Here is a 55,454-nt window from a genome sequence, read left to right as displayed (position 1 = left end):
GGCAGAAGCCTGCCGTCCCGCCGGGCCACCCTTCACCCACCGACTCCTTAGGTGAACCATGTCTGTCATGACTCCTCCCCGCAGCGCGGCCCGTCCGGGCCGTGCCAGCGGTCCCCGGGACAAGTTCTCGGACTGGGCCAATGCCCACCGCAAATGGCTTTTCGCGGCTCCTGCGATGCTCTTTGTCGGCATCCTCATCGTTTTTCCGCTGGCCTGGACCCTGTACCTGAGCCTCACCGATTCCCAAGGTTCCGTCCGGGCAGCGACCGAGTTCATTGGATTCCAGAACTACATCGACGTCCTGACGGACACGGACCGGTTCTGGCCGGCCGTGGGCCGCACACTGGCCTTTACCGGCGTCGCCCTGTTCTTCGAAGTGGTCCTCGGCATGGGTGTAGCACTGCTCCTGTGGCGTCCCTTCCGCGGTGAGAAGTGGGTCCGGGTGGCCATCCTGCTTCCCCTGGTTGCCACCCCGGTGGCGGTCGGCATGATGTGGCGGCTGATCTTCGACCCCAACATCGGCTTCGCCAACCAGCTCCTGGGCATGGTGGGCATCCCCGCGCAGCCCTGGCTCTCCGGCCAGGACACGGCCCTGGGCACCACCATCTTCATGGACATCTGGCAGTGGACCCCCATGGTGGTGCTGATCCTGCTGGCCGGACTCACCTCCCTGTCCGATGAGCCGGACGAGGCCGCCCGCGTGGACGGGGCCAACGCCTTCCAGCGCTTCTTCTACATCACGCTGCCGCTCATGATGCCCACCGTCATCGTGGCCATCCTGCTGCGCGGCATCGACGCCCTGAAGACCTTCGACATCCTCTACGCCACCAAGGGCAAAGGCGGTGGCTCCTTCCACGAGGTGGAGACGCTCAACGTCTACGCCTACGGCCTGAGCTTCGACTACAACCAGTACGGGGTTTCCTCCGCGGTGCTGATCCTGTTCTTCATGATCATCATCGGCACCATGTGGCTGCTGACCATGCGCAAGAAGGCGGTAAGCAAATGACCGTGCTCAATGAAACCCCGGGTGCCGCCACCGTGACGGCGCCAACGCACCGCCGGCGGAAGCCGCTGGGCACCCGCGCCTACAAGGTGTTCCGGGTGGCCGCGCTCGTGGTGGTGGTGCTGTTCCTGCTGGCGCCGCTGGCCTGGATGCTGCTGGCGTCCCTGAAGACCAACGTGGACATCTACGACACCGGCAAGGCGCTCGTGTTCTCTCCCACCATGGAGAACTACGCGAACGTGCTGCAACGCAACAACTACTTCGTGTTCATCTTCAACAGCTTCTGGGTGGCGTTCGTGTCCACGGCGCTGTCCATCGTGCTGGGCGTCCCGGCGGCCTACGCCATGAGCCGGTTTACCATGCACCGCTCCGCGCTGGTGGTCCTCATGGCCCGCGTCATTCCCGGTGTATCGCTCCTGGTGCCCTGGTACTACGTCTTCTCCAACCTGCGGATGGTGGGAAAGTTCGAGGTGCTGATCCTCAGCCACATGTTCGTCGCCCTGCCGCTGATCGTGTACATCATGATGAGCTACTTCGATTCCCTCCCGCTGGAGCTCGAAGAATCCGCCCAGGTGGACGGGCTGACGCCCATCGGCGCGTTCCGCAGGATCACGCTGCCGTTGTCCGTGGCAGGCATCGCCACCGCGGGCATCCTGTCCTTCATCTTCTCGTGGAACAACTTCATGTTCGCCCTGGTGCTTTCCGGCGCGAAGACGAAGACACTGCCGGTGGCCATCTTCGACTTCGTGTCCTACGCCAGCATCGACTGGGGCGGGCTGATGGCGGCCGCCACGGTGGTCACCATCCCCATCATGATCATTGCGCTCTTCACGCAGAAGTACATCGTCTCCGGCCTGACCGCCGGCGCAACCAAGGGCTAAGGGCCGCATGACACTCATCAGCAGGATCGAAACCTTCCTCGTCGCCCCGCGGTGGCTCTTCGTCCGGATCGAGACCGACAGCGGCATCGTCGGATGGGGCGAGGCCACTTGCGAGGGCCGCAGCGAAACGGTGCGCACCGCCGTGGACCAGCTCTCCGAACTCCTCATCGGCAACGACGCCCTGCGCATCGAGGACCATTGGCAGGTGATGACCAAGGGCTCCTTCTACCGCGGCGGCCCCATCCTGGCCAGCGCGGTGTCCGGGCTGGACCAGGCGCTGTGGGACATCGCCGGCAAGCATTTCAACGCCCCGGTCCACCAGCTCCTGGGCGGCCACGTCCGCGACAGGATCCGCATGTACGGCTGGGTGGGCGGGGACGAGCCCAACGAGGTGGCGGACCAGATCAGCGCCCAGCTGGAGGTGGGCCTCACCGCCGTCAAGATGAATGCCAGCGGCCGGATGAGCCCGGTGGCGTCGGTGGCAGAAATTGACGGCGTCGTGAAGCGCGTGGCGGCCGCCCGGGAAGTGCTGGGCGAGCGCCGGGACGTTGCCGTGGACTTCCATGGACGCTTCAGCCTCGCCAACGCCCGCCGCGTGGCGCCGCTGCTGGAACCGTACCGGCCGCTCTTCCTGGAAGAACCTGTGGTTCCGGAGAACACGCACCTGCTGAGGGAGTTCACGGCTGCCACCACCACGCCGGTATCCACCGGGGAACGGCTGTACAGCCGGCAGGAGTTCCTGCCGGCACTCCAGTCCGGCATCGCCGTTGCCCAGCCGGACCTCTCGCACGCCGGCGGGATCACGGAGGTCCGGAAGATCGCCTCGCTCGCCGAAATCTTCGACGTCCAGCTCGCCCCGCACTGCCCTCTCGGGCCGCTGGCGCTGGCCGCCTGCCTCCAGGTGGGCTTTGCGACGCCGAATTTCCTGATCCAGGAACAGAGCATCGGCATCCACTACAACCGCGGGGCCGAGGTCCTGGACTACGTGGTGGACAAGACGCCGTTCCAGTTCGTCAACGGCCACATCGAGCGGCTGACCGGACCCGGCCTGGGCATCGAAGTGGACGAAGCCGTGGTCCGGGCAGCAGACAAGCGCGGCCATGCCTGGCGCGGGCCGGTCTGGCGCCACCCCGACGGCTCCTTCGCAGAATGGTGAACCACGTGGCCCCAGAATCACCATCCGGAATCTCTACGGACAGCCTGCTGGACGGCATCCGGCGGACACGGCTCGTGGCAATCGTCAGGGGGAACGACGGCGGTGCTGCCGCCCGCGCCGCCCTCGCGGCGATGGAGGAAGGGTTCCAGTACGTGGAGATAGCCCTCACCACACCGGACGCGCTGGCAGCAATCCGCGAAGTCCGCTCGGCTGCCCCGGCCAACTGCTTCGTCGGGGCAGGCACCGTCCTCAGCCAGGCCGACGTCGGGAACGTCGCCGGCGCGGGTGGCCAGTTCATCGTCACGCCGTCGCTGGCGCCCTCCATCAGTGAAGCCGCCAACGCTGGCATTCCGGTCCTGGCCGGCGCCCTGACGCCCACCGAGGCCTACGGGGCGATGGAGCGCGGGGCCACCGCCGTCAAGCTCTTTCCCGCCTCCATCGGCGGCCCCGGCTACCTCAAAGCCGTCCGGGATCCCTTCCCGGACATACCCTTCATCGCCGTCGGGGGAGTGGGGCTCGGTGAGGCAACGGGCTACTGGGACGCCGGCGCAATTGCCGTGGGCCTGGGCGGGCCGCTGTTCGGGAACGCGGCCTCCGGGGGAGACCTCGACGGCATGCGGGAGCGCGCGCGTGCCTTCCTCAGCCTGGCCGCCGAATTCGACGCGACGGCCGGGAACCGTCCATGACGGCCGCCGGCGCCAACCCCCCTCCCGTTGACCTGCTGACGTTCGGTGAGTCCATGGTGTCGCTGCGGTCCTCCGGCCCGCTGGCCTCCGGCGGCAGCCTCGACATGCACGTGGCGGGAGCGGAATCCAACGTTGCCATCGGCGTCTCCCGCCTTGGCCACCGGGCGGCATGGGCCGGGGTGGTGGGCGCCGATCCCCATGGCGAATTCATCCTCAAGCGGCTCCGCGGCGAGGGGGTCCGCCTGCACCACCGGGTACATCCGGACCGCAATACCGGCGTGATGTTCCTTGAGCACCGGACCGCGGATGTCAGCCGTGCCTTCTACTACCGTGCCGGCTCGGCGGGATCCACCATCTCCCGGGACCAGGTGGACGAAGCGCTCGACGCCGGAGCCCGGGTCCTGCACCTGACCGGCATCACCCCCGCTCTCAGCCCCGACGCCCGCCAGGCGATGGAACATGCGGCGACGCGGGGCGCCCGGGAGGGGCTGGTGGTCTCGCTGGACGTGAACTACCGCAGCAAGCTGTGGACCCGGGACCAGGCGCGTGCCGTCCTGGCGCCACTGGCCCGCCACGCCACCATCCTGGTCGCGTCCGACGACGAACTGGACTTAGCGCTTCCGGCGCCTTCCGCCGCGGGAACCACCGCCGAACCCGACATGGCAGCGCAGCTACTGGACCTGGGCATCAGGGAAGTGGTGGTCAAACGCGGCGCCGCCGGTGCCGGCGTCCACACGGCGGGCGGCCTAAGGGAGGCCGCAGCGGTTCCCGTGACGGCCGTCGATACCGTGGGTGCCGGGGACGCCTTTACCGCGGGGTACCTGTCTGCCCTGCTCGACGGCGGCGACGTGGCGGCCCGCCTGCGCCAGGGGACCTTGGCCGGAGCGTTCGCCGTCAGCACCGCCGGCGACTGGGAGGGCTTGCCCCACGCCAGCGAACTGGCCCTGCTTGAAGCCACGGCGGGAGGTGCCACCCAGCGGTAGGCCCGGTCAAAGTAGGGGCAGCAGACACCGCTGCCATGACAGGCGGCGGTCATCAATTGGCGGAACCCTACCAGCCGGTGACACCATGATTGGATGCTTGAGGCAACCAAATCGCAGAAATCCCCCGAGGGCGAGCCCCTTAACCCGGCATTGGCAGCGGAAAGCAGGATCGCCCGCGTCGCCGTGACGGTCTTTCCGCTGCTCGTGGTGGCCGCAGGCATCGCCGGGTACCTGTTCCCAGGGACCTTCAAGCCCATGGGAAGCGCCGTGCCCTACCTGCTGGGCATCATCATGTTCTGCATGGGCCTCACGCTGACCCCGCCAGACTTCGCTGCCGTGGCAAAGCGCCCTTGGGCCGTGGCGCTCGGCATCGTGGCGCACTACGTGATCATGCCCGGCGCCGGGTGGCTGATCGCCAATGCACTGAACCTGGAGCCCGAGCTGGCCGTGGGCCTGATCCTGGTGGGCTGCGCCCCGTCCGGCACCGCGTCCAATGCCATGGCCTTCCTCGCCAAGGGTGATGTTGCCCTCTCCGTGGCGGTGGCCTCAGTGTCCACACTGATCGCCCCCATCGTCACCCCGCTGCTCGTCCTGTTCCTGGCCGGCTCCTACCTGAACATCGATGCCGGCGGCATGGTTGTGGACATCCTTAACACCGTCCTCCTCCCGGTCATCGCCGGGCTGCTGGCCCGGCTGTTCCTCAAGAAGCTCGTGGACAAGGTGCTGCCGGCACTGCCGTGGGCATCCGCCGTCGTGATCTCCCTCATTGTGGCCATCGTGGTGGCCGGCAGCGCCAGCAAGATCGTTGCCGCCGGTGGCATCGTGTTCCTGGCGGTGGTCCTGCACAACGGATTCGGCCTGGGACTGGGCTACCTCGCCGGAAAACTGGGCCGCCTGGATGACAAGGCACGCCGCGCCCTTGCCTTTGAAGTCGGCATGCAGAACTCCGGACTGGCCGCCACTTTGGCCACGGCACACTTCAGCCCGCTGGCCGCGCTGCCGTCCGCCGTTTTCTCGCTGTGGCACAATATTTCAGGCGCCATAGTGGCAGCTTGGCTGGCCCGCCGCCCCCTCAAGGACACCCCGGCACCGCAGTGACCCGGGAATAAATGTGCACGACGGGGTACTTGCCTGCATAGTTAAGCTCCTGCGCCGGTGGGTAATAGACACCGCAGGACAGAAACGAACAGGGGCTTGAATTGGTAGGTAATGCAACCTTCCGTCACACCAACACCGCGCTGCTCTCGGTGAGCAGCGTCGAAGCTCCAAGGATCGTGAGCTCCGTTGACTTCGACCGCCGGCTGGCATCGACACTGCAGCGGCTGAAATTCCCGCCCCGGCTCCTGGAACGCGTCGCCGGGATCACGCACCGCCGCTGGTGGGCGGCCGGCACGTCGTTTGACGACGCCGCCATCGAGGCAGGAGCCAAGGCCCTTGCCGAGGCCGGCGTCGAAGCGTCCGAGGTTGGCCTGCTGATCAACACCTCGGTGACCCGGCGCAACCTGGAGCCGTCCGTTGCGGTGAAGATCCACCACGGACTGGGCCTGCCGTCGTCGGCCATGAACTTCGACCTCGCCAACGCGTGCCTCGGGTTCGTCAACGGCCTGACGCTCGCGGCCAACATGATTGACTCCGGCCAGATCAAGTACGCCGTGATCGTCAACGCCGAGGACGCCGAAGCCACGCAGGAAGCGACGCTCGCCCGGCTGCAGCGGCCCGAAACCACCCGCGAGGACTTCAACCGCGAGTTCGCCACGCTGACCCTGGGATCCGGCGCTGCCGCGGCGGTCCTCGGCCCGGCAGACGGACACCCCGGCGCGCACCGGCTGGTGGGCGGGGTGATGCGCGCCGGTACCGAACACCACGAACTGTGCGTGGGCGGCATCGACGGCATGGCCACCGACACCAAGGGACTGCTCGACGGCGGCCTGCAGCTTGTGGTGGACGCCTGGCACGAGGCGCAGCCCGAGTGGGACTGGGCCACCATGGACCGGTACGTCACCCACCAGGTGAGCAACGCCTACACCCAGGCCATCATCGATGCCATCGACCTGGACCCGGCCAAGGTTCCCATCACTTTCCCGCACTGGGGCAACGTGGGGCCGGCTTCGCTGCCCATGACCCTTGCCGCCGAATCCCAGTCCCTCGAAGCGGGGGACCGCGTCCTCTGCATGGGCGTGGGCTCGGGCCTGAACACCGCGATGATTGAAATCGTTTGGTAGCCGCCGCCTGGCCCGGCGTGGACCCGCAGTGGTCCCGCGAACTGGCAGTTCCCTCCACCTCGGGAGCGGACCAGCCCGGAGCGGTCCGCAACTGGCACATCCTGGATAACGGCCCCCAGCTCGAGGCCCTTGGGCTGACACCCGCCGGCACCCTGCTGTGCGTGCACGGCAACCCCACCTGGTCCTATCTGTGGCGAACGCTGCTGGCGGCCGGGTCCGATCCCGCGCATCCGTGGCGCGTGGTGGCGGTGGACCAGCTGGACATGGGCTTTTCGGAACGCACCGGCACGTTCCGGCGCCTCGCCGACCGCATCAACGACCTGGGCGACCTCACCGCAGCGCTGGGCCTTGACGGTCCCGTGGTCACCGTGGGACACGACTGGGGCGGCGTCATCAGCCTGGGCTGGGCGCTGGCCCACCAGGACCAGCTCGCCGGGGTGGTCCTGACCAACACGGCCGTCCACCAGCCGTCCACATGCAAAATTCCGCCCGCGCTCCGGCTGGCCCTGCACCCTGCGGTCCACCAGTGGGGAACGGTAACTTCCGACGCCTTCCTGCGGGTAACCCATTCGCTGGCCCACCCGCCGCTTGCCGCTGACATCCGCGCCGCCTACATGGCCCCCTACCGGAGTGCCGGCCGGCGTTCCGGCGTGGGAAACTTCGTGGCCGACATCCCGGTGGACGAATTCCACCCCAGCTTTGCGGCGCTGGCCGGCGTGGCGGAAGGGCTCCGCGGGCTGACAGTCCCGGCCCTGATGCTGTGGGGCCCGCGTGATCCGATCTTTTCGGACCGCTACCTCAAGGACCTGATCGGCAGGCTTCCGCACGCCAAGGTGCACCGCTTCGAAGGCGCCGGACACCTTGTGGCGGAGGACCGGGACATTGCCACACCGGTGTTTGAGTGGCTTGCGGCCCGGGCGGGTGCGGGTCCTGCCACTGTTGTGGGTGCCCCCACTGATTCTGCGGGCACCGCAGCCAACCCCGCCGGGCTGGAGGCCGCCGCGTTCCGGCCCCTTTGGGACCTGCTCGACGAACAGGCCGCCGGGCCCGCCGGCACGGGTTCCGCCGTCGTGGAGATGGCTCCGGACGGTACGGCAGCCCGGACGCTCAGCTGGCAGCAGCTTGACCAAAGAATCCTGGACGTCGCTGCCGGGCTCGCGGAATCCGGAGTGCAGCGCGGCAGCAGGGTCAGCCTCATGGTGCCGCCCGGGGTCGACCTCACGGTGGCCCTCTACGCCTGCCTGCGACTGGGCGCCGTGGTGGTGGTTGCCGACGCCGGGCTGGGAACCAAGGGCCTGAGCCGCGCCGTGAAAGGCGCCACCCCGGACTTCATCATCGGCATCGACAAGGCCCTGGCGGCAGCCGCCGCCCTGGGCTGGCCCGGCCGCCGGATCAGCGTGGGCACCCTCCCGGCCGCCCGCCGTCGGCTCCTCGGCGCCGAAACCTCCCTCGCGGAACTGGGCCGCTCCGGCGCCCGACGCCCGGCCGCGGAGCGTACCGACGCCTTGGATCCGGACGCTCCCGCCGCCGTGCTGTTCACCTCGGGCTCCACCGGGCCGGCCAAGGGCGTGCTCTACACACACCGGCAGCTGGCCGCGATGCGGGACACCGTGGCCGGCACCTTCGGGATCCGCGCCGGTTCGAAGCTGGTAGCCGGCTTCGCGCCCTTCGCCCTGCTTGGCCCGGCCCTGGGCGCCGTCTCCGTCACACCGGCCATGGACGTCACGGCGCCCCGCACCCTGACGGCCCGCGCGCTGGCTGACGCTGCCAAAGCCATCGATGCGACAGTGGTGTTTGCCTCACCGGCGGCGCTGCGCAACGTCGTCGACACCCGCGAAGACCTCGATGAAACGGGACTCAAGGCGCTGGCACGGGTAGAGCTGCTGCTCTCTGCCGGAGCCCCCGTCCCCGAACCGCTCCTGGCAGAGGTCCAGCAACTGGTTCCTGCGGCTTCGCTGCACACCCCCTACGGCATGACCGAAGCCCTGCCGGTGACGGACATCAGCCTGGAACAGATCAGGGAAGCCGACGCCGAAACAGCGGCCGGAAACCTCCGGGGCGGCGGCAACGGCGTGTGCGTGGGCAAACCCGTCCACGGGGCACGCCTGGCCATCATCCCGCTTGCGGCGGACGGCACCGCGTCCGGAACCACCCCGGTGACGGATGCCGGCGTGACCGGTGAAATCCTGGTCAGCGCCCCGCACGTCAAGGACTCGTACGACAGACTCTGGCTGACCCAGCGGGAGAGCGCCGCACTGCCCGGCTGGCACCGCACCGGGGATGTGGGGCACTTCGACGCCGCCGGCCGGCTCTGGGTGGAAGGCCGCCTCGCCCACGTGGTGACGGCACCCGGCGCCGCAGTAACCCCGGTAGGTGCCGAGCAGGCCATCGAACTTCTGGACGGTGTCCGGCTGGCAGCCGTTACCGGCGTGGGGCCGTCCGGTACGCAGGCAGTGGTGGCCGTCGTCGAAACCTTGCCTCCAACGCGCACTGCGGGACCGGCCGAACCCGCACTCGCCGCAAGCGTCCGCACAGCAGCCCGCACGGCCGGCGTCGAAATTTCCGCGGTGCTGGCTGTTCCCGCGCAGCCCACCGACATCCGGCATAACGCCAAGATCGACAGGACGCGGCTTTCGCGCTGGGCAACGCGCGTGCTGGCCGGCGGCCGTCCGGGGAAACCATGAGGGTCCTGGTCACCGGCGCCAGCGGCATGCTGGGCGGAGCTGTCGCGCGGCTGCTGGTCCGTGAGGGCCACGCCGTCACCACGCTGCAGCGGCGCCCGTCGGGGGTCGACGGCGCTACGGACCTCTGCGGGTCCATCACCGATGTTGAGGTACTGAAGGATGCCGTCCGGGACCAGGACGGCGTTATCCACCTGGCGGCAAAGGTCTCCTTCACGGGAAGCGCAGCGGAGTTCGATGAGGTAAACATCGAGGGCACCCGCCGGCTTCTGGCCGCCGCCCTGGAGGCAGGTGTCCCGGACTTCGTGTTCGTCTCGTCCCCGTCAGTGGCGAACTCCGGCGCCGCCATCGTGGGGCTGGGAGCAGGCCCGGCAGACCCTGAGCACGCCCACGGCGACTACGCCCGCACCAAGGGAGCCGCCGAACTGCTGGCCCTGGCCGCAGACTCCCCGGGATTCCGGGTGGCCGCCGTGCGCCCGCACATCGTCTGGGGCCCGGGCGACACGCAACTGGTGGAGCGCGTCCTGGCGCGTGCCGCCGTCGGCCGCCTGCCCTTGCTGGACGCCGGGGCGGCCCTGATCGATACCACCTACGTGGACAACGCGGCGTCCGCCATGGTGGCCGCGCTGGGACGCATGGACCACGTCCACGGCCAGGCGGTGGTGGTCAGCAACGGTGAGCCCCGCCCGGTGGGTGAACTTCTCGCCGGCATCTGCACCGCCGGTGGCGTTGCGGCGCCGGCGTGGGCCGTTCCCGGAGCCGTGGCCCGGGGTGTTGGGGCCGTGGTGGAAAAGCTGTGGCTGTGGGCCGGGCGGAAGGAAGAGCCGCCCATGACCAGGTTCCTCGCCGAGCAGCTGTCCACTGCCCACTGGTTCGACCAGCGCCGCACCCGGGAGCTCCTGGACTGGACCCCAGCTGTGTCGCTGGACGAAGGCCTGGCCAAGCTGGCCGACCACTACCGGCCGCGGTAAGGCGCACGCCCGGCAAGCCTTTTCATTCAGTGAAACCGGCCGCGCCGTGCAGCGTCCCGATACCCCAGAGTTGATTCATGACACAGCCCGCAGCGGGCTTGTCAGGCAGTCACCACGGGATCATCACGGGACAGAACGGCGCGGTACACATGGAGTCAACGACGACGGCGGGGCGGATCCTTCGGGGGATCGAGTTCGCCCGCCCCGATGGCGGAGCGCCGCTGCTGCTGGACCTCTACCTCCCCTCGGCGGATTCCGCCCGGCGCGCCGGCGGCCCGCACCCTGCCGTGGTCCACTTCCACGGCGGCGGCTGGCGGATGGGGGAGCGTTCCTCGCTGGGGCCCACCGTGGACGGCTTCGGGCTCAGTCCTATTGAACAGCTGGTGGACGCCGGTTTTGTTGTGGCTTCCGCGGACTACCGGCTCACGGACACCGCCATATTTCCCGCCCAGCTGCACGACGCCAAGGCTGCGGTCCGCTGGCTGCGGGCCCACGCCGCCCGCTACAACGTGGACCCCGGGCGCATCTACGCGTGGGGCGATTCCGCGGGCGGCCACCTCGCCAGCCTGGTTGGCCTGACCGCCGCCTCAGCCGCGTTTACGGACGACGGCGGCACCGGCACCGCTGACAGCGTGGCCGCAGTGGTCGCCTGGTATCCGCCCACCGACCTGGTGCGAATGGGAGCCCAGGCCAGGCCCGACGCCGTTGCCAGCGCCGACGACCCCGGTTCCCGCGAAGCCCTGCTCATCGGAGCCCAGCCGGCTGAGGCCCCGGACCAGGCCAGGGCCGCCAGCCCCCTCACCTACGCGCACGCGGGTGCCCCGCCGTTCCTCCTCATCCACGGAACGGCCGACCGGTTCGTCCCCTCCGCCCAGTCCGCCGCCCTTGCCCGGGCGCTGGAAAACGCGGGCGCCGCCGTCGAACTCCTCCTGCTGGACGGTGCGGACCATATGTGGGCCACCCCGGACGGCAGCAGCGCCGCTGCCGAAACGGCCACCGCAGCAACCCTCGATTTCCTCCGCCGCCAGTCGGAGCGCTGATTTCCCACCACCCCCGGGCAGCCCTCCTGCCCGGCCGCCAGACCTGAAAGGCCACCTCATGCAGTTCATTGGCATCAACCACAACGGCGAACCCTGGGCGGCAGCCCTCGCCGGACAGCGCGTCCTTCCGCTGGCCACCGTCACCGACTTCTGGGCCGACCCCGAAGGCTGGCAGGACAAGGCAGCCACGCTGGTGTCTGGCGTGCCTGCCGGAGCGTCCTCGGGCGCGTCCGACGCCGGCGCCTGGCTGGAGCGGGGGAGCGTCGCCGAGGTGCCCCTCGTCCCCGCCGCGGCCAGGGTGATCTGCGTGGGCCTGAACTACAAGGCGCATGTGGCCGAAGGAAGCTTCAAGGACCAGGAACTGCCCCCGTACCCCACCCTGTTCGCCCGCTGGACGGCGTCCCTGTCCGTGGGCAACGTCCCGGTTCCCGTCCCGGCCGGAGAGGACGGCCTGGACTGGGAAGCCGAAGTGGCCGCCTACATCGGCCGCCGGGTTGAGTCCGCGGACGAGGCCACGGCAGCGGAGGCCGTCTTTGGCTACTCCACCTTCAACGACATCACCTCCCGGAAGGCCCAGAAGCTGACCTCGCAGTGGACCCTGGGCAAGAACGGGGACTTCAGCGGCCCGCTCGGTCCCCTGGTCAGCCGCGACGAGGTGGGCGACCTCCGCGACGGACTCCAGGTCCGGACCCTGGTCAACGGCATCGAAGCCCAGAACGGCAACACCCGGGACATGATCTTCTCCGTGCCGGCCATCATCTCGCTGATCAGCCAGACCTTCACGCTGCACCCGGGCGACGTCATCGCCACCGGCACCCCGGAAGGCGTGGGCTACGCCCGCACCCCGCAGTGGCTGCTGCAGCCCGGCGACACCGTTCAGGTGGAGATCGAGAAGCTGGGCACCCTGACCACCCCCGTGGGTGACATTTCCCTGCGGAGCCGTGCCTGATGAGTGCCCGTCCACGCGGGTTGCCCCGCACTTTTCCCGTCACGGAGGCGGCGGACATCCCGGAGATGGCCCAGGTCCTGATCGCCGGCGGCGGTCCCAGCGGGCTGTTCCTGGCCCTGGACCTGGCCTCCCGCGGCATCGCCAGCACCGTCATCGAACCGCGCACCGGCGTGGACCACACCCGGCCCCGGGCCAAGACCACCAACGCCCGCACCATGACCCACCTGCGCAGGCTGGGGCTCGCCGGCGCCCTCCGGGAGGCTTCACCGTTGCCGGTGGACTACGCCCAGGACGTCATCTTCTGCACCGGTCTCACCGGCCCGGCCGCTCACGAACTCCGCCGGTTCCGCAACGCCTTCCAGCTGGTCCCAGGCCGCTACGGCCCGCAGCCCGAAGGCGGGCAGCAGGTGCCGCAGCCGGTCCTTGAGGAAGTCCTCCGGGCCGCCGTCGCGGAGAATCCGCTGGTGACGCTCATTGCCGGCTGGACCGTCACGCAGGTTGACATCGCTGGGGTGGTTGCGGGCGCCGGTGAGGGTACCGCTGCCCAGGGTGCCGTCGTCGTCATCGCGGATGCCTCGGGCACGTCGCGCACCATCGCGGCCGAATACGTTATTGGTGCCGATGGCGGGTCCTCCGCAGTCCGCCGCAGCCTGGGGATCCGCCTGGAGGGCGGTTCCGCGGCGCTGTCCAACATCAGCATCCTGTTCCGCTCCAGGTCGCTGGCTCCGGCCATCACGCTGGACCCGGCCGTGCAGTACTGGGTGGTGGGCTCGGAAACGTCCGGCATGGTGGGACCCATGGACCTGGACGGGACCTGGTGGGCCATCGTGCAGGGCGTGGACCCTGCCGTCACCGTCAGCACGGAGGACGCGGGCGCCATGGTCCGTGCGCTCGTGGGCGCCGGGATGGACATCGAGGTGCTGGCCACTGATCCGTGGACCGCTCGCATGCTGCTGGCCCCCGTGTACAGCCGGGACAACATTTTCCTGGTGGGCGACGCCGCGCACCTCAACCCGCCGTGGGGCGGCCACGGCTTCAACACCTGCATTGGCGATGCCGCCAACCTGGCCTGGAAGCTGGCCGGAACCCTCAACGGGTGGGGCGGCCCTGCGCTGTTGGCCAGCTACGGCCAGGAGCGCCGGCCGGTGGCGGACCGCACCATCGGCGACGCCGCCCGGAACGGCAAGGCGCTGGCGTACCACTTCGCGGATCCGGAGCTTGCGGCGACCGGGCCTGCCGGTGACGCCGCGCGGCGCATCGCCCGCGAGGCCCTGGCCGTGAAGCAGAGTGAGTTCGATTCGCTGGGGCTGGTGCTGGGTTATGCGTACACGGGCTCGCCCCTGGTAGTGCCCGACGGCCTGCCTGTGACGCCGGAGGACCCCATCCACTACGTCCCGTCCGCCAGCCCGGGGTCACTGCTGCCGCACGCGTGGCTGGCGGAGTCCTTGTCCGTGTACGACGCCCTGGGGGCCGGTTTCACGCTGCTGGCCGACGCCGGCTGCCTGGGCGGGGTGCCCGTTGACGAAGCTTTCGCGCCGGTACGGGAAGCCGCAGCCCGGCAGGGCATTCCGGTAACCATCGCCGCCGTCGGGCCCGCCGACGACGGCACGCGCCTGTCAGAGGCCTGGGGAGCCGAAGCCGTACTGGTCCGGCCCGACCAGCATGTGGCATGGCGGGGCAAGTCCGCCGCAGCCGCCGCGGCCGCGCTGTCCGTTGCCGCGGGCCGGCTTTCCCGTGTGCCACAGGAAGCCGCAGCCACCGGGCCAGTACACGTCCGGGTCACAGAAATCCCAGAATTTCCAGCACCAGAATTTCCAGCGAGGAGCGCCCGTGCCAACGCCGTCATTCCGTGACTATCTGTTTGCCCCGGACCACCCGCGCGTAGCGGGGATCCGCGGCCTGAACGCCCGCGAATATGCCGCGGCCGCGAAGACCGACTCCTTCGCGGGCCCGATGATCGAGGGCTGGCAGAAGCTGTATCCGCAGCCGTTCACCGGTATCACCAGCGACGGCGTCCGGCGTGAAGGCCTGTTTCGGCTCGCACCCGCCCGGCCCGGGGAGGAAGCGCCGACGACGGATATGGTGGCCGCCGCGCGCAAGCTCCTGGGCACCCTCACGCCGGAACAGGCTGGGACGCTCACCTACGCCGTGGACGCGCCGGAGTGGCAGAGCTGGGCCAACCCCGAGTTCATGCAGCATGACACCGGGCTGCGCCTGGACGAGCTCGATGCCCCGGTGCGCGACGCCGTCCTGGGTGTGGTGGAGGCCAGCCTCAGCGCCGAAGGGTTTGAGCTGGTCCGGAACCTGATGCGGATCAACGGCTTCCTGGGCGACCTGGTGGAGCTGCCGCTGCTCATGAACGAGTTCAGCTACAACTTCGCCCTGTACGGGGAGCCTTCAGAGACCGAGCCGTGGGGGTGGCAGCTCTTTGGCCACCATGCGGCACTGAATTGCTTAGTGGCCGGGACGCAGCTGGTGATCTCACCGGTGTTCATGGGGGCCGAGCCGGATATGATCGACGCCGGCCCGCACCGGGGCGTGAAGGTGTTCAAGGAACGCATCGCGCTGGCCCGGGAGCTGATGGGTGCCCTGCCGGCGGACCTGCGCCCACGTACCGTGTCCTACGGCTCCATGGTTGACCCGGCGATGCCCGAAGGACGCGTCCACCCGGGCGACGAGCGGCATTTGGGCGGCTGCTTCCAGGACAACCGCGAGATCCCGTACGAGGGCATCCTGGTGGCGGACATGCCGGCGGAAGCCCGCGAACTCCTGGACGCCGTGGTGGACGACTTCATCGGCTACCTTCCGGACGGACCCCGGGCGGCCCGCCGTCGGGAGGTCCAGGAGCAGTACGGCGAGACGTACTTCAGCTGGATCGGCGGCTGGGCGGGGGACGAGGCGTTTTACTTCCGCCTCCAGAGCCCGGTGGTGGTGCTGGAACTGGACCACCACACCGGGGTGTTCCTCAGCAATGATGAACCGGCCCCGTTCCACATGCACACCGTGGTCCGCACCCCCAACGGCAACGACTACGGCCGCGAACTGGTCAAACAAGCCACCACCTGACCGAACTTCGCCGCCAAAGCAGAAGGCCCGGATTTCCTTTCGGAAGTCCGGGCCTTCGTCATGTCTACGGGATGTCCAGGGCTGCGCGGCGCTGCGGCGGGGGCCCGACGACGGTAAGGTCCATCTCCGCCTGGGCCCGGCCAAAGCCTTCCATGTCCATGTAGGGCTGGCCGCCCTCGGTGTACATGTAGTCCTCGGTGGGTTTGTTGAAGTATTCGAAGAACCCGTTGAACACCGACGGCGTCAGGAAGCCCACCATCTGGGTGTTGTGGGCGTCGAACGCAAAAGAGTGGACGGTGCCGGCGGGGGCGTGCAGGAAATCGCCCTTGGTCAGCAGTACCTCGCGCCCGTTGGCGTAGAGCCACATGCGCCCCTCGGTGCACAGGAAGTTCTCTGTATGTTCCGAGTGGAAGTGCAGGGGGATGTAAGGCGACTTGGCGCCTTTCGTGTGCACGGCAAAGTAGTTCGATCCGGTATTGGCGGGGCGGGACAGGTAGGTGAACATCGTCTGGTAACTGACCAGCCGCTCACCCTCGCCGGCGCTGAGGAAGTAGGGGCTCTGCGTGGGCGGCAGCCCGGCGTCGTGCTTGAACGACGGCGCCACGCGCTCCACGTCCGGGAAGGTGATCCCGAACTCGGCACCCACCTCTGCCTGCTCCTGCAGGCTTGCCTTGTGGCCGGGACGGACCGGCGGGACGTGCGAATCGATGGGCGTGCCCACCCGCTCGTAGTAGGCCTCGCCGCCGCCGGGCGTCATCCAGTTCAGGAAGCGGGTGTAGTGGCTGGCCATGCGATAGGCGTGCGGCGTGTTCGGCGGGATGACCACGGAGTCGCCGGGAGTCAAGATGCGGCTTTCACCCGGCAGCCATACGTGCAGGATCCCGTCGAAAACGTAGAGGGTCTTGTGCTCGATGCTGTGGCTGACGAACGGCGACTCGGCGCCCATGCCGCCGGAAATGTAGGCGGCGCTGAAGATGCCGCCCGTGTCCGCAGCCCGGGCGATGACTGTGACCAGCTGCCCGTTGATCTCATACCGGGCGCCCTCGCCCGAGGCCATGTAGTACGGGACGGCCTCGCCCGGCAGCGCATTGGCCACGGGCAGCTGCTTGTTCATTTCCTCCACGCTGAGGGACATCGGTTCCTTCTTTCGGGTCGCCCGGCACGGCCGGAGAGTGAGTCCCCACCAGCATGACGGACCGCCGGCCGCGCGTCAGGCTGGGTTTTCATTCAATGAACAGCCCGGTGCCGGCGCGCGGCTACAGCGTGGGGAGCAGGAAAGCCGGCTCCGGCCGGTGCACGCCGCGGGGGCGGTAGCCCAGCGCCTCCGAGTGTCCCAGCAGGTCCGCCAGGTACCAGATGATGCTGAGCCACATTTCGGTTCCCTGCAGGCCGGGCAGGTTCTGCTGGCCGCTCTCCGGAGCCGCACTGAAGGCCATGCCCTGCCCGGGGTGCCACTGGCCGAGGGCGTGGTTCAGCTGGATTGTGGCCCAGGCCTTGATGTCCGCGTCCCGATGCGTCGACTGTTTCCGTGCGAGCCAGAGGGGATGGACCACGTCGAGCACGTTGCAGGCGTTCTGCCGGCCCGCCGCGAAGTACCGGGAATCAGCCCCGTGCTCCAGGACGGTGTCGATCAGTTGTTCCGGGTGGGGGACCGGCAGGCCGAACTGGGCGAAGGTGCCGCGGGTCAGCCGGTAATAGCCGTTGACCACCTTGAGCCGGGTATCGGCCGACGGCGTCCCCCAGGTTCCCGCGGCGCTGTTGACCCGGGTCAGGAGCCAGCCGAACAGGGTCTCCAGGGTGCCGGTGCTTTCAGGGCCTGCGTCCGCAGTGCGGGCCAGGTTCCAGTACTCCGCAGTTCCCCAGGCATCCACCCAGGCGCCGGACTCCCAGGCTTCCTTCCGCCACGGCAGCGCGTTCAGCCGTTCCGCCAGATCGGCTGGCCCGGTCCCGGCCACCGTGTGGATGGGGTGCTTGAACCCGCTGCCCAGCAGGTCGAGGGCGTAGCCAACGGACAGCACGTGGTACGTGGCCGCCCCGTTCCCGAAAACCAGTTCACCGGCGGCCGGCAGCCCGTCCGGGCCGTACTCGGGCACCAGCCCGGTCCGTGGATCCTGCAGCGACGCGAGCCGGTCCACGTGGGCGTCCCTGCTGAGCTGCGGGGGAGTGGTGCGGAGGAGGAGATCGGCAATTTCCACAGCGTCACAGTGGGCCCGGACTGTTGCGGCCGCTCCCGGACGGTCCACGTAGCGGCCCTCGCCGAAACCATCGGTGCCGGACGCCTCCTGCTGCCATGAGCGGGCGATGATCGCCGGGGCGTCGGTCCGGGCAATTCCTGCGAAGAACGCCAGCCGTTCCCGCAGGATCCCATCACCGCTGGGGGCGGCCCCTTGCCCATCGGCGGGCTTGCGGGGCGTGCGCCTGTCCCGGATGAACCGTGCGGGGTTGCCGCCGACCACCGCCCAGTCGGGCACGTCCTTGGTCACCACGGCACCGGCCGCGATGACAGCGTGCGAGCCGATGGTGACGCCGTCCAGCACCACCGCGTTGGAGCCGATCCAGACGTCGTCGCCGAACACGATGCCCTTGCTGGTGAGCGGCTGCCGGAACACCGGTTCTGACGGCTCCATGGAGTGGTTGAAACCAAGGATCGATGTGTGCGCGCCGATGCGGACGCCGTCGCCCATGCTGATCGTGCCGCGCACCACCGTGAAGGCGTTCACCGTACAGTTGCTGCCGATCCGCAGGTCCCCGGTGAGGTACGCGTGGGCGGCGATCAGCGATTCGTCCCCCAGGGCCAGGCTGTCCGGGTCCACCATGGCCAGCGGGGAAACGTAGGCCCCTTCGCCGATGGTGATGCCGTTCTTGCCTGCCAGAATCCGCTGCCGTTCCCGCTGCGCCGCACGCTGCACGGTGGAGGCGTTGTCCCGGAAGGTCCAGGGGGAGTAGTCGAAATTGAGGTCTTGCTGCGTGTTCACGGTGTCTCCACAACGGTGTCCTGGGCTGAAACGGGCTGCTGGTCTGGGCTCCCGGCCTGCTGCTCAAGCGCCGCCCCGCGGTCCGGCCAGTGCCGCAGGAACCAGGCCTTGGTGGACTCGAGGGCGGCGTCCAGCCGGACCGCATCGGGGTGCCACGCCTTCTCCCATTCCAGGCACAGGAGTCCGGTGTAGCCGCGGTCCTTGAGGAGCCGGGCGAAGCCGCCCACCGGGAGGGTGCCGCTCCCGATCGGCACCGGGGTCCGGCTCTCCGGCAGCCCGGCGTCTTTGACCTGGACGCTGCCCAGGCCGTTGGTGAGCCAGGGTGCCAGGATGTTCCACGTATCCTCGAGGCTTTCGCCCACACGCCAGGGGTGCATCAGGTCCCAGACGGCGCCCACCCTTCCCTCCACCCGGCCCAGGATGTCGGCGATGTCCCGTCCGCGGGGGTGGGAGTCGTGGGTTTCCAGTGCCGGGAATACGTCCAGCTCTTCGGCTAGGCGGCCGACGGCGGTGAGGCGCCGGGCGGCGAGGGCGTTGACTTCGTGCCGGGCCGCCGTCGTCCGGGGAACCTGCCGGTAGTCCGCGGGCTCCGTGGGGGCGCCCGGAAAGACCCGGACGGTGGGTGCGCCAAGGTCGGCCGCCAGGATCAGTGCGGCCTCCAATGCGCCCACTACGAGTTCGTCCGGCGCCGGGTCCGCAACACGGATATAGCTGGCCAGCCCGGTGATGGCCACGCCGGCGTCCGCCACCTCCGAACGGAGGCGGGCACGGTCCTGCCGGGTCATCGCCGGCGCTGCGATCTGGCCCGGCGCAAGCCGCAGTTCAACGCCTGCTACCCCGTTCGCGGCCAGCCAGCCCAGCACGGTGCCGAGCCCTTCGCCGGGGGCACCCAGGGTGGAAACGGTCAGGACCGGGCGGCCCTCTGGAAGGTACTGCAAGGGTCTCCCCGGTGTGTGAGAAATATCGTTTCAACCATTCTTTGCGGGTGCCCTGGACGGGTCAACGGGTTTGGGTGGTTCGATCAGAATCGTTCAGGTCCACTGTGCTGCGGCCTGCGGGACCGCGCCCTGCGGGAATGAGCGTTGCCGGGTGCGGGGCTGGGGTTATTCCGCGCGGCTGATGTGCCCCACGACTTCGGCCGTGTACGCCTGCGACGAGGTCATGCTGCCGCGGAACCAGAGGACGGCGTGGACGGACGGATCTCCTGGAACCACCATGGGGCGGAGGTTGTCCATGCCGGAGTTTTCCGTCACTGCGTGCCAGCTCCAGCCGGCGCCGCCGTCGGACGTCAGTCCGCGGTAGATCTCGTAGTGGTCCGTGGCTTCGCCGGTGCCGGGGTGGACCGGAGTTGAGATGTAGACCTGGTCCAGGTTGTTGGGATCCACGGCACCCAGTCCTGTGTAGTCCTGCTCGTGGGGGAGCAGGCCCGGGCCGGCCACGGCCAACGGGTGCAGGGCCCATTCCGTTCCGTCGAAGCGTGCATAGAGCAGCCGGTGGTCGTCGACGTCGAGCCGCTGTACCCGCTGCAGCGGCCCGTTGACGTCGTTGGCCCGGCAGCTGATGATGGCCGCCAGCTGGTTGCCCTGCCCTCGCAGGTCTGCCGTCCATGCATGGGTTAGGACATCGCCTTCGATCTCGGTGCCGGCCTGGAAAACCGTGGTGAGGGTGTCCTGGTTGACGCCCGTGGACCCCAGGAGCGGCTTGCCCACCACCTGGCCCGCGGCATCGTGCAGCGCATCGCCGTGGAGGAAGCCGTGGTAAATGCTGTTGTTGAAGTCGCGGGGGTGGTGGTCCGTGGTGATGAGGTCGATCCGGTCCACGCCGTTGCCCCAGTAGCGGGTGTAGCCGTTGACGTAACCCACCTTGGGGCGGGTGAAGAGCTTGCCGCCATAGCTCCAGGTGCTGCCGTCGTCTCCGGACACCAGCATGGTGGGATCGTCATTGATGGCGCGGACAAAGTTGTAGACGCGGGATTCGGCGTCCAGCCGGTGCAGGTTGGAATAGGTGGCGCCGCGGCCGCCGGCCAGCTCGGTCCAGTCAAAGACCTGCTCGGGCTCCCACTCGGAGGCGTCGTGCGGCCGGACGGAGACGCGCCAGCGGGAGTAGTTGTCCGTTTTGTGCCTGGCGTACATCGCCACGTACCTGCCATCCGGCCGGATCAGCAGCGCGGGGGCGTTGTGGTCGTCGGATTCCAGCCGTTCATGCAGCACGTGGACCTGGCTGTGCCCCGTGGATAAGTCAAGGACTGCCACCTCGATGTTGCCGCCCCGTTCAGCACCACCAGGCCCTTCCGGGGCGGCGACGGAACCCACCAGGAGGGTGTTGTTGGCCGGATCGATGAGGGCGCGTTCGTCCTGGAACCAGCACCATGCCCCGTTGTCATTGATGCGCACTGTGAAAGCCGTTCTGTGTGATTGAAGAAGGGTCGCGTGCTTCATTCAATCAGGGACGGCCACGCTTGGAAAGGGCTTTCCAGGGTGGGTGGCCCAGACGGCGGGGCGGAAGCGGCCAACCGCCGCCTCCGCGTGGCCGCTCAGGACTCGCATTCCTTGCAGTACTTCTTCCCGTCCTTTTCCCGCGCCAGCTGGCTGCGGTGGTGGACCAGGAAGCAGGACATGCACGTGAACTCGTCCGCCTGGACCGGGACAACCTGGACCTGCAGTTCCTCGTGGGACAGATCGGCCCCGGGGAGCTCAAAGCTGTCCGCCAGGTCAGTCTCGTCCACATCGGGAGCAGCCTCGCGGCGTCCCGGCTTGTCGCCCTTCAGCTCGTCGATGGCAACGTTCGGTTCGTCTTCCGGCGTCACCCGTGGAGCGTCGTAGTCAACTGCCATTAATGCGTTCTCCTCTCTGGCTGTTGAAATCCGGAATCGCCTGCACAGGTTCTTCCGACGGGATTCTTCCCGACTGATTCTTCTGGACAGATTCTTCCGAACACGGCAACAACGCCGGGCCGGGGCCACAATATTCCCGTACTGCCCTGGCAATTCCAGCACCGTTTCCGCGCGCTCAACAGGGTCAGAAGAACCTGCCGGATGCGTTCGGTCAGTCCTCCGGACCGGTGTTAACGCCTCGTGTCATCTTGCGGATTTCGTCGTGCTTCAGGCCACTGGCGGAGGCGAGTTGGTAATCGTCCAGCAGGCGCTGCTTCCGCGCTGCCGCCAGTACCTGCACACGGTGGCGTTCGACGGCGGCGCGCGCGGCTTCGACGGCGGACACCTCGTCCGCGATCCCGGCGATGGTGCGCAACTGGTCCTCGGCCGGCAGGCCCGAGGGATACAACCCGTCCCGGCCCAGCCCGATGCCGCGGACCGTGGTGACCGGCACGCCCGCAGCCTGCGCGATGGTGGTGACCTTCACGCCGTCGCAGACGGCCTGCGCCACGCGTTCGTTGAGCTCGGAGAACAGGGCCCGCAGCCGGCTGGAACGGAGGGAAATCATCCGCCGCTGCTGCTCCAGGAGGTCCCGGATCTCGCTAACCCGGGCGGCGGCAGGGTCCGGCTGCGGCGTTCCCCGGTACCGGTACGCGCCCCTCGGGGAGCCGCCGGAGTGCGTTGCCGCGGCAGCGGCCGTCGGGCGGAAGGCGTGGTGGGCGGGCACGGCCGGCTCCTTGCTGCCAAAAGGCTCCTGGGACGAAAGTTGGCGGAGGACCATCCCGGGCGGACGGCGGAAAGCCGGGCCGCCGTCGTACGCCATGACGCGGAGTGCGGGAAGGAGGATGTCCAGCCTGCCACGCTACGCGGCCCCGCCGCCGGGCGGGGAATACCTATTTGGCGTGATGCTATAGCGGATTCTTCTGGGTGCGGTGTCATAAGGGCCGCTTATCCGTCCACGCACTTTAGGTCTTATCCAAGCGGGACCTCCGTTCCCTACGCTCAAATGAACCACACTCATCCGCCCCGGACCCCTTGGAAGAGACCATGCCTGAATTCGTGCCAGCTTCACGCGTCACCCGAATCAAATCCTCACCCAGTGTGGCCGCAGCGGCCCGCGTGCGGGAGCTCAAGGCCGAGGGCCGGCGGATCCTGGACCTGACGGTGGGCGAGCCGGATTTCGACACCCCCCAGCACATCAAGGACGCCGCCATTGCCGCCATTGGCCGCGGCGAAACCAAGTACACGTCCGTCACCGGGACGCCCGAGCTCCAGCAGGCCATCCTGCAGACTCTTGAGCGCAAAACCGGCCAGCAGTACACGCCCGGTGAAATCACCATCGGGGGCGGCGGCAAACAGGTCATCTTCACCGCGTTCATGGCCACCCTCGATGCGGGCGATGAAGTGGTCATCCCGGCTCCCTACTGGGTGTCCTACCCGGACATGGTGCTCGCCAATGAGGGCACGCCCGTAATTGTTCCCTGTTCGGAGGAGACGGGCTTCAAACTGACCCCTGAGGTGCTGGCGGCCGCCCTGACGGACCGCACCAAGTGGGTCATCCTCAACACGCCGTCCAACCCCACCGGGGCTGTCTACTCCCGGGACGAACTTGCCGGCCTGGCCGGGGTCCTCAAGGAGCACCCCGCCGTCCATGTCCTCACCGACGAGATCTACGACGAAATCCACTTCGGTTCGGAACCGATCACCAGCCTCGTTGCCGTGGCGCCGGAACTCAAGGACCGCGTTCTGGTCACCAACGGCGTCTCCAAGGCCTACGCGATGACCGGCTGGCGGCTCGGCTACGCCGGCGGACCGGCGCCCCTGGTGGCCGCCATCAACAAGCTCCAGTCCCAGATGTCCTCCTGCCCGTCGTCCGTCAGCCAGGCGGCAGCGGCCGCGGCACTCACCGGCGACCAGTCCTTCGTCCGCGAAAGCGTGGCCGTGTACCGCGAACGGCGCGATGCCGCTGTTGCCGGACTGAACGCCGTCGAAGGCCTGAAATGCGCCACACCGGAAGGTGCCTTCTATGCCTACGTCAACTGCGGCGGGGTCATCGGCAAGACCACGCCGGACGGGAAGCTGATCGCCAACGACGAGGACTTCACCCTGTACCTGCTGGATGCCGCCTCCGTGGCCGTCATCCAGGGCTCGGCCTACGGCGTGGGCCCGTACTTCCGGATCTCCTACGCCACGGGCCTGCCCGTGATCGAGGAATCCATCGCTGCCATCGAAAAAGCGGTCCTGGCGCTCTCCTGAGCCCTGGGTCCCGCATCCACCCCCTGCAACACCTCCCTTCCAGCCCTTCCAGGAGCAACCGCATGATCCACGTCAAGACCAAGTTCGACAGGCCGTCCGAGGACGCCATCGAGCGCCTGTCCAAGTTCTCCTCTGCGACCGTCCACGAAGCCCAGGGCCGCAAGGGTGCGCTGAGCTCGAAGATCAAGCCGATCGACCGGAGCATGTCCTTCTGCGGCCCGGCCGTCACCGTGGTGTGTGCTCCGCGGGACAACCTCATGCTGCAGGTGGCCATCCACTATGCGCAGAAGGGTGACGTTGTCCTGGTCGCCGCCGGTGAGTTCGAGGAAGCCGGAACCTTCGGCGACGTGCTGGGCAACGCAATGAAGGCCAAGGGAGTGGCCGCCATGGTCACCGACTCCGGCGTCCGGGACACCAAGGACCTGATCGAGCTCGGCCTGCCCGTGTTCTCCGGCAGCGTCTGCATCAAGGGAACGGTCAAGGAAACCATCGGCCCCATCAACCACCCCCTGGTGTTCGGCGATGAAATCGTCTATCCCGGCGACGTCCTGCTGGGCGACGCCGACGGGGTGGTGGTGGTCCGCAAGGACGAGATCGAGGACGTCATCAAACTCTCACAGGCACGCGTGGACGCCGAAGACGAACTGATCCGCCTCTACAAGGCCGGCGGCACCACCATCGAACTGTGCAAGCTGACGGATGTCCTGAAGGCCAAGGGCCTGCTGGTGGAGGACGCCGAGCTCGAGCCGGCTCTGTAGCTCCAACACTCGATGCTTAAAGGACGAGGCCCGGGGTTCCTTTCGGAACTCCGGGCCTTCCCCGTGCCTGACTGGTTTCAACCGATGATGTGGCGGGTGTCAGTTCATGCCGGGCAGGAGGTGCGACGGCGGACCTGCCTGGGAATCGTCCAGGTACCACATGGTGGAGCCGCGCTTGCCGGGCGGCATCATGCTTCCTTCAAACACAAAGACGGGGTCCGACGCCGGCCCGTCCTCAGGGCGCCAGAAACCGTTCGTGGGGCAATGCGAGCCGGTGCCCGCCTTGAGCTGGATCCTTCGGTCCGAGGACTTCCGGTATTGCAGGCTGGTGATCTTTTTCATGGCTGGGCTCCAAGGAATCATTTGTGCCGGGTAAACGCCGTTGGCGAACCCTTGTGGCTTTTATCCTAGGACGCCGGTAATTCCATGGATAAGACTAATGGAGCATGACCTGATAAGGCCGCCTTATGGTGGTTATTCCGAGGCTGCAGTCTTTTCGGCGGAAATCGGCTGGTATTTGCTGCGGAGCATTTCCTGGAGCATTTCCTTCAGCACCAGCAGCACGGCGGACCCGGCTTCGGAGAGCGGCTCGTGGTCCGGCGTGCAGAGTGCGATCTTGCACTGGAGTGCGGGCTCCACGATCCGGAGTACCCGGAAGTCCTCCTCATGGAACAGGGCGTCCGCCGCTGACTTCGGCAGGATGGTTGCCCCAAGGTCGCTGCGCAGCAGCCGTGTGAGGGAGGGGACGGATTCCACCTCGCCCACCAGGCGCAGTTTGAGCCCCTTGCCCTCGATGCCCGCCTGCACCACCTGGCGCAGGGTGTGGATCTGCTCGGGAAGGAAGAGCCCCAGCGTGGAGGTCTCTTCCAGGGTGATGGTGTCCGCGTCCGGCCCCACGGGGAGCTCGCGGCCGGCGTTGACGATCAGGTAGAGGTCCTCAACGATCAGGGTGGTGAACTGAACGCCCCGGATGGGACCGGGCTCATAGATCAGGGCCATGTCCAGCCGGCCGTTCTTGATGGCCTCGCTCAGCACGCCGCCGTAGATCTCGGTCAGGTGCAGAACGATGTCCGGGTAGCGCCGGTTCACTTCGCTGATGATCCGCGGCGTCAGGCTGGACGCCATGCTGTAGGGGGCGATGGCGATGGAAACCCGGCCTGACGGCGCAGCGCCGGACGCTGCCACATCCAGCCTCGCCTGCTCCACCAGCCTCAGGATGGTCTGCGAGTGGCGGTAGAGGGTGTGGCCGGCGGCGGTGGGCTCCACGCCCTGCTTGCTTCGGATCAGGAGCCGCTGCTTCAGTTCGGTTTCCAGGGAGGAGACCTGCTGGCTCAGCGCCGGCTGGGCGACGTGGAGGGCGGCAGCGGCCTTGGTGATGCTGCCGGAATCGACGATTTTCACGAAGTACGCCAGCTTGCGGGTGTCCATAGCGTTCCTCTTTCCGGCGGGGACGGCACAGTGCTGCGGGGGTCATACGTTGGCGCTATGGCGGGACAGGCATTACGTCTTTGTGTGATCCCGGCCTCAGGCATAGGTTAATTGCAGATGACTTCCCAATGACCAGAACATTCTATCCTTGCTCCGGTCGTAGCGGCTTCCAATGACGGCATATGCGTTTTGCATAAATCGCAGCGGCGTCATTTGGCCGCATTGTTTTTACATTTCCGAAACAAGCCATAAGTACATTTCCAGGTGTCGGCCACAACGCCGCAAGCAGGGGGTCATAACCGTCCCCTATCCCGTGACACCGATTACGTCTTTGTGTGAGTCAAGTCTCCGGTGCCACACTTTTTTACATCCCCAAACATGCAGCAGAGGAAGGCCCGCAATGCCCACAGTTGATCTCGTAGCGGATCTTGGTGAAGGTTTTGGTGCCTACTCGATCGGCGACGACAAGGCCCTCCTGGACATCGTTTCCAGCGCCAACATCGCCTGCGGATTCCACGCCGGCGATCCGGACATCATGGACGCCACCGTTGCCGAATGCGTCCGCAAGGGAGTGGGCATCGGTGCCCACCCGAGCTTTCCGGACCTCCGCGGCTTCGGCCGCAGGGCCATGGACCTCACTGCGGACGAGGTCCGCAACGATGTGGTGTACCAGCTGGGCGCCCTGACGGCCTTTGCCGCCTACCATGGCGGATCCGTCTCCCATCTGGCACCGCACGGGCGCCTCGGCAACCTCGTAGCCACCCGCGCCGACTACGCCGAGGCCGTGGCCGACGCCGCCGTCCGGGTGGACCCCAACCTGATCGTGCTCGCCCAGGACGGCGAACTGGCCACCGCCGCAGCTGACCGCGGCCTGCCGGTTGCCATCGTGGGCATCGCCGACCGCGCCTACCAGGAGGACGGCACCGTGGTTCCCCGCAGCCAGCCCGGTGCCGTCATCCACGACCCCGCAATCATCGTCGAACGGACCGTCCGGATGGTCTGCGAAGGCCTGATCACCACGGCCTCCGGCAGGGACCTCGCCATCCAGGCAGACACCATCCTGCTGCACGGGGACAACCCCGGCGCCGTCGAACTCGCCCGCCTGATCCGCAGCGAACTGATCGCCGCCAGCGTCACCGTGGCGCCGCTGGCGCAGGTGCTCGCCGCGAAGCAGAAGGTTTCCTGACCATGCCCGCTACAACCATCGCCGCCCCCGCGGCACTGGAAATCCACGAGTCGGGTGACGCCGCCCTCCGGGTGGTGGCAACCTCCGGCAACGCGGAAGCCGACTGGGCTACCGTCCACTCCCTGGCGGGATGGCTGGCAACCGCCGGTGTTGACGGCGTCCACGGCGCCGTGCCCACCTACGACTCCGTACTGGTGGAATTCGATCCCTACGTGACCTCCGCGCGGCAGGTCCGGGCCTTCGTGCTCCTCGCCATGCGCCAGCTGGACTTCACCGGCGCCACCGTCCGCGAGCCCCGCCGCTTCGAAGTGCCGGTGGTGTACGGCGGCAGCTACGGTCCGGACCTGGACCGCGTGGCGGCACAGCAGGGCCTGGACGCTGCGGACGTCATCGCCCGGCACACCGAAAAGACCTACGTCATCCGCTGCCTGGGAGCGCCCGCCGGCTCTCCCATGATGGACGGGCCGGATTTCCCGTTCCCTGTCCCCAGGCTCAAGGACCCGCGGCTCTCCGTTCCCGCCGGTGCGGTCTCCGTGGCCGGACGCCAGGCAGTGATTGCCCCTGCCACGGCACCCGGTGGCTGGTGCGTCATCGGCCAGACGCCGCTGACCGTCCTCGATGCCACCCGCGAACCGCTGGTGCCCTACGTTCCGGGCGACGAACTGCGCTTTTACGCCATCCCGGAAAAGGACTTCGAAGACCTCGCCGGCAAGTTCCTGGAGGCGCGGCCATGACCGGCTCCCTCACCATCCTTCAGCCCGGACACTCCGTGGTCACCGACCTCGGCCGCACCAAGGGCCCCGCCTTTGGCCTGCCGGTCAACGGCGCCCTGGACCAGTTCTCGGCCAAGGCCGCCAACATCCTGGCCGGCAACACGGACAACGAACCGTTGCTGGAAATCACCGCACTGGACTTCCGGATGCGCGCCACCACGGACCTGCTGATCGCCGTCACCGGCGCACCGCTGGACCTCACCGTGGGCGGACGCGACTGCCCGCAGTGGGAGCCGGTCTCGGTCCGGGCCGGCGAAACGGTGGCGGTCCGCGGAATCCGTACCGGGCTCCGGGCCTACATCGCCGTCCACGGATCATTCACGGTGCCCACCCTGCTGGACAGCTGCGCCCCGGACACGGTGGTGGGCTTCGGCCTCAAGCTCCTTGAGGGAACCGAACTCGCCACCCAAAAGACCACCGCCCCCATCACCCAACCGCATTACGGACTGCCCCTTTTCCGGCTGGGCCTGACCAAACCTGACTTCTCCACCCACCCGGTCATCGACGTCACAGACGGTCCGGACGTGGCGGAGTTCGGCAACACCGCAGACCTGCTTTTCACCTCGCAGTACACCGTCAGCCCCAGGAGCAACCACATCGGCCTCCGGCTCGGCGGTGCACTGCCCGAGCGCCAGCTCACCTCCGAAGTGCTGTCCCGCGGCGTCCCGGTGGGGGCCATCGAGGTCCCGTCCCGGGAGGAACTGCTGGTCCTGCACCGGGGACGCGGCGTGACGGCAGGCTATCCGGTCCTGGCAGTGGTCACGAGCCGCTCCCTGGACGTCCTGGCGCAGGCCAGGCCCGGACACACCATCACTTTTCGAAAGACAACCGTTGCTGATGCAACGGCCACCCACAGGGCAGCCTGCCTGGAACTGGACAGGCTGCGGAGCACCATCCAAACGGTCTTCGGACTCCTCGGCATCGGAGCCGGCGAGCGCTGGCACGAACTCAGCCCAGCGTCAGGAAGCTGAATCCCGTGAATGCTTTTCCCAAACCCACAAAGGAAAACAAGATGTCAACATCAACGAATGCGGTAGCACCGCAGCATGACCGTCTGACTGCGAAGCAGACACGCAAGGTTGTCACCGCCGGATGCGTGGGCATCTTCGTGGAGCTCTACGACAACGGCATTTTTGCCTTCATGGCCGGAACCCTGGCCCTGGTCTTCCTGGCACCGGGCAACCCGGACAACGCCCTGCTGTTCGTCTTCGCCGGCTACGCAGTGTCCTTCTTCGTCCGTCCCCTCGGCGCAGTGGTCTGCGGCTACTTGGGCGACCGGATCGGCAGGCAGAAACTGCTGGTCTTCGTCATTATGCTGATCAGCATTGCCACCGCCGGCATCGGCCTGCTGCCGCCGTACGCGGCAATCGGGATCGCCGCGCCCATCCTGCTGGTCCTCCTCCGCCTGGTGCAGGGCTTCTCCGTGGGCGGCGAAGCTGCCGGCGCCATGACCTTCCTCGCCGAGCACGCCCCTGAAGGCAAGCGCGGCGTCATCACCTCCTACGCCCAGATCGCCTCCTTCGCAGCACTGCTGACCGGTACCCTGGTTGCCTACTCCATGTCCCCGTGGCTTACCCAGGCAGCGATCGACGGCGGCGGCTTCGGTTCATTCGCATGGCGTATCCCGTTCCTGGTTGCCATCCCCATGGGCATCATCGGCTGGTACATCCGCAAGGCCATCAGCGACACCCCGAACTTCGAGAAGCTGAAGGAAGAGGGCGGTCTGTCCAAGAACCCGCTCAAGGAAGCCCTGGCCAGCCCGGTCCACCGCCGCGCCATGCTCCTTGCCCTGTTCATCCCGCTGATGAACGGCTCCGGCTACTACGTCCTGTTCTCCTACATGCCCACGTTCCTCAAGGGCAAGCAGCTGAACTTCACCATCGGTGAGGCCCTGCTGGTCACCGCCTGCAGCCTGGTGGTCATCTGCATCGCCATCCCGTTCATGGGCGCCCTGTCCGACCGCCTGGGCCGCAAGAAGGTCATCGCCGGTTCGGCTATCGGCATGGCCGTCCTGGGCATCCCGTCCTACGCCCTGATCGCCACCGGCCAGATGGGCCTGGCCATTCTCGGTGCCAGCATCATGGCCGTCATCTTCGCCGGCCACACGGCAGTCATCCACATCCTGCTGGTGGAACTGTTCCCCACCCGCGTCCGCTACTCCGCCTACGGCGTGGGCTACAACATCTCCTCGGCACTCTTCGGCGGCACCGCCCCGCTGCTGATGACCTGGCTGATTGCGGAAACCAACAACATCTTCATGCCTGCCTTCTACGCCGTCATCACGGCACTGGGCACCCTCGCGGCGGTCAGCACCGTCAAGGACCGCGCCCACGAACCACTGCGCGACGCCTAACCACCTTGGCCCACAGGCTCCTGCGTCCGGCCCCGTTGCCGGGCGCAGGAGCACTCACATTCCCCACACCTGGAGAACCACATGTCTTTTTCTGACTACACCACCGCCCTCGTCACCGGAGCGTCCACCGGCATGGGCGCCGCCATCACCGAACGCCTCACCAAGCGCGGCCTCACCGTCCACGCGGTGGCCCGCAACGAAGAACGCCTCGCTGAACTCGCGGACCGGACGGGAGCAGTCCCGCACGTGGTGGACCTGACCGACACCGCCGCGCTCGCCGCCGTCGTCCGCGACCTGAACGTGGACGTCCTGGTCAACTGCGCCGGCGTCTCCCGCCCCGGCAACATCCTGGACTCCTCCGAAGAGGACATCGACGAGCTGGTGGACGTCAACCTCCGCGGGCTGCTGCAGCTGACCCGGCTGGTCCTGCCCGGCATGGTGGAGCGCGACCTGGGCCACATCGTCAACATCAGCTCGATCGCCGGCACCTACAACTTCTACGGCCACACGGTCTACCACGCCACCAAAGCCGCCGTGCACCAGATTTCCCGCCAGCTCCGCAACGACACCGTTGGCAAGCGCATCCGTGTCACCGAAATCTGCCCGGGCCGGGTGGAAACCGAGATCTTCGGACGCAACATGGGCGGCTCACCCGAGGCCATGGAAGAAGCCTGGAAGACGTACTACGAGGGCTACGAGTCGCTGACAACTGACGACATTGTGAATGCGCTTGATTACGCCATCGAAACCCCGCGCCACGTGAATGTTGGCATGCTTGAACTCATGCCCACGTTCCAGGTTCCCGGCGGACTCACCTTTGACCGCCGCGAGGACTGACGAACAGCCACTCCGCACTGCCCGGGACCCGGGCAGCCGATACCCAGACCGCCAACCCGATAGGCCGCACCGATGCAGTTGATACGTACCGTCAGTTTCCCCGAACCCCAGCTCCTGGCTGACCTTTCGCCGCTTCCCGAAGGACTCAGGGGCGTGGTGTGGGACATGCAGGGCGAACCCGACGCGGCCCACGGCAGCATCGACGGTGTCATCCTGCCGTACATCAACGCGGGGGCCGTCCTGGGGAACCTGGACAAGGTGCAGGACCTGAAGTTCGTGCAGACGCAGTCAACAGGGTTCGACGGCGTCCGCGAGGCAGCCGGGCCGGGCGCCGCAGTGGCAAACGCCTCGGGCGTGCACGCCGCTGCCACCGCCGAGCTGGCAGTGGGGCTTATCCTGGCGAAGCTGCGGGGCATCGACCAGGCCGTCCGCGACCAGGCGACCGAAAACTGGGCACCGCAGCGCCGCCAGTCCCTGGCGGACCGCCGCATCCTGCTGCTGGGCATCGGCGGCATCGGCCAGGAACTGGCCCGCCGGCTGGAACCCTTCGAGGTCACCGTCACGCGCGTCGGCAGCACGGCCCGCACGGATGAGCATGGCCAGGTCCACTCCTCCACGGACTTGGAAACGCTCGCCCGGGACCACGACATCCTGGTCTCGGTCCTTCCGCTGAACGATCACACCCACCACCTGGTCAACGCCAAGGTCCTCGCCGCGCTGCCCGACGGCGCCCTGGTGGTTAATGTGGGCCGCGGCCCCGTCATCGACACCGACGCGCTCACTGCCGAGGTTGTTGCAGGCCGGCTGCAGTGCGCCCTGGACGTGGTGGACCCCGAGCCGCTGCCCAAGGGCCACCCCCTGTGGTCCACGGACAACGCCCTGATCACCCCGCACGTTGGCGGCAACGCGTCCGCGTTCGAGCCCCGGATCCTCAAACTCCTGAAGCGCCAGCTCGAAGCACTCGCCGCAGGCGAGACCCCGGCGAACCTGGTCCAGCAGGGCCCGTTCCAGCAGGCCTCTTCCCAGCAGGGGCTGCCCGCATGAGCGCGCTCTTCGACCTGACAGGCCGCGTTGCTCTGGTCACCGGCTCCAGCCGGGGGATCGGCTCATCGCTGGCCCGCGCACTGGCCGACGCCGGAGCAACGGTGGTGCTCAACGGCGTCAACGCCGAGAGGCTCAAGGAAGCTGAAACGGCTCTCGCGGCCGACTTCCCGCCCGGACGCATCACCAGCATCGCCTTCGACGTCACCGACGGCGACGCGGCCGCCCGCAGCATCACCTGGATCGAGGAGAACGTGGGCCCGCTGGACATCCTGGTCAATAACGCCGGAATCCAGCACCGCGTCCCCATGCTGGACCTGGACGTGGCCGACTGGGAGCGGGTCATCTCCACGGACCTCACCAGCGCCTTTTTGGTGGGCCGGGAAGCTGCGCGGCACATGATTCCCCGCGGCCGGGGCAAGATCGTCAACATCTGCTCGGTGCAGACGGACCTTGCCCGCCCCACCATCGCGCCGTACGTCGCCGCGAAGGGCGGGCTGCGGAACCTGACCCGCGCCATGACAGCCGAGTGGGCGGCCTCCGGGCTGCAGATCAACGGCATCGCGCCCGGCTACATCCACACGGAAATGACCCAGAACCTGGTGGACGACGAGCAGTTCAACTCCTGGATCCTGGGCCGCACCCCGGCGCACCGCTGGGGCACCCCGCAGGACCTCGCCGGGCCGGTGGTCTGGCTCGCCTCCAGCGGATCCGACTTCGTGAACGGCCAAACAATCTTCATCGACGGTGGAATGACGGTGGTGGTCTGATGCCCGCAAACACACTGGCTGAAAAGCTGCCCGCCTCCGGCCCTGCCCTGGTGGCCCACGCCGCGGGGGACCTCCGCATCGACGACGTGCCGCTGGCCGATCCGGCCGAAGACCAGGCCGTGGTGGAGGTGCTGTACGGCGGCATCTGCGGCTCGGACCTGCATTACTGGCTGCACGGCGCGGCGGGGGAGTCCATCCTGAAGGACCCGCTGGTCCTGGGTCACGAGATCTCCGGCGTGGTGGTCCGCGCCGCGGCCAACGGTGCGGGGCCTCAGGTAGGAACCGCCGTCGCCGTCCACCCGGCCACCCCCGGACCCGGTGCTGCGAAATACCCCGCGGACCGGCCCAACCTGTCGCCCGGCTGCACTTACCTGGGCAGCGCCGCCCGCCACCCGCACACCGACGGCGCGTTCAGCCGCTACGTCAACCTTCCGGTGCGGATGCTGCGAACCCTGCCGGAGGGTATCAACCTGCGCACGGCAGCCCTGATCGAGCCCGCCTCTGTTGCCTGGCACGCTGTGTCCCGGGCCGGCGACGTCCGGGGCAAGACCGCGCTGGTGATCGGTTCCGGACCCATCGGCGCGCTGGCCGTCGCGGTGCTCAAGCGTGCCGGCGCCGCGCACATCACCGCCGTGGACCTGCACGCCAAGCCGCTGGAGATCGCCACCGCCGCCGGGGCAGACCACGTCATCAACGCCGCGGACACGGCAGCCATCGAGGCCGTCGAGGCGGACGTGGTGATCGAATCATCCGGCAACCACCACGGCCTCGCCTCGGCTATCCGCGGCGCCGTCCGCGGCGGCACAGTGGTGATGGTGGGGCTGCTGCCCACCGGTCTGCAGCCGCTTCCCATCTCGCTGGCCATCACCCGCGAACTGGACCTCAGGGGTTCGTTCCGCTTCAACGACGAAATCGACGAGGTTATCGCCGCACTCGCCGACGGGAGCCTGCACATCGACCCCGTCATCACGCACGAGTTCCCGCTGTCCGATGCCTTGCACGCGTTCGAGGTGGCCAAGGACTCCACCAGCTCCGGCAAGGTCCTGCTCAGCTTCAGCGGCGGCGGGTCCGCGCAGGCGGAAGGCGGACAATGACCGCGCCGGTTCCGCCGCTGGTGGTGATGGGCGTTTCCGGCTGCGGCAAGTCGACAGTGGGTGCCCTGCTGGCCGGCCGCCTCGGCGTTCCGTTCCTGGACGGCGACGATTTCCACCCCGCTGCCAACAAGGAAAAGATGGCCGCGGGAATCCCGCTCACCGATAGCGACAGGGAGCCCTGGCTCGCCCGGATCGGCCAGTTGCTGGCAGGGCAGGATCCGGCTGGTCACGAACCGGCAGTGCGGGATGCTGCCGGGAAGGATTCGGCCACGCTTGGCTTCCAGGGTGCCGCCGGAAGCGCGCCGGGAAGCGAAGCAGGAAACTACGACGCCGGCACACCGGTTGCGCCCGTCGTCGCCTGTTCCGCGCTCAAGCGCAGCTACCGGGACCTTCTGCGCGCTGCCGCACCGGACGTGGTGTTCGTGCACCTCGCCGGCAGCGCGGCAACCATCGCTGCGCGCATGGACGCACGGGCCCATGAGTTCATGCCCCGCACCTTGCTCGAGTCCCAGCTGGCAACTCTTGAAGCCCTGGAACCGGATGAGGCACACGTCCTTGGCGATATTGCCATGGACCCGGGCGCTCTCGCGGATGCGGTGGTGCTCGAACTGCGATCACGGACGGCCGCCACCGCGGCATAACCGGCCGGCTCTGGTGCAACTGTTCCTCGCGTAGGTAGACTGGTCTACCTACCCGAGGAGCGACGCCATGCCTGCCGATGCATCAGCCCCGCCCGCCGCAGCCACTTCCGCTACTTCCGCAGCACCGCCGTCCGCCCGGCCACCGGCCCGCCAGCTGCTGCTTGAGGCCGCCGCCCGGCTGTTCTATGCCCAGGGCGTGGGTGCCACGGGGATCGACACCATCACCGCCGCGGCCGGCGTCGCTAAGAAAAGCCTCTACAACAACTTCGCGTCCAAAGCCGATCTGGTGGCCGCCTACCTCGAGGCGCGCCACGAGGAGTGGCTGGGCCTGTACCGCGCCCGCGTTGAAGTTGCCACCACCCCTAGCGAACGGGTTCTGGCCGTTTTCGACGCCTACCTGGACCACGCCAACTTCGCCTACGAGCACGGCTTCCGCGGCTGCGGCCTGCTGAATGCGGCGGCCGAACTGCCCGTTGGCCATCCCGGGCGGCTGGCGGTGCGGCAGCACAAAGAAGAGGTCGAACACCTGCTGGCTACGCATTTAGCTGCCCATCTGGCAGGTCGTCCTGGGCCCGGCGCCTCACCGGAGCAGGCCGAACAGGCTGCCGGGTTTGCGATGCACCTTGCCTTCCTTCTCGAAGGCGCCATGGCCAGGGCGGGACTGGAGGGCGACGACGCCCACCTCCGGGACGCCAAACGCATGGCCCAACGGATGCTGGCAGGACTGTGACAGGCAGCCCCGGCGCAGTCAGCCCCGCACCTGGCGTCAGCGGGCAAACCGGGCAGGGCAACGCGCCGCTCTGGGGTGCCCTGTTCGTCGTCGCGGCTTCTGTTCTGTGGGGCACCACCGGGACCGCCGCTACCCTCGCACCCGGAGTAAGCCCGCTGGCCATCGGAGCCGTGGCCATGGGAGTGGGCGGCCTGCTCCAGGCCCTGCTCGCGGCCCGGGCCATCAGGCGCCAGCGGTCCGGCATCCGGCGGCGGTGGCGGCTCGTGGCAGTTGGAGCGGTGGCCGTGGCCGTCTACCCCCTGGCGTTCTACAGTTCCATGTACCTCTCCGGAGTGGCCGTGGGAACTGTGGTTTCGATCGGATCGGCGCCCGTGGCGGCAGCCCTGATCGAACGGTTCACCGACTACAAGCCGCTGACCGGCCGCTGGATCACCGGTGCATTCCTTGGCGTGGGCGGAGCGGCCCTGCTTTCGTTCGCAGGCCACAGTCCGGGGACCTCCGCCGGTACGGACGCCGCCGGGGCCTGGGGTTCCACGGCCGGAATCCTCCTCGGGCTGCTGGCCGGCGGCACGTATGCCCTCTACTCATGGGCCGCGCACCGGCTCATCGGCGGCGGCGTCCCGTCCAGGGCGGCGATGGGCAGTATCTTCGGGCTGGGCGGGTTGCTGCTGATGCCCGTCCTGGCCGCCACGGGCGCGCCTCTGCTCGACTCCTGGACCAACTTCTCGGTGGCCGCGTACATGGCGGTGGTCCCGATGTTCGCCGGCTACATCCTGTTCGGTTGGGGCCTGGCGCGGGTCCGGGCCAGCACGGCCACCAGCATCTCGCTGCTGGAAACGGTAGTGGCAGCGGCCCTGGCCGTCCTGGTAGTGGGGGAGCGCCTCCCGGCACTGGGCTGGCTTGGCGCCGCCGTCGTCCTGGGCAGCCTGTTCATCCTGACGCCGCGGACCCGGCGCGCCACCCAATTGGTGCCGGAGCCGGCCGCCCCGGGGGAAAGCACCCAGGCACTGCCGGGGCCGGTCGCCCCAGGGGACACCACCCAGTCGGCGCCGGGGGCCGCATGGACTCAGCCGGCAAACGCCGCCCGCGGGAATGCCAGCCGGTAGCCCGGCCACGACGATGTCAGCTGGTGGCCTTGCCACGCTGGTGGCCGCGCCCCATGGCGGGCCGGTTCAGCAGGAGGCAGCCACCCAATATCAGCAGCAGAAGGCCCACCACCACGGCGGCAAGCTCCCGGCCGCCAATGCCCGCGGCGATGATGGCGAACGCGAGCAGGCTCACCAGGGATCCGGGCAGGAGGCCCGGCGGGAGGCGGCGTGATGGGTAGCCGGAGAGCAGCTCCATGGCCAGGTGGGGATCATCGGCAATCAGTCCGAGTTCCAGCTCCTTGAGCAGCCTCCGCTCCTCTTCGGACATTGGCATCGGATGCCCCTGGATTCCATGAGACGCGGGTATCGCTTATGACGCTAAGAGCGTTCCCGCGCCGAGTCAAGGGCTCGCACCACTATCCCCGGCGTACCCGCTTCCGGGGGCGTCCTGCAGGCGCCCGCGCCCCGAAACCCCGGAAACGCGGGTGGTTACCTAGGTTCCACGCAGCGTACGACGGCGGGACCGCGGCTATGGCGGTCCGCGCACCCGGGGCGCTGCGTCGAAAAGCCGCCTACCGCCGTCGTAATTCCGCGAACTCGATGGACGGAACGATGGCTCCTGCGTCCCGCTCCACGAAGTTGGTGCCCGGCGGCACAAGGTCATCGATGGCATCCAGGACCGGCTCGCTCAGCCGGACATCCGCCGCCCGCAGGTACGCCTGAAGGTGTTCCTCGTTGCGGGGCCCGATGATGACGCTGCTGATGGCCGGGTGGGTCAGGGCGAACCCGATGGAAAGGTCCACCAGGGAAAGTTCCAGCTTGTCCGCCAGCCGGGCCAGCGCATCCGCGGCGAGGAGCTTGCGCTCGCTGGCCGGCCCCGAAATGTCGTACCGGCCCGGGAGCGAGTGCACCCGGGTGGGAGCCTTGCCGGCCTCGAAGGTGAAGCTTCCGGAGAGCCAGCCGCCCGCTAGCGGACCGTAGGCCAGGACCCCGAGCCCGTACTGCTGCGCGATGGGCAGGACATCGCGTTCATTCCCGCGGACCAGCATGGAATACGGCACTTGGTTGCCTAACGGAGGGATGAGGTGGTTGGTGTTGGCCAGCCACTGGGCCTCCACCAGCTGCGCCGGAGTGAAGACCGACGTGCCGTAATAGAGGATCTTGCCCTGCCGGATCAGGTCATTGAGCGTGGTGATCGTTTCGAGCACATCAGTGTTGTAGTCCGGCCGGTGCGCCTGGTAAAGGTCGATCCGGTCCGTCTGCAGGCGGCGGAGGCTGCCCTCCACTGCCTGGGTGATCCAGCGGCGGGAGTTGCCGGAATGGGCCGGGTTGGCGCTCATTTGGCCATGGAACTTTGTGGCCAGGAAAACGTCGTCGCGCCGGCCGCGCAGGGCCCGCCCCACCACCTGCTCGGATTCGCCCTGGGAGTAGACGTCCGCTGTGTCGATGGCGGTGATGCCCGAGTCGAGGGCGGCGTGGATGATGCGGATACTTTCCTCCGCGCCTGTAGGGGCGCCGTGAGGTCCGCCGGAGCCCTCGCCAAAGTTCATGGTGCCAAGGGTGAGTTGGCTGATTGGGGTGCCCGAACGTCCGAACACCCTCAGTTCGCTGAGGCTCATCCCCGGTTCCCTCCTGTTGGCTGCGTGCCAGTTGCGTATATGCCTGTTGCCGTCTGTTGCTGTCTGCCTGTTGCCGGCGCGTCGTGTGATGGATACGTGCCGCCGGTCGTCACGAGGCTACACAGATTCACTTCCACCCGGCGGAATCCCGCCTTGTTGCTTCTCTTTTCGACGCGGGAAGTAACGCACGGCAGCGGGCGTGACGTTTTGTGGCGGGCAGGCCCGCTTCGGACGGCAGTTTCGTCCCGCGGCGGCACTGCAATAATCTGAACCCACGGTTGTGCGCGGGGGTGCAAACGCCCGGTGCAACATGCAGCACGTAAGTTCAGGCCCATCACACCAGACGGAGCGGACACGCATGACGGCATCAGACCAGCAGCACGTATTACGACGGAATGCGCCCGCGGAACTACCGGCCGTGGATGCACACCTGCTGCAGCAGCTCGCGGACGCCCATGGGGTGGGCACTTCCTTCCAGGGCTGGGACGGGCTGCCGCAAACTGTATCCCTGGAGACCCTGACGAAGGTCCTGGGCGCGTTGGGCGTGCCGGCCCACACCGATGAACAGATCCTGGCGGGGCTGGCCGAAGCGGAACTGGCCCCCTGGCGCAAAATGCTGCCTCCCGCCGTCGTAATCCAACAGGGTGAGCCGGCCCAGGTACCGGTCCACATCCCCGACGGCGCCCCCGTTAGCCTCCGCATCAGCCTTGAGGGCGGAGCCGGGAGCGTGGACGCGGCCCAGCAGGACGTGTGGGTACAGCCGCGGGACGTGGACGGCGTCGCCACGGGCCGGGCCACCTTTGCCCTGCCGCAGGACCTGCCGCTCGGCTGGCACACGCTGCACGCGGAGGCCGGGAGTGTCACCGCCACAGCAACCCTGGTGGTGACGCCGGCCCGGCTGGATACCGCCCGGGACCTTGAACAGCGGCGCGGATGGGGGCTCGCCACGCAGCTGTACTCCGTGCGTTCGAAGCGTTCGTGGGGGATCGGAGATTTTGCCGACCTGGCGGACCTCGCCGCGCTCAGTGGGGCCCGCGGGGCCGATTACGTGCTGGTCAACCCGCTGCACGCCGCTGAACCGGTTCCGCCGGTGCAGCCCTCACCGTACTCGCCGTCCACCCGGCGGTTCTTCAACCCGATCTATATCCGGATCGAGGCGGTTCCGGAGCTTGCCTACCTGCGGCCTCGGAAGCGAGCTGCACTGGAGAAGCTGCGCGAGGAGGTGGCGGGCCTTAACAAGGACGCCGAACGGCTGGACCGGGACGCCGTCTACGCCGCGAAACTGCAGGCCCTGGAGCTGCTGTACCACGCGCGCCGGTCCCCCTCCCGGCAGGCGGCCTTCGATGAGTTCTGCCGCATTTCCGGCAGCGGCCTGGACGACTTCGCCCTCTGGTCGGCCATCCGCGAGGACGCAGCGCCGGACGATCCCATGTGGACTGACCCGGCGTTCTCGCTGGATTCGCAGGAGGCGCAGGCGCTGCGGGCAAGGCTCGAGGACCGGATCGGCTTCCACCGGTGGCTGCAGTGGATCTGCGACGAGCAGCTGGAGAACGCGCAGCAGGCGGCGCTGCGTTCCGGGATGCGGCTGGGCGTGGTCCACGACCTCGCTGTCGGCGTAGACCACAGCAGCGCGGACGCCTGGACGCTGAAGGGCGTGCTCACTCCCGCCACCAGCGTGGGTGCGCCGCCGGACATGTACAACCAGCAGGGCCAGGACTGGGGCCAGCCGCCGTGGCATCCTTCGCGGCTGGCCGAGGCGGGCTACCAGCCGTTCCGGAACATGCTGGCCACCGTGCTGCGGCACGCCGGCGGCATCCGGGTGGACCACATCCTGGGACTGTTCCGGCTGTGGTGGATCCCCAGCGGCAACGCCCCCGGCGACGGCGCGTACGTGAAGTACGACCATGAGGCACTGATCGGCATCCTGGCCCTGGAAGCGCACCGGGCGGGGGCCGTGGTGATCGGCGAGGACCTGGGCACTTTCGAACCGTGGGTGCGGGACTACCTTGCAGCACGCGGCATTTTGGGCACGTCCATTCTTTGGTTCGAGTACGACGGCGATTCCCCCCTTGCGCCCGAAAAGTACCGTACGCAGGCGCTTTCCAGCGTCAACACCCACGATCTTCCGCCCACCGCCGGTTACCTCGCCGGGGACCACGTGGCGCTGCGGAGCCACCTGGGTCTGCTGGAACGGTCCGAAGCCGAAGAGCGTGCCCAGCACAACGCGTCCCTGGAAAAGATGTTCGCGCTGCTCCGCGAACGCGGCTACCTGCCCGGAACCGGCACCGGCGGTGACGCGGAGGAGCAGACCATTGAGGTCCTGCACCTCTTGCTGAGCCAGACGCCGTCCGTGCTGCTGGGCGTGGCGCTGGTGGATGCGGTGGGGGAGCGGCGGGTGCAGAACCAGCCCGGAACCACGGAGGAGCTTTACCCCAACTGGCAGGTGCCGCTGGCCGGCCCGGACGGCAAGCCGGTGTTCCTTGATGACCTCCCCGCAAACGCGCGGTTCAACTCGCTGCTCGCGGCGGTGGAGGAGGCCCTGCACGGCTAGTCAATGGTGAGGAGAATGGCATGAACGGCGAACCAGTATTGGTGGTCGGCGGTACCGGCATGCTCGGCGGCCAGGTGGTCACCGCGCTGGTGGACCGGGGCAAAACGGTGCGTGCCTTGGTGCGGCCCGGTTCGGATGCCTCGCGGCTGGAATCCCTCGGTGTGGAGATAGCCCGCGGGGACATGATGGACCCCGGATCCTTGGACCAGGCCATGGCCGGAGCCGACGCCGTGATCACCTCAGCCGCCGGCTACACCAAGCACCGCAAGGGCGACAGCCCCGCAACCGACACCCTGGGCAACGCCAACCTGGCGGAAGCGGCGGCCCGGGCAGGCGTCCGGCGCTTTGTCCTCACCAGCATCCTGACCTGCGACGAAACCCCGGAGGTGCCGCACTTCTGGCACAAGAAGCTGATGGAGGACAAGCTGGAGGGACTCGGCGTACCGTTCGTTGCGCTGCGGCCGGGCGCCTTCCTGGACCAGGTCACGCGGTTCAGCGGTGACCCTGTGACCAAGGGCAAACTGACGTGGTTCGGTTCGCCCAACGTTCCGCTGACCTTTGTGCTCACCCCCGACCTTGCCGGCTACCTGGCAGACGCCGTAGATGCTCCGGGGGTCGACGGGGAGCGGATCGACATCGGCTGGGACCGGCCGGTCCGCATGAAGGACGTGGCGGACATGATGGGCCGGCTCAGCGGGTCGAAGATCGGGGTCCGTTCCGTGCCTTTGCGGGTGCTGAAGACGGCCGGGGTGGTGTTGGGACGGGTGAACCCGACGGTGCCGGACATGGCGTCGATGATGGGCTGGTTCCAGACCGGCCGCTACGTCGCCAACACCACCAGGCAGCGGGCAGTCTTCGGACCGCCGCCAACGGCCGAGGATGCCATCCGGCGGTTGCTCGGCATCCTCGGCCATCCGGTCGACGGGTAGGTCGCCTCTGCTATCCGGCCGTGATCACGTGTGTGAAGTGGTCGTACCGGAACGTGACCGGGCCGCCGTCGTGCTCCAACGCGATGTTGGCGCCCGGGGAAGCCCCGCCGGCCCCGTAGCTCACGTTCCAGGACCGGTCCAGGGCGGCTTTGAATTCGTAGCTGCCGGCCGGGAGGGCGGGAAAGGTCAGCTTCCAGATGAGGCTGGCCGGGTCCAGGCTGAGCTGAGCCTGATCGCACGCGGGATCCCAGTCCGCCGCGCAGCCAAGCTCACTGTCCATGCTGCCTGCGGCGGCAACGGCACCGGGCTGCTGCGCGGCATAGGTGGCGCTCAGCAGGTGTGTGCTGTTGTCGTACCGGAAGGTGACCGGGCCGCCCGGGTGGTTAAGGACGATGTTCTGCCCGGCAGGTTGGCCGTCTGCACCATAGTTCGTATCCCAGTTGCCGTTGAGCGCAGCCTTGTACTCGTAGGTGCCTGCCGGCAGGTCAGCCTGTACGCGCCAGATCCGGTCCGCGGGGTCCAGGACCAGCTTCGCCTGCGCACAGGCTGGGTCCCAGTCCGCCGCGCAGCCCATCGCCTTGTTCAGTGATCCGGCCACCGCCACCGAATCGGGCTGCGGTGCTTCGCCCACGGTGACGGTCCGGGCCCCGCTGACAACGCTGAAGCCGGGCCCGGACATGAGGGCGCGGTACTGCATCGTGGTGCCGTCGGCCAGGGAAGAGATGTCATCGGTGGCCGAGTACACGGGGGAGGAATCGTCAGTTCCCACGGCTGTCCATTCTCCGCCGTCGACGCTCCGCTGGAAGGACACCACGTTGCTGGACTTTTCGGGATCGGCCGTGGCGCTGAGCTCAACTGCACCCTGGACGTTGCTGCCCTCTGCGGGCTGCTGCAGTGTCAGGACCGGGGCAGGAACGCTGGCACTTCTTATCTGGCTGGTGGCGGTGTGGCCGCCGTTGTCGAGCACTGTGGCGCGGTACTCCACGGAGGTCCCGGCGTCCAGGGCTGCCACGTCGTGGAACACCTGGTACGGCGCGGCATCGTCGGTGCCGATTGGCGTCCAGTTCCCGCCGGCCTGCTTCGCCTCGAAGGTGACCTCGTAGAACGAAGTACCGCCGACGTCGGCCGTCACCTGAAGCCGCCCGTTGTCGCCTGCCGCCGGCGCCGGTTGCTGAAGGGCGACGGCGGGAGCGGACTTGGAGTGCGGGATGCGGCCGGAGGACTGGTAGACCACGGCTGAAAGCGGTGGCACCGTGACCGTCAGGGTGCCGGCGTCCGATGTCTTGGCCTTGGCTGCTGCGTCTCCGTAGATGCGGGTGTAGTTCCGCTTGGCGATGTAGGTGGGGACGTCGGCGGTCTGGGGCTGCCCGCTGTTGTTCAGTGCCACCACATATTCGCGCTGGTCCGAGGCGTCGGTCCGGGAGAAAGCATAGATGCCGGGGCCGTCGGAGGCGTAGCGGCCCTGCTGGGCGCCGTTCCGCAAGGCGGGATGTTCCTTGGTGAGGGCAGCCAGTTCACTGATCCCGGTGTAGAGCGGATGGGCGGTGTTGAAGTTGTCCGTGGCGTGCGTGGCATCGGTGCCCAGCAGGTCATCGTCCAGGTATTCCGGCACTTGGCTGGCGAACAGCGTTTGCCTGGCGTCCTGGTCTCCACCGGGCCCGGTGAAGCCTTGCTCGTCCCCGTAGTAGACCACGGGGTTCCCCCGGGAGAAGTACATGAGTTCGTGGGCAAGGCGGTCGCGGGCCACCTTCTCGGAGTCCGTTGCTCCGGGATTGTCGGCAGCGATGAAGCTGCCGATCCGGCCCATGTCATGGTTGCCCAGGAATGTGGGGAGTTGGTAGGCGTTCGAATCAGCGTCGGTGTACCAGTCATCGCCAGCGAAGAATTCCTGCAGGGTACCGGCGCCCTGGCCCTTGGATGCGAAGTTCCGCGCTGCGTCCTGAAATGGGAAGTCGAGGACGGCCTGCATCCGGTTCCTCGTAGTGAACTGCGATGTGAAGCTCTTGGAGGTGTCGAAGACCTCGCCGAACATGAAGAACTCGTCCTTGCCCTGTTCCTTGGCGTAATTGAGCACGTCCGGACCGAAATCCTGCCAGAACTCGTCATTAACGTGCTTCATGGTGTCGATCCGGAAACCGTCAACCCCGAAGTCGCGGATCCAGTTCTTATAGATGTCCTTCATGCCGTTGACCACTGTGGGGTGTTCAGTGAACAAGTCGTCCAAGCCGAAGAAGTCCCCGTAGAACGAGTCCTCGCCGGTAAACGTGGTGTCACCCCTGTTGTGGTACAGGGTGGGATCGTTGAGCCACGCTGGAACCTTGAGGTCCTCTTCGCCGGGTTCCAGGACGGGTTTGTAGGGGAAAGACGTGCCGGCATCCAGTTCCGGGAACCCGTCCGTCCCTGCGTAATCGCGGTCATCGAAGGCCTGTCCGTCGGCAGTTTTGTAGGGGACGGCGTCCTTGGCGACGTAACCCTTCCGTTCATTGTTGTCGCCGTAGCCGATGACGTCCGCCGTGTGGTTGGTGATGATGTCGAAGTAGACCTTCATCCCGCGGGCGTGGGCTTCGTCGATGAGTGACTTGAGTTCGGCGTTGGTGCCCAGATGGGGATCGATTTGGGTGAAGTCGGTGACCCAGTAGCCGTGGTAGCCGGCCGATTTGTCCTCTGGCTGCACAGCCTTGTTCTTGAAGCTGGGCGTGAGCCAGATCGACGTGGTGCCAAGGCCCTGGATGTAGTCGATCTTGTTTCGGAGCCCGGCCAGGTCGCCGCCGTTGTAAAAGCCCTTCTTGGTGGGGTCGAAGCCGGACACCATGGGATCGGAGCCCAAGCCTCCCTGGTCATTGGCGGTGCTGCCGTTGCTGAACCTGTCTGCCATGACGAAGTAGAAGTTCTCGTCGGTCACCGGCGCTCGGAGCGAGTGTTGGGCCGCCGACGCCGGGTCCTTCGGGGCGGGGGCAGCCTGTGCCGGGAGCGACGCAGCAGAGAGGGCAACGGTTGCCGCGAGGAGTCCGACGGCGGCCCGGCGGGCGGCAGCGCCGCTACGGGCACGGGGTGGCGTTGGTGGCGTGACGCGTGGGGGCACGCCGGTGGGGGTGCGGAGTATCAAGGGTGAGACCTTCCTGGTAGCGGCGCTGCTTTACAGGCTTGCTGTCGGCAAGGGTTGGTGCGGCAAGGGCGCCGCCGGGTCCGAAGGAAAGCATGCTTCCTGTGAACCACATCACAACCGTAGGCGCTGGCGCAGGATTACTCCAGTGTTTAGGAAATTACCCGTTGGAGGCAGTCGAAAAGCTCCATACACGGCTTAGGCCGCTACAGGCACGGGCCGCAACGCACGGCCGTGTCAGCCGTTTGGCACCAGGGCGGTGGGCGAAGGAGTTTCGACGCTATGGACCACCGGACCCGGAAGGCCGGTCTTAGGGTCCAGGGCGAAGGTGGCCACATTGTCCGAGCGTTCGTGGGCAACGTGAAGCCAGGGACCCCGGACCAGGTGGTGGCGGGGCCAGTCACCGCCGCTGGCCAGATCCTGCACTGGTAGCAGTTCACTGCCGTTGCTGCCCACCTCGAGCACGCTGATCCGATTGGATCCGCGGACGCCGGCGTAGGCGAAGGCACCGCCTGGGCCGAGGCAGATTTCGGCGGCCGAGTCGCCGTCCATGGCACCTCCCTGTGTTGCGGGGCCACGGAACACCAACTCGAAAGTTCCGGCTTCCGGCCGCACGACAAAGACCTCGATGGAGTATTCGGAGACGACGAACACGTTCCCGCCGGGGTGCAGTGCCAGATGACGTGGGCCGCTGCCGAACGGCAAGACAACCTCATGGTCGGCCACCAGCCCGGTGCCGGGCTTATAGGTCCAGATTCGGAGTGTGTCGTGGCCCAGGTCTGTGGTCATGACCCGCCCGCCCTGCAGCATCAGGCTGGTGTGCGCCCTGCCCTGCCGGGGTTCTTCGGGGGAGTGTACCGAGTGCGGATCGGTCGACGGCGCGGCCGCGAACCGCTCAGTGATCCCGCCGTCGGCATCCAGTTCATAAAGCAGGACCTGGCCGTCTCCCCAGCAGGTTGCGGTGACGAAGCGGCCGTGCGGGTCTACTGCAACGTGGCAGGTGGCCTCGCCTGCCGGCCAGGGTGCGCCGATCGGTTCCAGCGTGTGGCCGCTGACGTGCCGGTAGGCCTGAACCATTTTGCGCTGCTCGGCCACCGCGTACACCACAGGAAGGGTCGGATGGACGGCGACGAACGACGGCGACTGGGCCTTAACTGCCGTGCCGAGCCATTCCAGGCTCCCGTCCCCGTTGGCACGGAGGGCGCCGATGCCCTCGGCGCGGCCGCCCCCGTCCGGGGTGTAGGCGCCAGTCCAGATGATCGCCGTGGAAAGAACTTGGCTGTTTGTGGCAGGTGTCCTAGAGGCAGATGTCATGCCTCCATCCTGCCAACAGACACAGCCCCTGCCGCGGCGGCGTGGCGTCAATTACGATGAAATTTCCAGCCAGGCAGATGGAGGTGGATCAGGTGGGTGATTTTGTCGTCCCGGGTTCGGTCCTTCACCGTCCGGGCTCCTAGCGCCGGCAGCCCCAGTGCCCACACTCATTCCGAAGGGGAGCGCGTTGCATTCTGTCCCGTCCTCCGGGACCCCGAAACAGCTGGGTACGGGGGTCGTCGACGTGGCCGAGGCTTTGCGGGCCGCCGGCTGCGTGTTTGCCGAGGAGGAAGCTCTGCTTCTCCTCGAGCAAGCGGCCAACCCGGCAGAGTTGGCGGACTGCGTGCAGCGTCGGGTGGCAGGTCTTCCACTGGAATACATCCTGGGGTGGGCGGAGTTCGACGGGCACCGCATGGCGGTCCGTCCCGGTGTTTTCGTTCCCCGGCGCCGGACCGAGCTGTTGGTTCGGCTTGCCGCTGAGCTGATATCTGGGGAGGGTAGTCATTCGGGGTACGCCGTTTCGGGGGACTCGTCGTCCGGCATCGCCACAACGGTCCATGGCCGCCCGGGAAATGCCTCCTTTGATGGTGTGGTGGTGGACTTATGTTGCGGTTCCGGTGCCGTTGGTGCGGCACTGGCCCGACGATTCCCACGGGCAGAACTGCATGCGGTGGATATTGATTCTGTGGCTGTGGAGTGTGCGCGGAGCAACATCGAGGTACTGGGAGGCCATGTCCACACCGGTGATCTGTTCGATGCGCTCCCTGGAAGCCTTCGAAGCAGGGTTGACATCCTCGCTGTCAACGCACCGTACGTTCCCACCAAGGCCATCAAAACCATGCCGCCCGAGGCGCGCATTCACGAACCGCTCATTTCCCTCGATGGCGGCACTGACGGGCTCGACTTCCACCGCCGCGTGGCAGCGGGCGCCAGGGACTGGCTTGCTCCGCGCGGTTGCGTGCTCATCGAAACCAGCGAACAGCAGGCCTCCGGCACCGCCGCGCTCGTGGCTGTCACCGGACTCTCTGTGACCACGATTCATTCTGAGGAACTCGACGGAACGGCCGTGGTGGGAACTGCCCACGATTAGGGGCGCCCCTGGCGGCGCGGTGTACTCGTGTGTCGCGGCTGTCTGGCCGACGTAATTGGCGTGTGTCATGGCCGGGCGGCGTTGGTTGCGGTCGGTGGTGGCGGTGGCGTCCAACAAATCGGGGCGGTCCCAGGCGGCTGCGGGTGCAGTCGTGCGTCGCGGCTGTCTGTCCAACGTAGTGGGCGTGTGTCATGGCCGGGCGGCGTTGGTTGCGGTCGGTGGTTGTGGTTGTGGTGGCAACAGTGGTGGTTTGAAGTAGTGGTTTTGCTGGGGTGTTTGGGAGGGGTCTATATGGGGCGGCGGGATGAAGGCCGGGGTGCCACCGGTGGTGTTGATAGTCCAGTTTTCCTTGTGGATGAGGTGGTGGTGATGAGTGCAGAGGAGTGTGCCATTAGTGGTGTTGGTGTGGCCACCGTGTGACCAGTAGGTGATGTGGTGTGCTTCGCACCAGGGCGCGGGGATAGTGCAGTTGGGGAAGGTGCAGCCTTGGTCGCGGGCGGTGAGGGCGAGGCGTTGGGCTGGGGTGAAGAGTCTGGTTTTGCGTCCGAGGTCGAGGATTTCGCTGTTGGTGCCCAGGAGTGCGGGGATGATGTCGGCGTCGCAGGCGATTTTGCGCAGCGTCGTGGCGGCGATTGGGCCGGTGAAGGCAAAGGTTCCCGCGGCCGGCGTGTGGTGTGTGGTGGATGCAGGGGTGGGGAAGAGATCGCGTTGGTTGATGGTGGCGATGATCTGGGGTCTGTTGCCGCCGGTGGTGGGGAGGAGCCCGGTGGTGAGTGCCGTTTTGACAGCGGTGATGATGCCGTCGAGCTGTTGTTGGGGCCTGGTGCGGCGTTCCAGCTCCGGGACGGGTGCTACCTGATTTCCGCTGCCGTCGCCGCCGCGGGTGCCTGCCTCACGCACGTCGCCGTCGCCATTGGTAGTGGTGTTCGGGGTGGTGGTGCGGGGGTTGGTGGCGATGTTCATGGCGGTGAGGAGGTGTTCGTATTGGTCGGGGGTGGCGAAGATTTCCACGCGGTGGAGGCCATGGCGGGGTTTGCGGATGAAGGCACCTTGGGCGTGGCGGAGCGCTTCTTCGCTGGGTTCGGTGCCGTCGGCGTCGATGGTCTCGGTGAGGCGTTGGGCCAGGCGGGCGAGGAAGTCGGGGTCCGCGGTGGTGGCGGCCGAGGTGAGGTGGTGCTCGATGCCGCGCAGGGTTTCGGGAGTGGTGTGGTGTTGTAGCCGCTCGAGGGTGGCGGTGATGATGGTGGCCGCGTGGGAGGACACGGCGGGTGCGGTGATGATGTGTGGTGGTGTGTCGGTGGTGGCGGGCTGGCCAATGCTGGCATCGGCCGGTGCAAGGGTGCTGGCGAGGAGTTCGTGTGTCGGGGCTATGGGTTCGCCGGTGAGGGTGGTGCCGGGCAGGGTTTGATGGGCGAGGGTGAGCCGGCGGCGGGCTTCGCGGACGGGGATGAAGAGCCTGAGGCGGAGGAACTCGGCGGTGTTCCGGCAACCGTCACCGGCCGGGGACGTGAGCAACGCCTGTGCCGCGGTGGTGCGCTCCGCAGGCGTTGCTGCGGGCACGCGTGTGGCAGCGGGCCAGTTGGTGTCGGTTTCGTTGAGGATTTCTATGCCGTTGGCGCCCCAGAAGCTGACCCGGGCGGCGCGGCGGGCCGTCCGGTTGGATTCGGCGTCGGCGATCGCGCGGGTGCGGGTGTGCTCCACGGCCCTGGCGGCGATGAGTTGGAGGTACTCCACGCAGCGCGAGAGCCCTTCGACGTCGGCGGCGAAGGTAGCCGCCCTGGTGTAGTCGGCCGTGGGCAGGGCTTCCCGGGCTGCTACTGCCGCGGTGGCCATCCGTGCGGTCAGGACGGACAGGTCCAAAGCTGAATCCAGAGGCACGCCCAATGATTGGTCTGGTGATGGGTCTGGAACGGAGCAGCTGGGGACTGGCCGAAGGTGCGACGTGGCGCGGGGGTGCGGCCCGGCGTCGTGCGTTGTCGTGCGGACGTGCTGCCCTGCGGAAAGGTGACTGCCGCGGTGAAAGTCGGGCGGCAGCAAGTCCGAAGAGTCTTCGCTCTCCGATAGCTGCTCCCCGATGGCTTCCATGACCCCACTCTGCCAAAGGGGACTGACAATCAGGACCCACACAAACCGCTATGTGGAAAACCTGGCCCGTATCTGCTCCTGACCCGGCAACGCAACGCGGTCACGTCAACCCTAGGCGGCGCGGACGCGCAGCCGCGCCTAAAGTATTGACATTTTCTTGATGGGATCCAGCGTTTTCGGCGTTCCTCCGGGACTAGGGTTGCCATAGTGGTTCATGCAGCTGGGCCTACGTCAACAGAGGGCCGGGAGTGGCAGATGGCTGGCAGGGAACATGGAAAGAGGGTCCGGGAGGACCCGGAGGAGCAGGGCAAGGACGCCGCTAAGGATGCGGATCCAGCTGCGCCTGAGCATGCAGACGACGACGATAACCTCCAGCCGGCACGGCGTGTACCGGGGATCAACGGTTACGACCCCACCCAATGGCCCGACGCCAGGTCCTAGGTTCCGGCCGCCGGTTTCGGCCGAGGATGGGCGTCCGATTCACATCGCGGCCGAAAGTGACGCCGGCGGGGCCGCACTGAACGTGCAGCTTCAAAACGCCCCGAACTGGCAGTGCTCAGCGGGTGGGGCTTAAACACGCTGCCGGCCGGCGCGTCCCCCAAGGATCGCGACGGCCGGCAAGGCGAATCAGTTGTAGCACACGGAACGCAGGAGCCCCTTGTCAATCGGGGGTTCACAGGGGACTGCTGCCTCCGCGAAGCGGCTAGCTCTTGGAGTTGCCCTCACTGGTGGTGCCGAGGTTCGTGGTTTCCGGGTGGGTGCTGTGGGCCGGGATGTGGTCTCCACCGAGCCCGCCCGCTTGAGCGGCGGATGCCGAGGTGTCGTGGCTGGCTGGCGTGGACTTCCCGGAGGAGTCATCGCGGTGCATCGCCGAGCCCAGCACAGTTCCGGCACGCCGTGCCGCTTCTGACAGCTGGTCGGCCACGTCCGGGGCTTTCTCCTTGATGGCCTCGGTGGCGACTGTCACTTTGTCCTGAACGGGTTTGCTGTCCCAGATCCCGGCGGCGCGCGCCTTCAGCTTGTCGTACGCGGCGCGGCCCGACCGTGATCCAAGGACGTAGCCAACGGCAACTCCAACACCCAAAAGAAGCTTGTTTTTCATGGTGAACTCCTGCTCCGAAAGAAGGTTTCCAAGTCCGGCCCGGCGGCAACGCCATGGCCGGAAATGTGAAAGCCGGCCTGGGGATGTCCTCCCCAGGCCGGCTTCCTGGCTGTGGGCGCTGCTTTAGCGGCGCGCACCACGCTTAGTGACCATGCCGTAGATCGCAAGGACGATCAGCGATCCGAGGATCGCCAGCAGCCAGGTCTGCAGCGAGAAGAACTCCTGCAGTCCGCCGCCGAACAGCGCGCCGCCGATCCATCCACCAAGCAGGGCACCTACGACGCCCAGCACCATGGTGATGATCCAGCCGCCGCCCTGGCGTCCCGGAAGGATCGCCTTTGCAATCGCACCGGCAATAAGTCCGAGAATCAGAAATGCAATGAAACCCATTTTTCGCTCCTCTTCCTAAGTAAGGACGCCCCCGGATTCCGGAGGCAATTCATCCTCTGCCCCAATAGTAATCATGCTTACTATCGATTTGCCAACCCCGGAGAGGAGGAAAGAGGCTGCTCAGGCCTGGATCAATGCCCGGTCACGTCCGAATCATTGCCGGCGCCGGGTCCCTCGTCGAGGATAGCCAATTCCGCGAGATCCTGCGGGTCCAGCACGAAGTCGAAGACATCCAGGTTCTCGCGCATCCGGTCAGGATTGGCGGTCTTTGGAATCGTTACCAATCCGTTTTGAACGTGCCAGCGCAGTACCACCTGGCCCGGAGTCTTGCCGTGCTTTTCGGCCAGTCGGCCCAGGACCGGCGCGCCCAGGATGCCGGCCCCGGAACCGCCCAAGGGGCTGTAGGACTCGGTGGCGATGCCATGTTTTGCATGGAATTCCCGCGCCGCCGCCCGGGTAACGGCAGGCGTCAGCTGGACCTGGTTGACGGCGGGAACAACATCCGTCTCCGCCATCAACCGCTCCAGGTGTGCAGGCTTGAAGTTGGACACTCCGATGGAGCACACCTTTCCCTCAGCCTGGAGGCGCTCGAACGTTTTCCAGGTGGAGACGAACTGATCCCGGCCGGGCAAGGGCCAGTGGATCAGCAGCAGGTCCACATAGTCGAGGCCGAGCCTCTTCAGCGACCCCTCCAGCCCCTCAACGGCCCTGTCATTCCCTTGGAACTCGCCATCCAGTTTGGTGGTGATGAAGAGCTCGCCACGATCAGCGCCGCTGGCCTTGATGCCATGGCCCACGCCGCGTTCGTTGCCGTACTTCACTGCCGTATCGATGTGCCGGTAGCCGGCTTCTACGGCATGGACGACGGCGGCCGCCGCCTGGTCGTCGTCCAGCGGCCACGTGCCAAGACCGATCTGGGGGATCGAGTATCCGTCGTTGAGTGCGATAACCGGTGCAAGTGTCATATCAACAGTCTGCCGTTAACCTGGCGGTCCTTTCCCTGAGGGGCAAAATGCGGTGAACCCCTATTTTTCGAAAGCGCGGAGGACGTTGCCTGCGTTGTGGGTCAGCACCGCCCTGGCCGTGTCTGACACCTTGTCCGGGTTCTTCTGCTGGGCAAGGAACTTCACGAAACGCTGGATGGCCTTCCCTGCCTTGGCGGCGTCCCGGTCCTCCACGGCCTTTTGGGCCTGCTGGGTAGCCGCGGTGAGCTGGCTGGCCACCGGGCCCGCGATCTCACCCGATTCCACAAGGTCCTCCACCGCATTCTGCAGTGCCTTCACGCTGCCCGGAAGCCACGCGGCGCGCAGCGGGACGTTGCCGAACTTCATGTCCGAGGCGAGGTAGAAATCGGTGTAGGACGGCTGGTTGTACGTGGTGTTCTGGCGGGCCACCTCAGCACGGTACTGGGGATCGTGCATCAGGGTGTAGAGCTTGTGGTCCGTCACCTCGGTGCTCAGGTAGATCCGCAACGCGGAGCTGTCGGCGGTGCGGACCACCAGTTCTTCGCGCCAGTCGCCGAGGATGTCTGCCACCAGGCTGGGGGTGCCCTTGGTGCCGTTGTTGGTGCGGGTGCCGTCGGCGGTGAGCAGTCGGCCCCGCGTCCAGTCATCGATGGTGGGGGTCTGGTCGCCGGCGCCGTTGACGATCTGCGTCGTCATGTTTGCGGCCCACCTGATGCTCATGTTGGTGCCGGGGCCTGTGCTTGAAAGCTTGCGGCCGTCGGCGGACTGCATGCCGATCGCCCAGTTCTCCAGGCCCGGAACGGAGGGGTCGACGTCGCCGATCATGCCGCGTCCCGTGTCCTTGCCGGAGTAGGCGCCGAACAGCACCTCACCCGTCGCGGCGTCGCGCATGGCGTAACCGTACGGTGCGTAGGTGGCGCCCTCGTGAACGGTGAAGATTTCCTTGCCGGGGCGGTTGGGATCGATGTCCGCCACGTGCATGGCATCGCCGTGGCCCAGGCGTGCCTCCTCGCCCGGCGCGGCACTGCCGGCCGGCAGGGTGTCGAACGAGCTGTACAGAAGCGAGCCGTCGTCGTCGAGCGTTGCCGAACCGTAGACGATCTCCTGCTTGCCGTCGCCGTCAACATCGGCGGCGCTCAGGGAGTGGAAGCCCTGGGTGGTGAGCTTGCCGTAGGTCGGATCCGTGCCGTCGCGGCCGTGCGGGGAGTCGTTGAACGGGTTGGTCATGGGCGTCCAGCCGGAATCCACGTTCCATACCGGGGAAAGGTTGGTGCCGTCCCAGGTGTAGGTGGCCAGGGTGGTGCGGGTGTAGTAGCCGCGGGCGAACACTGCTGCGGGCTTCTTGCCGTCCAGGTAGGCGACGCCGGCGAGGAACCGGTCCACGCGGTTGCCCGGTTCGATGCGGGCCATGGCGTAATCGCCCCACATCATGCCGTCGTCGGTCCGGCCCGGCTGGTAGGCGACAGTCTTCAGCTCCTTACCCGTGGCGCCTTCGAAGACGGACAGGTATTCGGGGCCGGACACGATGAATCCCTCGAACGCGCGGAGGTTGTTCCGGGCGCTTCGGGAGGGGGCGTAGACGTCCATGAAGTAGTCGGTCAGCGCCTCGGCATCGGCCTGGGACAGCGGGTACTTGTACTTGGGCGCGATGCCGAAAGCTTCCTCGAGGGTGGCCGGCCAGTTCCCCGCCTTCACCTCGGGGTGCTCCGTCCAGCCCTGGAAGGTCTTCACCATGTGTTGGTAGTAGTCCGCGGCGCTCATCCTGTAGTCGTCGCTGTTCGAGTACCCGGCGTTGATATCGGACCGGAGCATGGTGATGAACGATTCCGCGGCCACGCTGCCGTCCGCGTTGTAGTTGGTGGTTTTGGTGCCCGGCGCGGTCTTCATCATCAGCTCGGCCCGGCCGTCGCCGTCGAAGTCGTTGACCAGCAGCTGCGTGTAGTGAGCGCCGGAGCGGACATTGACGCCGAGGTCGATCCGGTGCAGCAGCGTGCCGTCGGCCTTGTAGGTATCCACGTACGTATTGCCGGTGTAACCCACCTGCGAAACGTCCTTGGAGTTGTTCGGGTCCCATTTCACGATGAACTCGTACTGACCATCGCCGTCCACATCGCCCACGGAGGTGTCGTTGGCCGAGTACGTGTAGGCCTGGCCGGCGGGGGTCACGCCGTCGGCCGGCTTCTTCAGGGGAATGTCCTTGAAGTTGCCGCCCCAGGGGGTTGCGGTTGCGCTTTCGTCCAGCTCCACGCCGCCGACGACGGCCCGCACCTGGTACTTCGATCCGGCGGTCCCGGCGGGGTCCTGGTAGTTGGTGCTGTCCGTGACCGTCACCAGCTTCTGCCCGTCCCGGTACACGTTGAAGTCCGTTCCGGTCAGGCCGGTTTCGGAGGACCCGGTGGCCTCGTTGCCCAGCAGGCGCCAGCTGAGGAACACGCCTTCGGAAGTCTTGGCGGCAACCAGGCCGCGGTCCAGGTAGTCAAGCTGGATTCCCGGATTGCCGGGCTGGGAAGGAGAAGGCCCGACGGCGGCAGCAGGGGCTGCGAGGCAGCCTACGGTGAGTGCCAGGCCGAGGGTGGCGACCGACAGGAGGCGCGCGGGTGCCTTGGAGGGATTCATCAGTGAATCCTTTCAATTTCGAATTGGGAAAACGCTTCCCCAAAAATCTAGTGGGCGGGATAGGGCAAAACAAGCCTTGTTTTGTGAACCCGCCGTAGGGTATTTAGAACGTTGTAGAAATCCGGGCTTTCAGGCCGATTCCCGGACCACGAGTTCCGTGGGAATGGTGATGGCGGCATGGTTCTTCCCGGCGATGACGTCCAGCAACAACCGCACCATTTCCTCGCTGATCCGGTCGAATGGCTGCCGCACCGTGGTCAGGGCAGGGGTGGCGGCGGAGGCGGCCGAAATGTCGTCGAACCCCACTACCGCAACGTCCTCGGGAACCCGCCGTCCGGCGTCGTGCAATACCTCCAGCGCGCCGAGGGCCATGAGGTCGTTGGCGGCGAAGACGGCGTCCACGTCGGGGACCCGGGCGAGGAGCTCACGCATGGCCCTGGCCCCGCTTTCCCGGCTGTAGTCACCTGGCGCCACCAGCGCCTCGTCGAAGGCGTCACCCTGGTGTGCCCGGTAGGCTTCCAGCCGCCGGATGCCGCCGGAGGTGTCCTGCGGGCCGGTGATGGTGGCGATCCGCTTCCGGCCGCCGTCGTCAAGGAACTCCAGCAGCTCCAGCGCGCCCTGGTAGTCGTCCGCTGCCACGTAGCCCATCTTCTTTTCGAAGCCCAGGGGAACGCCGCAGGCGATAGCAGGCACGCCCGCGGCGATGATGTCGGCGATCACGCCCTTCCTGCTGCCATGCGAGGAGACCAGCAGGACTCCGTCCACATGGCCGGCGGTGAGGAAATCGGTGGCACGGCGCTGCTCGTCGTCCGTACCGGCCATGATCAGCACCAGGGGAATGTCGTGCACGGCCAGGGCATCGGCAGCGCCCCGCATCAGGACGGCGAAATTGGGGTCGGCGAACAGGCGGTCGTGCGTTTCGGTGAGCAGGAAGGCCACCGAGTTGGCCTTGTTCGTGGCCAGGTTCCGGGCGTGGGGGTTGACGCGGTAGCCGGTCTTTTTGATGGCGGCGTTGACGGCGGCCAACGCGGGCGGGCTGACCCAGTGCCCGCCATTGAGCACCCGCGAAACTGTCCCTCGCGAGACGCCTGCCTCCCTGGCCACATCGTCAATCTTGGGCCGGGGCCGGCCTTGCGGTTGCATCATGATCCGAGCCTATCCAGCCCTAGGCCTTTACGGCGCCGGCGGCGAGGTCAACGCGCCAGTAACGCTGCAGGAACAGGAACATGATGACCAGCGGAATGATGGAC

The 55,454-nt window shown here is 67.4% G+C and carries 49 protein-coding genes (1 of these 49 running past the window's edge); 30 read left to right on the top strand and 19 right to left on the bottom strand.

All coding sequences use genetic code 11. The features are described 5' to 3' along the window. Positions 1-67: 67 nt before the first annotated feature. The 13 genes from UC32_RS15795 to UC32_RS15735 all read left to right on the top strand — a co-directional run bounded on the left by UC32_RS15795 (position 68) and on the right by UC32_RS15735 (position 15,638). A complete protein-coding gene (locus UC32_RS15795) occupies positions 68-1,006 on the top strand; it encodes a carbohydrate ABC transporter permease (RefSeq protein ID WP_045732141.1) in 939 nt (312 codons plus the stop codon). Then, positions 1,003-1,884: a carbohydrate ABC transporter permease gene (locus UC32_RS15790; RefSeq protein ID WP_045732140.1), complete on the top strand. Its 882-nt coding sequence runs from the start codon at positions 1,003-1,005 to the stop codon at positions 1,882-1,884. Before UC32_RS15795 ends, UC32_RS15790 begins: the two co-directional genes overlap by 4 nt. A gap of 7 nt (positions 1,885-1,891) precedes the next feature. After that, positions 1,892-3,040, top strand: a complete 1,149-nt coding sequence (gene dgoD / locus UC32_RS15785) for a galactonate dehydratase (RefSeq protein WP_045732139.1) — start codon at positions 1,892-1,894, stop codon at positions 3,038-3,040. 5 nt (positions 3,041-3,045) lie between these two features. Then, the gene (locus UC32_RS15780; protein WP_235423687.1) at positions 3,046-3,726 is read left to right on the top strand and encodes a bifunctional 4-hydroxy-2-oxoglutarate aldolase/2-dehydro-3-deoxy-phosphogluconate aldolase; all 681 of its coding nucleotides are present in this window, start codon (positions 3,046-3,048) and stop codon (positions 3,724-3,726) included. Continuing rightward, positions 3,723-4,709 (top strand): sugar kinase, encoded by a 987-nt coding sequence (locus tag UC32_RS15775; RefSeq protein ID WP_045732137.1) that lies wholly within the window; start codon positions 3,723-3,725, stop codon positions 4,707-4,709. The genes UC32_RS15780 and UC32_RS15775 overlap by 4 nt, the downstream gene beginning before the upstream one ends. Positions 4,710-4,802: 93 nt before the next feature. Further along, positions 4,803-5,807, top strand: a complete 1,005-nt coding sequence (locus tag UC32_RS15770; RefSeq protein WP_045732136.1) for a bile acid:sodium symporter family protein — start codon at positions 4,803-4,805, stop codon at positions 5,805-5,807. Between the two features lie 101 nt (positions 5,808-5,908). Beyond that, positions 5,909-6,931: a 3-oxoacyl-ACP synthase III gene (locus UC32_RS15765; protein WP_045732135.1), complete on the top strand. Its 1,023-nt coding sequence runs from the start codon at positions 5,909-5,911 to the stop codon at positions 6,929-6,931. Then, on the top strand, positions 6,925-9,615 hold the full coding sequence (locus UC32_RS15760) for an alpha/beta fold hydrolase (RefSeq protein WP_045732134.1): 2,691 nt from the start codon (positions 6,925-6,927) through the stop codon (positions 9,613-9,615). Before UC32_RS15765 ends, UC32_RS15760 begins: the two co-directional genes overlap by 7 nt. Beyond that, complete coding sequence (locus UC32_RS15755) at positions 9,612-10,583, top strand: NAD-dependent epimerase/dehydratase family protein (RefSeq protein ID WP_045732133.1); 972 nt, start codon at positions 9,612-9,614, stop codon at positions 10,581-10,583. Before UC32_RS15760 ends, UC32_RS15755 begins: the two co-directional genes overlap by 4 nt. Positions 10,584-10,660: 77 nt before the next feature. Next, positions 10,661-11,623 carry an alpha/beta hydrolase gene (locus UC32_RS15750; RefSeq protein WP_082072176.1) on the top strand — a complete coding sequence of 321 codons (963 nt, stop codon included), beginning with the start codon at positions 10,661-10,663 and terminating at the stop codon, positions 11,621-11,623. A 58-nt stretch (positions 11,624-11,681) separates the two neighbouring features. Beyond that, on the top strand, positions 11,682-12,572 hold the full coding sequence (locus tag UC32_RS15745) for a fumarylacetoacetate hydrolase family protein (RefSeq protein WP_045732132.1): 891 nt from the start codon (positions 11,682-11,684) through the stop codon (positions 12,570-12,572). After that, a complete protein-coding gene (locus UC32_RS15740; protein ID WP_045732131.1) occupies positions 12,572-14,425 on the top strand; it encodes an FAD-dependent monooxygenase in 1,854 nt (617 codons plus the stop codon). Before UC32_RS15745 ends, UC32_RS15740 begins: the two co-directional genes overlap by 1 nt. After that, on the top strand, positions 14,403-15,638 hold the full coding sequence (locus UC32_RS15735; RefSeq protein ID WP_045732130.1) for a DUF3500 domain-containing protein: 1,236 nt from the start codon (positions 14,403-14,405) through the stop codon (positions 15,636-15,638). The genes UC32_RS15740 and UC32_RS15735 overlap by 23 nt, the downstream gene beginning before the upstream one ends. Positions 15,639-15,702: 64 nt before the next feature. On the opposite strand, the gene UC32_RS15730 is transcribed toward UC32_RS15735, so the two are convergent. The 6 genes from UC32_RS15730 to UC32_RS15705 form a co-directional block, all read right to left on the bottom strand. After that, complete coding sequence (locus tag UC32_RS15730; RefSeq protein WP_045732129.1) at positions 15,703-16,773, bottom strand: quercetin 2,3-dioxygenase; 1,071 nt, start codon at positions 16,771-16,773, stop codon at positions 15,703-15,705. Positions 16,774-16,894: 121 nt separating this feature from the next. After that, positions 16,895-18,613 carry an acyltransferase gene (locus UC32_RS21120; RefSeq protein ID WP_045732128.1) on the bottom strand — a complete coding sequence of 573 codons (1,719 nt, stop codon included), beginning with the start codon at positions 18,611-18,613 and terminating at the stop codon, positions 16,895-16,897. Next, the gene (locus UC32_RS15720; protein ID WP_045732127.1) at positions 18,610-19,551 is read right to left on the bottom strand and encodes a sugar phosphate isomerase/epimerase family protein; all 942 of its coding nucleotides are present in this window, start codon (positions 19,549-19,551) and stop codon (positions 18,610-18,612) included. The genes UC32_RS21120 and UC32_RS15720 overlap by 4 nt, the downstream gene beginning before the upstream one ends. 165 nt (positions 19,552-19,716) lie before the next feature. After that, entirely contained in the window at positions 19,717-21,051 is a 1,335-nt protein-coding gene (locus UC32_RS15715) for a BNR-4 repeat-containing protein (RefSeq protein ID WP_045732126.1), read from the bottom strand. 95 nt (positions 21,052-21,146) lie between these two features. Beyond that, complete coding sequence (locus UC32_RS15710) at positions 21,147-21,446, bottom strand: DUF4193 domain-containing protein (protein ID WP_045732125.1); 300 nt, start codon at positions 21,444-21,446, stop codon at positions 21,147-21,149. Positions 21,447-21,657: 211 nt separating this feature from the next. Continuing rightward, a complete protein-coding gene (locus tag UC32_RS15705; protein ID WP_045732154.1) occupies positions 21,658-22,212 on the bottom strand; it encodes a hypothetical protein in 555 nt (184 codons plus the stop codon). A 320-nt stretch (positions 22,213-22,532) separates the two neighbouring features. On the opposite strand from UC32_RS15705, the gene UC32_RS15700 reads away from it, so the two are divergent. Both UC32_RS15700 and UC32_RS15695 read left to right on the top strand, forming a co-directional pair. Continuing rightward, on the top strand, positions 22,533-23,741 hold the full coding sequence (locus UC32_RS15700; RefSeq protein WP_045732124.1) for an aspartate transaminase: 1,209 nt from the start codon (positions 22,533-22,535) through the stop codon (positions 23,739-23,741). Positions 23,742-23,803: 62 nt separating this feature from the next. Then, positions 23,804-24,499 carry a 4-carboxy-4-hydroxy-2-oxoadipate aldolase/oxaloacetate decarboxylase gene (locus UC32_RS15695; RefSeq protein WP_045732123.1) on the top strand — a complete coding sequence of 232 codons (696 nt, stop codon included), beginning with the start codon at positions 23,804-23,806 and terminating at the stop codon, positions 24,497-24,499. A gap of 99 nt (positions 24,500-24,598) precedes the next feature. Here the strand turns inward: UC32_RS15695 and UC32_RS15690 are convergent, their stop codons facing one another. Together UC32_RS15690 and UC32_RS15685 are read right to left on the bottom strand one after the other, a co-directional pair. Beyond that, positions 24,599-24,841, bottom strand: a complete 243-nt coding sequence (locus UC32_RS15690; RefSeq protein ID WP_045732122.1) for a hypothetical protein — start codon at positions 24,839-24,841, stop codon at positions 24,599-24,601. Positions 24,842-24,973: 132 nt separating this feature from the next. Next, on the bottom strand, positions 24,974-25,927 hold the full coding sequence (locus UC32_RS15685) for a LysR substrate-binding domain-containing protein (protein WP_045732121.1): 954 nt from the start codon (positions 25,925-25,927) through the stop codon (positions 24,974-24,976). A gap of 400 nt (positions 25,928-26,327) precedes the next feature. On the opposite strand from UC32_RS15685, the gene UC32_RS15680 reads away from it, so the two are divergent. The 11 genes from UC32_RS15680 to UC32_RS15630 all read left to right on the top strand — a co-directional run bounded on the left by UC32_RS15680 (position 26,328) and on the right by UC32_RS15630 (position 36,458). After that, the gene (locus UC32_RS15680) at positions 26,328-27,113 is read left to right on the top strand and encodes a LamB/YcsF family protein (protein ID WP_045732120.1); all 786 of its coding nucleotides are present in this window, start codon (positions 26,328-26,330) and stop codon (positions 27,111-27,113) included. Positions 27,114-27,115: 2 nt separating this feature from the next. Continuing rightward, positions 27,116-27,847 carry a 5-oxoprolinase subunit B family protein gene (locus UC32_RS15675; protein WP_045732119.1) on the top strand — a complete coding sequence of 244 codons (732 nt, stop codon included), beginning with the start codon at positions 27,116-27,118 and terminating at the stop codon, positions 27,845-27,847. Then, positions 27,844-28,857 carry a 5-oxoprolinase subunit C family protein gene (locus UC32_RS15670; RefSeq protein WP_045732118.1) on the top strand — a complete coding sequence of 338 codons (1,014 nt, stop codon included), beginning with the start codon at positions 27,844-27,846 and terminating at the stop codon, positions 28,855-28,857. The genes UC32_RS15675 and UC32_RS15670 overlap by 4 nt, the downstream gene beginning before the upstream one ends. A 41-nt stretch (positions 28,858-28,898) precedes the next feature. Next, positions 28,899-30,239 (top strand): MFS transporter, encoded by a 1,341-nt coding sequence (locus UC32_RS15665; RefSeq protein WP_045732153.1) that lies wholly within the window; start codon positions 28,899-28,901, stop codon positions 30,237-30,239. Positions 30,240-30,320: 81 nt separating this feature from the next. Then, the gene (locus tag UC32_RS15660) at positions 30,321-31,076 is read left to right on the top strand and encodes an SDR family oxidoreductase (protein ID WP_045732117.1); all 756 of its coding nucleotides are present in this window, start codon (positions 30,321-30,323) and stop codon (positions 31,074-31,076) included. A gap of 72 nt (positions 31,077-31,148) precedes the next feature. Further along, a complete protein-coding gene (locus UC32_RS15655; RefSeq protein WP_045732116.1) occupies positions 31,149-32,120 on the top strand; it encodes a 2-hydroxyacid dehydrogenase in 972 nt (323 codons plus the stop codon). After that, positions 32,117-32,887 carry an SDR family oxidoreductase gene (locus tag UC32_RS15650; protein WP_045732115.1) on the top strand — a complete coding sequence of 257 codons (771 nt, stop codon included), beginning with the start codon at positions 32,117-32,119 and terminating at the stop codon, positions 32,885-32,887. The genes UC32_RS15655 and UC32_RS15650 overlap by 4 nt, the downstream gene beginning before the upstream one ends. Continuing rightward, positions 32,887-33,981, top strand: a complete 1,095-nt coding sequence (locus UC32_RS15645) for an L-idonate 5-dehydrogenase (protein ID WP_045732114.1) — start codon at positions 32,887-32,889, stop codon at positions 33,979-33,981. The genes UC32_RS15650 and UC32_RS15645 overlap by 1 nt, the downstream gene beginning before the upstream one ends. Further along, positions 33,978-34,622 carry a gluconokinase gene (locus tag UC32_RS15640; RefSeq protein WP_045732113.1) on the top strand — a complete coding sequence of 215 codons (645 nt, stop codon included), beginning with the start codon at positions 33,978-33,980 and terminating at the stop codon, positions 34,620-34,622. The genes UC32_RS15645 and UC32_RS15640 overlap by 4 nt, the downstream gene beginning before the upstream one ends. Positions 34,623-34,689: 67 nt before the next feature. Further along, positions 34,690-35,352 (top strand): TetR/AcrR family transcriptional regulator, encoded by a 663-nt coding sequence (locus UC32_RS15635; RefSeq protein ID WP_082072174.1) that lies wholly within the window; start codon positions 34,690-34,692, stop codon positions 35,350-35,352. Next, positions 35,349-36,458, top strand: a complete 1,110-nt coding sequence (locus tag UC32_RS15630; RefSeq protein ID WP_082072172.1) for a DMT family transporter — start codon at positions 35,349-35,351, stop codon at positions 36,456-36,458. The genes UC32_RS15635 and UC32_RS15630 overlap by 4 nt, the downstream gene beginning before the upstream one ends. 16 nt (positions 36,459-36,474) lie before the next feature. On the opposite strand, the gene UC32_RS15625 is transcribed toward UC32_RS15630, so the two are convergent. Both UC32_RS15625 and UC32_RS15620 read right to left on the bottom strand, forming a co-directional pair. Next, positions 36,475-36,774 carry a DUF3040 domain-containing protein gene (locus UC32_RS15625; RefSeq protein ID WP_045732112.1) on the bottom strand — a complete coding sequence of 100 codons (300 nt, stop codon included), beginning with the start codon at positions 36,772-36,774 and terminating at the stop codon, positions 36,475-36,477. A 238-nt stretch (positions 36,775-37,012) separates the two neighbouring features. Continuing rightward, on the bottom strand, positions 37,013-38,059 hold the full coding sequence (locus tag UC32_RS15620) for an aldo/keto reductase (protein ID WP_045732111.1): 1,047 nt from the start codon (positions 38,057-38,059) through the stop codon (positions 37,013-37,015). A gap of 358 nt (positions 38,060-38,417) precedes the next feature. On the opposite strand from UC32_RS15620, the gene malQ reads away from it, so the two are divergent. Together malQ and UC32_RS15610 are read left to right on the top strand one after the other, a co-directional pair. Further along, positions 38,418-40,610: a 4-alpha-glucanotransferase gene (gene malQ / locus UC32_RS15615; RefSeq protein ID WP_045732110.1), complete on the top strand. Its 2,193-nt coding sequence runs from the start codon at positions 38,418-38,420 to the stop codon at positions 40,608-40,610. A 20-nt stretch (positions 40,611-40,630) separates the two neighbouring features. Then, positions 40,631-41,539, top strand: coding sequence for an SDR family oxidoreductase (locus UC32_RS15610; protein ID WP_045732109.1), 909 nt, complete (start codon positions 40,631-40,633; stop codon positions 41,537-41,539). 10 nt (positions 41,540-41,549) lie between these two features. Here UC32_RS15610 and UC32_RS15605 read toward each other — a convergent pair whose 3' ends face one another. Together UC32_RS15605 and UC32_RS15600 are read right to left on the bottom strand one after the other, a co-directional pair. After that, positions 41,550-44,645 carry an alpha-amylase family glycosyl hydrolase gene (locus UC32_RS15605; protein WP_412178029.1) on the bottom strand — a complete coding sequence of 1,032 codons (3,096 nt, stop codon included), beginning with the start codon at positions 44,643-44,645 and terminating at the stop codon, positions 41,550-41,552. Between the two features lie 234 nt (positions 44,646-44,879). After that, on the bottom strand, positions 44,880-45,956 hold the full coding sequence (locus UC32_RS15600) for a lactonase family protein (protein WP_082072170.1): 1,077 nt from the start codon (positions 45,954-45,956) through the stop codon (positions 44,880-44,882). Positions 45,957-46,200: 244 nt separating this feature from the next. Between UC32_RS15600 and UC32_RS15595 the strand changes: the two genes are divergently transcribed. Continuing rightward, on the top strand, positions 46,201-47,046 hold the full coding sequence (locus UC32_RS15595) for a methyltransferase (protein WP_152642638.1): 846 nt from the start codon (positions 46,201-46,203) through the stop codon (positions 47,044-47,046). Between the two features lie 189 nt (positions 47,047-47,235). Here the strand turns inward: UC32_RS15595 and UC32_RS15590 are convergent, their stop codons facing one another. Continuing rightward, on the bottom strand, positions 47,236-48,924 hold the full coding sequence (locus tag UC32_RS15590) for an HNH endonuclease signature motif containing protein (RefSeq protein ID WP_235423686.1): 1,689 nt from the start codon (positions 48,922-48,924) through the stop codon (positions 47,236-47,238). A 462-nt stretch (positions 48,925-49,386) separates the two neighbouring features. Here UC32_RS15590 and UC32_RS20605 point away from each other — a divergent pair, with 462 nt between their 5' ends. After that, on the top strand, positions 49,387-49,572 hold the full coding sequence (locus tag UC32_RS20605; protein WP_152642636.1) for a hypothetical protein: 186 nt from the start codon (positions 49,387-49,389) through the stop codon (positions 49,570-49,572). Positions 49,573-49,834: 262 nt separating this feature from the next. On the opposite strand, the gene UC32_RS15580 is transcribed toward UC32_RS20605, so the two are convergent. The 6 genes from UC32_RS15580 to UC32_RS15555 form a co-directional block, all read right to left on the bottom strand. Continuing rightward, positions 49,835-50,233: a YtxH domain-containing protein gene (locus UC32_RS15580; protein ID WP_045732106.1), complete on the bottom strand. Its 399-nt coding sequence runs from the start codon at positions 50,231-50,233 to the stop codon at positions 49,835-49,837. Positions 50,234-50,356: 123 nt separating this feature from the next. Then, the gene (locus UC32_RS15575) at positions 50,357-50,623 is read right to left on the bottom strand and encodes a GlsB/YeaQ/YmgE family stress response membrane protein (RefSeq protein ID WP_015935712.1); all 267 of its coding nucleotides are present in this window, start codon (positions 50,621-50,623) and stop codon (positions 50,357-50,359) included. 131 nt (positions 50,624-50,754) lie between these two features. Continuing rightward, complete coding sequence (locus tag UC32_RS15570; RefSeq protein ID WP_045732105.1) at positions 50,755-51,588, bottom strand: aldo/keto reductase; 834 nt, start codon at positions 51,586-51,588, stop codon at positions 50,755-50,757. A gap of 60 nt (positions 51,589-51,648) precedes the next feature. Further along, on the bottom strand, positions 51,649-54,204 hold the full coding sequence (locus UC32_RS15565) for a rhamnogalacturonan lyase (RefSeq protein WP_045732104.1): 2,556 nt from the start codon (positions 54,202-54,204) through the stop codon (positions 51,649-51,651). A 129-nt stretch (positions 54,205-54,333) separates the two neighbouring features. Next, a complete protein-coding gene (locus UC32_RS15560) occupies positions 54,334-55,350 on the bottom strand; it encodes a LacI family DNA-binding transcriptional regulator (protein ID WP_045732103.1) in 1,017 nt (338 codons plus the stop codon). 19 nt (positions 55,351-55,369) lie between these two features. After that, positions 55,370-55,454: the final stretch of a carbohydrate ABC transporter permease gene (locus tag UC32_RS15555; protein ID WP_412178028.1), read on the bottom strand. The gene runs 767 nt beyond the window's last position; the window shows 85 of its 852 coding nt (coding positions 768-852); its start codon lies off the right edge, out of view; it ends in the stop codon at positions 55,370-55,372.

It is taken from the genome of Pseudarthrobacter chlorophenolicus (genome assembly GCF_000962805.1).
In the GTDB taxonomy this organism is placed as follows: domain Bacteria; phylum Actinomycetota; class Actinomycetes; order Actinomycetales; family Micrococcaceae; genus Arthrobacter; species Arthrobacter chlorophenolicus_A.
This window is presented reverse-complemented; position numbering and strand designations above follow the sequence as displayed.

Coding starts and splice junctions, on each gene's coding strand:
- UC32_RS15795 (WP_045732141.1), top strand. CDS start 68: ATGACTCCTCCCCGCAGCGCGGCCCGTCCGGGCCGTGCCAGCGGTCCC.
- UC32_RS15790 (WP_045732140.1), top strand. CDS start 1,003: ATGACCGTGCTCAATGAAACCCCGGGTGCCGCCACCGTGACGGCGCCA.
- dgoD (WP_045732139.1), top strand. CDS start 1,892: ATGACACTCATCAGCAGGATCGAAACCTTCCTCGTCGCCCCGCGGTGG.
- UC32_RS15775 (WP_045732137.1), top strand. CDS start 3,723: ATGACGGCCGCCGGCGCCAACCCCCCTCCCGTTGACCTGCTGACGTTC.
- UC32_RS15770 (WP_045732136.1), top strand. CDS start 4,803: ATGCTTGAGGCAACCAAATCGCAGAAATCCCCCGAGGGCGAGCCCCTT.
- UC32_RS15755 (WP_045732133.1), top strand. CDS start 9,612: ATGAGGGTCCTGGTCACCGGCGCCAGCGGCATGCTGGGCGGAGCTGTC.
- UC32_RS15750 (WP_082072176.1), top strand. CDS start 10,661: ATGACACAGCCCGCAGCGGGCTTGTCAGGCAGTCACCACGGGATCATC.
- UC32_RS15745 (WP_045732132.1), top strand. CDS start 11,682: ATGCAGTTCATTGGCATCAACCACAACGGCGAACCCTGGGCGGCAGCC.
- UC32_RS15740 (WP_045732131.1), top strand. CDS start 12,572: ATGAGTGCCCGTCCACGCGGGTTGCCCCGCACTTTTCCCGTCACGGAG.
- UC32_RS15730 (WP_045732129.1), bottom strand. CDS start 16,773: ATGTCCCTCAGCGTGGAGGAAATGAACAAGCAGCTGCCCGTGGCCAAT.
- UC32_RS15715 (WP_045732126.1), bottom strand. CDS start 21,051: ATGAAGCACGCGACCCTTCTTCAATCACACAGAACGGCTTTCACAGTG.
- UC32_RS15710 (WP_045732125.1), bottom strand. CDS start 21,446: ATGGCAGTTGACTACGACGCTCCACGGGTGACGCCGGAAGACGAACCG.
- UC32_RS15700 (WP_045732124.1), top strand. CDS start 22,533: ATGCCTGAATTCGTGCCAGCTTCACGCGTCACCCGAATCAAATCCTCA.
- UC32_RS15695 (WP_045732123.1), top strand. CDS start 23,804: ATGATCCACGTCAAGACCAAGTTCGACAGGCCGTCCGAGGACGCCATC.
- UC32_RS15690 (WP_045732122.1), bottom strand. CDS start 24,841: ATGAAAAAGATCACCAGCCTGCAATACCGGAAGTCCTCGGACCGAAGG.
- UC32_RS15685 (WP_045732121.1), bottom strand. CDS start 25,927: ATGGACACCCGCAAGCTGGCGTACTTCGTGAAAATCGTCGATTCCGGC.
- UC32_RS15680 (WP_045732120.1), top strand. CDS start 26,328: ATGCCCACAGTTGATCTCGTAGCGGATCTTGGTGAAGGTTTTGGTGCC.
- UC32_RS15675 (WP_045732119.1), top strand. CDS start 27,116: ATGCCCGCTACAACCATCGCCGCCCCCGCGGCACTGGAAATCCACGAG.
- UC32_RS15670 (WP_045732118.1), top strand. CDS start 27,844: ATGACCGGCTCCCTCACCATCCTTCAGCCCGGACACTCCGTGGTCACC.
- UC32_RS15665 (WP_045732153.1), top strand. CDS start 28,899: ATGTCAACATCAACGAATGCGGTAGCACCGCAGCATGACCGTCTGACT.
- UC32_RS15660 (WP_045732117.1), top strand. CDS start 30,321: ATGTCTTTTTCTGACTACACCACCGCCCTCGTCACCGGAGCGTCCACC.
- UC32_RS15655 (WP_045732116.1), top strand. CDS start 31,149: ATGCAGTTGATACGTACCGTCAGTTTCCCCGAACCCCAGCTCCTGGCT.
- UC32_RS15650 (WP_045732115.1), top strand. CDS start 32,117: ATGAGCGCGCTCTTCGACCTGACAGGCCGCGTTGCTCTGGTCACCGGC.
- UC32_RS15645 (WP_045732114.1), top strand. CDS start 32,887: ATGCCCGCAAACACACTGGCTGAAAAGCTGCCCGCCTCCGGCCCTGCC.
- UC32_RS15640 (WP_045732113.1), top strand. CDS start 33,978: ATGACCGCGCCGGTTCCGCCGCTGGTGGTGATGGGCGTTTCCGGCTGC.
- UC32_RS15635 (WP_082072174.1), top strand. CDS start 34,690: ATGCCTGCCGATGCATCAGCCCCGCCCGCCGCAGCCACTTCCGCTACT.
- UC32_RS15625 (WP_045732112.1), bottom strand. CDS start 36,774: ATGCCAATGTCCGAAGAGGAGCGGAGGCTGCTCAAGGAGCTGGAACTC.
- UC32_RS15620 (WP_045732111.1), bottom strand. CDS start 38,059: ATGAGCCTCAGCGAACTGAGGGTGTTCGGACGTTCGGGCACCCCAATC.
- malQ (WP_045732110.1), top strand. CDS start 38,418: ATGACGGCATCAGACCAGCAGCACGTATTACGACGGAATGCGCCCGCG.
- UC32_RS15610 (WP_045732109.1), top strand. CDS start 40,631: ATGAACGGCGAACCAGTATTGGTGGTCGGCGGTACCGGCATGCTCGGC.
- UC32_RS15600 (WP_082072170.1), bottom strand. CDS start 45,956: ATGACATCTGCCTCTAGGACACCTGCCACAAACAGCCAAGTTCTTTCC.
- UC32_RS20605 (WP_152642636.1), top strand. CDS start 49,387: ATGGCTGGCAGGGAACATGGAAAGAGGGTCCGGGAGGACCCGGAGGAG.
- UC32_RS15580 (WP_045732106.1), bottom strand. CDS start 50,233: ATGAAAAACAAGCTTCTTTTGGGTGTTGGAGTTGCCGTTGGCTACGTC.
- UC32_RS15575 (WP_015935712.1), bottom strand. CDS start 50,623: ATGGGTTTCATTGCATTTCTGATTCTCGGACTTATTGCCGGTGCGATT.
- UC32_RS15570 (WP_045732105.1), bottom strand. CDS start 51,588: ATGACACTTGCACCGGTTATCGCACTCAACGACGGATACTCGATCCCC.
- UC32_RS15565 (WP_045732104.1), bottom strand. CDS start 54,204: ATGAATCCCTCCAAGGCACCCGCGCGCCTCCTGTCGGTCGCCACCCTC.
- UC32_RS15560 (WP_045732103.1), bottom strand. CDS start 55,350: ATGATGCAACCGCAAGGCCGGCCCCGGCCCAAGATTGACGATGTGGCC.